Origin of the sequence: Buttiauxella agrestis (assembly GCF_900446255.1) — a bacterium.
In the GTDB taxonomy this organism is placed as follows: Bacteria; Pseudomonadota; Gammaproteobacteria; order Enterobacterales; family Enterobacteriaceae; genus Buttiauxella; species Buttiauxella agrestis.
On sequence record NZ_UIGI01000001.1, the window covers coordinates 2,639,681 to 2,697,351 of the forward strand.

Annotated in this window: 49 protein-coding genes (2 of these 49 running past the window's edge); 17 read left to right on the forward strand and 32 right to left on the reverse strand. The window is 51.0% G+C overall.

Going from position 1 to position 57,671, the window contains the following annotated elements; all coding sequences use genetic code 11:
* The 11 genes from DY231_RS12615 to DY231_RS12660 all read right to left on the reverse strand — a co-directional run.
* A protein-coding gene (locus DY231_RS12615) for a hypothetical protein (protein WP_147295644.1) crosses the window boundary here: on the reverse strand, positions 1–553 show its 5' end (the start). Its footprint begins 959 nt before the window's first position; 553 of the gene's 1,512 nt are visible here — the first part of the coding sequence; its start codon is at positions 551–553; its stop codon lies beyond the left edge, outside the window.
* 77 nt (positions 554–630) lie between these two features.
* Positions 631–945: a hypothetical protein gene (locus DY231_RS25135; RefSeq protein WP_147295645.1), complete on the reverse strand. Its 315-nt coding sequence runs from the start codon at positions 943–945 to the stop codon at positions 631–633.
* Positions 938–1,858, reverse strand: coding sequence for a hypothetical protein (locus DY231_RS12620; protein ID WP_115628738.1), 921 nt, complete (start codon positions 1,856–1,858; stop codon positions 938–940). Before DY231_RS12620 ends, DY231_RS25135 begins: the two co-directional genes overlap by 8 nt.
* Entirely contained in the window at positions 1,825–2,466 is a 642-nt protein-coding gene (locus tag DY231_RS12625) for a class I SAM-dependent methyltransferase (protein WP_256682665.1), read from the reverse strand. Before DY231_RS12625 ends, DY231_RS12620 begins: the two co-directional genes overlap by 34 nt.
* A complete protein-coding gene (locus tag DY231_RS12630) occupies positions 2,463–3,476 on the reverse strand; it encodes a glycosyltransferase family 2 protein (protein WP_115628740.1) in 1,014 nt (337 codons plus the stop codon). The genes DY231_RS12625 and DY231_RS12630 overlap by 4 nt, the downstream gene beginning before the upstream one ends.
* Positions 3,477–4,378: 902 nt before the next feature.
* Positions 4,379–5,848 carry a pyridoxal phosphate-dependent decarboxylase family protein gene (locus DY231_RS12635; RefSeq protein ID WP_034495242.1) on the reverse strand — a complete coding sequence of 490 codons (1,470 nt, stop codon included), beginning with the start codon at positions 5,846–5,848 and terminating at the stop codon, positions 4,379–4,381.
* 17 nt (positions 5,849–5,865) lie between these two features.
* Complete coding sequence (locus DY231_RS12640; RefSeq protein WP_115628742.1) at positions 5,866–7,251, reverse strand: diaminobutyrate--2-oxoglutarate transaminase; 1,386 nt, start codon at positions 7,249–7,251, stop codon at positions 5,866–5,868.
* A 525-nt stretch (positions 7,252–7,776) separates the two neighbouring features.
* Positions 7,777–8,088: a hypothetical protein gene (locus DY231_RS12645; protein ID WP_115628744.1), complete on the reverse strand. Its 312-nt coding sequence runs from the start codon at positions 8,086–8,088 to the stop codon at positions 7,777–7,779.
* A 60-nt stretch (positions 8,089–8,148) separates the two neighbouring features.
* The gene (locus DY231_RS12650; protein WP_115631837.1) at positions 8,149–8,475 is read right to left on the reverse strand and encodes a YdbL family probable chaperone protein; all 327 of its coding nucleotides are present in this window, start codon (positions 8,473–8,475) and stop codon (positions 8,149–8,151) included.
* A gap of 2 nt (positions 8,476–8,477) precedes the next feature.
* A complete protein-coding gene (locus DY231_RS12655; protein WP_034495239.1) occupies positions 8,478–8,678 on the reverse strand; it encodes a YnbE family lipoprotein in 201 nt (66 codons plus the stop codon).
* The gene (locus DY231_RS12660) at positions 8,675–11,317 is read right to left on the reverse strand and encodes a YdbH family protein (protein WP_115628746.1); all 2,643 of its coding nucleotides are present in this window, start codon (positions 11,315–11,317) and stop codon (positions 8,675–8,677) included. Before DY231_RS12660 ends, DY231_RS12655 begins: the two co-directional genes overlap by 4 nt.
* Positions 11,318–11,529: 212 nt before the next feature.
* Between DY231_RS12660 and DY231_RS12665 the strand changes: the two genes are divergently transcribed.
* Positions 11,530–12,519, forward strand: a complete 990-nt coding sequence (locus DY231_RS12665; protein WP_034495235.1) for a 2-hydroxyacid dehydrogenase — start codon at positions 11,530–11,532, stop codon at positions 12,517–12,519.
* Between the two features lie 188 nt (positions 12,520–12,707).
* Complete coding sequence (hslJ, locus tag DY231_RS12670; RefSeq protein WP_115628748.1) at positions 12,708–13,133, forward strand: heat shock protein HslJ; 426 nt, start codon at positions 12,708–12,710, stop codon at positions 13,131–13,133.
* A 10-nt stretch (positions 13,134–13,143) separates the two neighbouring features.
* On the opposite strand, the gene DY231_RS12675 is transcribed toward hslJ, so the two are convergent.
* Complete coding sequence (locus DY231_RS12675; RefSeq protein ID WP_034495231.1) at positions 13,144–13,410, reverse strand: putative hemolysin; 267 nt, start codon at positions 13,408–13,410, stop codon at positions 13,144–13,146.
* Between the two features lie 286 nt (positions 13,411–13,696).
* Here DY231_RS12675 and nifJ point away from each other — a divergent pair, with 286 nt between their 5' ends.
* Entirely contained in the window at positions 13,697–17,227 is a 3,531-nt protein-coding gene (gene nifJ, locus DY231_RS12680; RefSeq protein WP_115628750.1) for a pyruvate:ferredoxin (flavodoxin) oxidoreductase, read from the forward strand.
* Positions 17,228–17,324: 97 nt separating this feature from the next.
* Here nifJ and DY231_RS12685 read toward each other — a convergent pair whose 3' ends face one another.
* The 6 genes from DY231_RS12685 to DY231_RS12710 form a co-directional block, all read right to left on the reverse strand.
* Positions 17,325–17,921 carry a helix-turn-helix transcriptional regulator gene (locus DY231_RS12685; RefSeq protein ID WP_115628752.1) on the reverse strand — a complete coding sequence of 199 codons (597 nt, stop codon included), beginning with the start codon at positions 17,919–17,921 and terminating at the stop codon, positions 17,325–17,327.
* 103 nt (positions 17,922–18,024) lie between these two features.
* A complete protein-coding gene (locus DY231_RS12690; protein ID WP_115628754.1) occupies positions 18,025–18,930 on the reverse strand; it encodes a hypothetical protein in 906 nt (301 codons plus the stop codon).
* Positions 18,931–18,937: 7 nt separating this feature from the next.
* Entirely contained in the window at positions 18,938–19,738 is an 801-nt protein-coding gene (locus DY231_RS12695) for an OmpA family protein (RefSeq protein WP_115628756.1), read from the reverse strand.
* Positions 19,739–19,815: 77 nt separating this feature from the next.
* Entirely contained in the window at positions 19,816–24,930 is a 5,115-nt protein-coding gene (locus DY231_RS12700) for a YadA-like family protein (RefSeq protein ID WP_115628758.1), read from the reverse strand.
* 63 nt (positions 24,931–24,993) lie between these two features.
* Positions 24,994–25,770, reverse strand: coding sequence for a hypothetical protein (locus tag DY231_RS12705; RefSeq protein ID WP_115628760.1), 777 nt, complete (start codon positions 25,768–25,770; stop codon positions 24,994–24,996).
* Positions 25,771–25,945: 175 nt separating this feature from the next.
* Entirely contained in the window at positions 25,946–26,371 is a 426-nt protein-coding gene (locus tag DY231_RS12710; RefSeq protein ID WP_115628762.1) for a winged helix-turn-helix domain-containing protein, read from the reverse strand.
* 751 nt (positions 26,372–27,122) lie between these two features.
* Between DY231_RS12710 and DY231_RS12715 the strand changes: the two genes are divergently transcribed.
* The 3 genes from DY231_RS12715 to yahO all read left to right on the forward strand — a co-directional run bounded on the left by DY231_RS12715 (position 27,123) and on the right by yahO (position 28,930).
* Entirely contained in the window at positions 27,123–27,941 is an 819-nt protein-coding gene (locus DY231_RS12715) for a winged helix-turn-helix domain-containing protein (protein ID WP_115628764.1), read from the forward strand.
* Positions 27,928–28,410 (forward strand): YqeJ family protein, encoded by a 483-nt coding sequence (locus tag DY231_RS12720; protein WP_115628766.1) that lies wholly within the window; start codon positions 27,928–27,930, stop codon positions 28,408–28,410. The genes DY231_RS12715 and DY231_RS12720 overlap by 14 nt, the downstream gene beginning before the upstream one ends.
* A gap of 241 nt (positions 28,411–28,651) precedes the next feature.
* Positions 28,652–28,930 carry a DUF1471 family periplasmic protein YahO gene (gene yahO / locus DY231_RS12725; RefSeq protein ID WP_115628768.1) on the forward strand — a complete coding sequence of 93 codons (279 nt, stop codon included), beginning with the start codon at positions 28,652–28,654 and terminating at the stop codon, positions 28,928–28,930.
* 49 nt (positions 28,931–28,979) lie between these two features.
* Here the strand turns inward: yahO and yncE are convergent, their stop codons facing one another.
* From yncE to DY231_RS12740, 3 genes are all read right to left on the reverse strand, one after another.
* Positions 28,980–30,053 carry a 7-bladed beta-propeller protein YncE gene (gene yncE / locus DY231_RS12730; protein ID WP_115628770.1) on the reverse strand — a complete coding sequence of 358 codons (1,074 nt, stop codon included), beginning with the start codon at positions 30,051–30,053 and terminating at the stop codon, positions 28,980–28,982.
* A gap of 107 nt (positions 30,054–30,160) precedes the next feature.
* The gene (gene aldA, locus DY231_RS12735) at positions 30,161–31,600 is read right to left on the reverse strand and encodes an aldehyde dehydrogenase (protein WP_115628772.1); all 1,440 of its coding nucleotides are present in this window, start codon (positions 31,598–31,600) and stop codon (positions 30,161–30,163) included.
* Between the two features lie 211 nt (positions 31,601–31,811).
* Complete coding sequence (locus DY231_RS12740) at positions 31,812–32,756, reverse strand: sugar-binding transcriptional regulator (RefSeq protein ID WP_115628774.1); 945 nt, start codon at positions 32,754–32,756, stop codon at positions 31,812–31,814.
* Positions 32,757–32,967: 211 nt separating this feature from the next.
* Between DY231_RS12740 and DY231_RS12745 the strand changes: the two genes are divergently transcribed.
* The 8 genes from DY231_RS12745 (at position 32,968) to DY231_RS12780 (ending at position 41,934) form a co-directional block, all read left to right on the forward strand.
* A complete protein-coding gene (locus DY231_RS12745; protein ID WP_115628776.1) occupies positions 32,968–33,909 on the forward strand; it encodes a D-ribose ABC transporter substrate-binding protein in 942 nt (313 codons plus the stop codon).
* Between the two features lie 13 nt (positions 33,910–33,922).
* Positions 33,923–34,525: a DUF2291 family protein gene (locus tag DY231_RS12750; RefSeq protein ID WP_115628778.1), complete on the forward strand. Its 603-nt coding sequence runs from the start codon at positions 33,923–33,925 to the stop codon at positions 34,523–34,525.
* A complete protein-coding gene (locus DY231_RS12755) occupies positions 34,525–36,042 on the forward strand; it encodes a sugar ABC transporter ATP-binding protein (protein WP_115628780.1) in 1,518 nt (505 codons plus the stop codon). Before DY231_RS12750 ends, DY231_RS12755 begins: the two co-directional genes overlap by 1 nt.
* Before the next feature lies 1 nt (position 36,043).
* Positions 36,044–37,144, forward strand: a complete 1,101-nt coding sequence (locus tag DY231_RS12760) for an ABC transporter permease (protein ID WP_034495216.1) — start codon at positions 36,044–36,046, stop codon at positions 37,142–37,144.
* Between the two features lie 86 nt (positions 37,145–37,230).
* Positions 37,231–38,061: a transketolase gene (locus tag DY231_RS12765; RefSeq protein WP_034495215.1), complete on the forward strand. Its 831-nt coding sequence runs from the start codon at positions 37,231–37,233 to the stop codon at positions 38,059–38,061.
* A complete protein-coding gene (locus DY231_RS12770; protein ID WP_034495213.1) occupies positions 38,054–38,998 on the forward strand; it encodes a transketolase family protein in 945 nt (314 codons plus the stop codon). Before DY231_RS12765 ends, DY231_RS12770 begins: the two co-directional genes overlap by 8 nt.
* Positions 38,999–39,000: 2 nt before the next feature.
* Positions 39,001–40,491 (forward strand): FGGY family carbohydrate kinase, encoded by a 1,491-nt coding sequence (locus tag DY231_RS12775; RefSeq protein WP_115628782.1) that lies wholly within the window; start codon positions 39,001–39,003, stop codon positions 40,489–40,491.
* 24 nt (positions 40,492–40,515) lie between these two features.
* Positions 40,516–41,934 (forward strand): L-fucose/L-arabinose isomerase family protein, encoded by a 1,419-nt coding sequence (locus DY231_RS12780; protein ID WP_115628784.1) that lies wholly within the window; start codon positions 40,516–40,518, stop codon positions 41,932–41,934.
* Positions 41,935–41,938: 4 nt separating this feature from the next.
* Here DY231_RS12780 and DY231_RS12785 read toward each other — a convergent pair whose 3' ends face one another.
* From DY231_RS12785 to DY231_RS12815, 7 genes are all read right to left on the reverse strand, one after another.
* Positions 41,939–42,739 (reverse strand): YdcF family protein, encoded by an 801-nt coding sequence (locus DY231_RS12785; protein ID WP_115628786.1) that lies wholly within the window; start codon positions 42,737–42,739, stop codon positions 41,939–41,941.
* 80 nt (positions 42,740–42,819) lie between these two features.
* Positions 42,820–44,469, reverse strand: coding sequence for an alpha-glucosidase (locus DY231_RS12790; RefSeq protein WP_115628788.1), 1,650 nt, complete (start codon positions 44,467–44,469; stop codon positions 42,820–42,822).
* Between the two features lie 3 nt (positions 44,470–44,472).
* Positions 44,473–46,113 carry a glycoside hydrolase family 13 protein gene (locus DY231_RS12795; protein WP_115628790.1) on the reverse strand — a complete coding sequence of 547 codons (1,641 nt, stop codon included), beginning with the start codon at positions 46,111–46,113 and terminating at the stop codon, positions 44,473–44,475.
* Positions 46,114–46,168: 55 nt separating this feature from the next.
* The gene (locus DY231_RS12800; RefSeq protein ID WP_115628792.1) at positions 46,169–47,263 is read right to left on the reverse strand and encodes an ABC transporter ATP-binding protein; all 1,095 of its coding nucleotides are present in this window, start codon (positions 47,261–47,263) and stop codon (positions 46,169–46,171) included.
* 2 nt (positions 47,264–47,265) lie between these two features.
* Positions 47,266–48,111 carry a carbohydrate ABC transporter permease gene (locus DY231_RS12805; protein WP_115628794.1) on the reverse strand — a complete coding sequence of 282 codons (846 nt, stop codon included), beginning with the start codon at positions 48,109–48,111 and terminating at the stop codon, positions 47,266–47,268.
* Positions 48,111–49,028: a carbohydrate ABC transporter permease gene (locus tag DY231_RS12810; protein ID WP_256682666.1), complete on the reverse strand. Its 918-nt coding sequence runs from the start codon at positions 49,026–49,028 to the stop codon at positions 48,111–48,113. Before DY231_RS12810 ends, DY231_RS12805 begins: the two co-directional genes overlap by 1 nt.
* The gene (locus DY231_RS12815; protein WP_115628796.1) at positions 49,029–50,294 is read right to left on the reverse strand and encodes an ABC transporter substrate-binding protein; all 1,266 of its coding nucleotides are present in this window, start codon (positions 50,292–50,294) and stop codon (positions 49,029–49,031) included.
* Between the two features lie 301 nt (positions 50,295–50,595).
* Here DY231_RS12815 and DY231_RS12820 point away from each other — a divergent pair, with 301 nt between their 5' ends.
* Positions 50,596–51,777: a hypothetical protein gene (locus tag DY231_RS12820; RefSeq protein WP_115628798.1), complete on the forward strand. Its 1,182-nt coding sequence runs from the start codon at positions 50,596–50,598 to the stop codon at positions 51,775–51,777.
* Between the two features lie 59 nt (positions 51,778–51,836).
* On the forward strand, positions 51,837–52,220 hold the full coding sequence (locus tag DY231_RS12825; protein WP_115628800.1) for a hypothetical protein: 384 nt from the start codon (positions 51,837–51,839) through the stop codon (positions 52,218–52,220).
* Between the two features lie 55 nt (positions 52,221–52,275).
* On the opposite strand, the gene DY231_RS12830 is transcribed toward DY231_RS12825, so the two are convergent.
* The 4 genes from DY231_RS12830 to DY231_RS12845 are packed head-to-tail and all read right to left on the reverse strand — an operon-like array spanning position 52,276 to position 56,777.
* Positions 52,276–53,391: a Gfo/Idh/MocA family protein gene (locus DY231_RS12830; protein ID WP_115628802.1), complete on the reverse strand. Its 1,116-nt coding sequence runs from the start codon at positions 53,389–53,391 to the stop codon at positions 52,276–52,278.
* Between the two features lie 2 nt (positions 53,392–53,393).
* Positions 53,394–54,452 (reverse strand): sugar phosphate isomerase/epimerase family protein, encoded by a 1,059-nt coding sequence (locus DY231_RS12835; RefSeq protein ID WP_115628804.1) that lies wholly within the window; start codon positions 54,450–54,452, stop codon positions 53,394–53,396.
* Positions 54,452–55,540, reverse strand: a complete 1,089-nt coding sequence (locus tag DY231_RS12840) for a Gfo/Idh/MocA family oxidoreductase (RefSeq protein ID WP_115628806.1) — start codon at positions 55,538–55,540, stop codon at positions 54,452–54,454. Before DY231_RS12840 ends, DY231_RS12835 begins: the two co-directional genes overlap by 1 nt.
* Complete coding sequence (locus DY231_RS12845; RefSeq protein ID WP_034495186.1) at positions 55,530–56,777, reverse strand: MFS transporter; 1,248 nt, start codon at positions 56,775–56,777, stop codon at positions 55,530–55,532. The genes DY231_RS12840 and DY231_RS12845 overlap by 11 nt, the downstream gene beginning before the upstream one ends.
* Positions 56,778–56,963: 186 nt before the next feature.
* Between DY231_RS12845 and DY231_RS12850 the strand changes: the two genes are divergently transcribed.
* On the forward strand, positions 56,964–57,671 hold the 5' portion of the coding sequence (locus DY231_RS12850; RefSeq protein ID WP_115628808.1) for a LacI family DNA-binding transcriptional regulator. Its footprint extends 264 nt past the window's final position; only the first 708 of its 972 coding nucleotides appear in the window; its start codon is at positions 56,964–56,966; the stop codon falls past the right edge of the window.

Genomic DNA, 57,671 nt, shown 5'->3' on the forward strand with positions numbered 1-57,671 from the left:
ACCAGGAAATCAGTCCTAGCAATAGCACCGGTAGCGCAAAAGTAGTTACCCAAACAGACTCGTCTCCAAAATAAAGTTCATCTGTGCGTTTTACACTGAGCCCCAGCAAGTCGGGTAGCCAGAGAACACCCTTTGTCGGAATGACAAGAGTCGACAAATCAAGACCCCAACCCCTAAAGAAATCCATTTCATACGCGTCAAAACCTGATTTTCCTATATAGGTGCTAAACAGCACATAGGCCACACCAAAGCTTACGACATGTGTTGGCAACGCAATTTTTATTAGAGAACTTCTGAGTTCAGGCCGAGTAACGAATGAATAAAGCAACAATATGTTGGCGCCCGTGGCGAACATCATGAAGGTATAGCCATCCATGAATATAGCCACTATTGCGGCCATGAAATAAACAGCAACTGCCACAAGGGAAATTCGATTCTCACCCTTTTTTATACAAAATAGTTGGAAGACCGCGAGAAAATATAAGGACATTAGCGCCATCCCCAAAGAAAGCATACTGTATCCTGAATGCTTCCAAATGATTGGCATAGTCATCCAAACCAATCCACCGAGTAGGGCTACTGAACGCGTTGCCCCTAATCTACGAGCGATTTGATAAGCAGATAACATGGCTAATGCCAACCAAAGTACAGCCATGGTTGAATATGAATCGACGGGGGGATACTCAAACGAATTAAAATACTTGCAGTCCATACTCCAGCCAAACCAAATGCAATTGAGGCGGGATTTGGAATTCCAAAGTCATGGGCAGAGAAATCTAACAGTGGACCATTAGCTAAAGATTGCGCGAAACCCATTGACCAGACAGTCTGGCCAAGAGTAGGTACCATCAGGAATGGCACTGCCCCATAGACAAAAATGACCAAAAGAAAGGTCAGTATAGCCAATAGTAATTCTCGGAAAGACCAGGGTTTATTTTCAGGCATTGTTTTTCTCTAAAAAACACAGTTTGTTAGGTATTAACGACGTGGCGACAAAAAATAGCAAATCGCCAATTACAGTGACCAATCGACCAAGCAAAACAGCCATGAGTAAGTCCATCTCAGCGACCAGCCCCTTCAGTAATAGAAGGAGTATCATTTCGCGAACACCTACCCCCGCAGGGGCACCTGGGGTCACTAATCCCACCAGCCAGGCAAGAATGTAAGCGCCACCGATCAACAGGCATTCCTGAAAAGCGAAACCTTTGCCATTTCTTATAAGCACAAGCAAGGCAACAAAAACCATCCCTGAAATGACCAAAAAGAATAACTGATACACAAACGACCACATCGGCTGGGGTCCGATAATTCTTCGTAAAAATAATGCAAGTACTGTTGCCGATCCCACAAGAAGAAGGACACTCGCAGCTTCAGGAAAACCTGGTAATATCAGAGGCAGAATCAACCATGCAAATAGACTTCCCGCAATAACAAACGCACTAAGTTCCCAAATTGTCGACTTAGCCAGCACAAGGGATGGTATGCCTGCGGCCATACCCAGTGCTTGCCGCCCTGCAAGATGGAAAATATTCCCCGGTAAATATTTAGCAAGTTGTGATATCCCATAAATTCTAATGGCACCAGCAAGGGTTATAAACGTACCTAGATAGCGTAATAGCCGCCACCAGGCGGCAGAAAGGAAAAAATTCGCCGAGCCATAAATCAAAGCCAACAAGGCAACCAGACACCACGCCGATGGTGTAATTTTCGAAATATCGAGTTGGATCCAGTATGAGTGCAACCGAAAAGCAACAAATACAACGCCTGCTAGCGCCAGGATGCTGCCTCCCCAATGAAGGAAGCGCTTTATCAGCGGAGACAACCTCAATCGCGCGGACGGCATAAGAGCATTGTCCATGGTAGTGGGCTTCTTATTTCAATAATCTCAAAGTACTTAGAAACTAACTCAACGAAGCTTCTCTTTGACCAATGCTGTAAGTGACCCGGAGTATTTCCAAAACGGGTAATATATTTGCCTCTTGCAAGATTTAATGCACACCACAACGGCTCTTGCGGCACGCTGACAATAAGGTGTTTTCTGGCTACTCGTTGAAGAGCTTTCAAACCGGACTCAGGATCTTCCAAATGCTCAAGTACCTCGCAACAAACCACCAGGTCAGCGCTGTCTTGAACTGTATCAAGATCGTATATGCTACGAGCTTCAAACAGCGAAGGTGACAACTCTTGTTTTTTGGCATTTTCTCTTGCGATATCAATAACATCAACAGAGAAGTCACAGCCTCTTGCTGACAGCCCTTTTTCATTCCAGGAGAGCACCCAGTAACCTTCCCCACAGCCAATTTCGTGTATCGATTCAGGTGATGCCTTATTCACGAGTTCCGATAATGTCGACTCAAATCCATTCATCATCCATTTTACAATTGGGTTACGTGAGCCGTACTTATCGTAGGTATTGCCAATAACTATGCCATTTTCTTTTGCACCACCTGCAATTTTGATACTCATAAGTTGTCTCTCGTTTTTTTATCGACTGTCACGAATGTGAGTTCACTGTCGTTTTTAACCACAGCAGGATCCTGATTTTGAGGCAAATTCGCCGTTTTAAAACGAATATCTTCGAGCAGTTTTCGGTTCGCTGCCATAAGATCGGCTAGAAAAGCCACAAGTAAAGTCTGAAAACCCATACCAAGCATAATGGACGCCAGGATCAGAGATTGAACATATCCATCGCCATTTCCATGCAAGTAATGCCATACAAAACGTAGGCCAATTAGCAAGCCGGCACTAAAAAGAACAGCACCGATGGTCGCAAAAAAACTAAATGGTCTATAAATCATGAAAATACGAATGATGGTAACGATACTACGCTTGATATAAGAGGGAATGCTTTTTACAAGACGCGATGGACGGAGGTCTTCATTGACACGAATGGGAACTGAAACAATGGACATATTTTTCTGTCCAGCCTGAATAATGGTTTCGAGCGTGTACGTATAATCATTGAAAACCATAAGACGCTGGGCAGCAGCACGACTGATTGCTCGAAAGCCGCTCGGGGCGTCAGGAATATCAGTATTGCTTGCTATGCGAACGACCCAACTCCCTAGCTTCTGCAACATTTTCTTGACCGGCGAGAAATGTTCGATGACGCCAATAGGTCGTGCACCGACCACTATCTCAGCTTGGTGTTGGATAATTGGTAAGGTCAGCGCGGGTATATCGTCTGCATTGTACTGGTTGTCAGCATCTGTATTAACAATAACATCAGCCCCTAAACGAAGGCTTGCCTCCAGTCCTGTCATAAAAGCCTTGGCTAATCCTTTATTACCGGAGTGTCGGACGATGTGATCAACACCGTGTGCACGGGCAACTTCAACGGTATCGTCCTGGCTACCATCATCAATAATTAGCCACTCGACAGAAGCAAAACCAGGAACTGCACGCGGCAGAGCAGAAAGGGCAACAGAAAGAGTCTGAGCTTCGTTAAAACACGGAATTTGTATAATTAACTTCATTTATTCTCACTTTGCTCTGATAGGGCTCTTGCTGTGATGCCCACGGCAAGAGGAACGCTCTCTTAGGCGCGTCAAGAATTATTAATTATTTTGCCGTTTACTGGAAGGACAACATTAGAAATCATAAAAGTTTAAATAAGCAGGGGTTATCTAATGAAAGGTTCGTTACTCTTCACATCACAAATATTGTGGTTTTTTTATACAGATTTTGAGTGTGGTTTGTAGAGAGGCATACGAACAGCGGGTTACAAAGAAAAGTAAGCCCCATCAAACCATAGAATGTAAATATGCAGTCATGACTCCACTTAGTCTTCCGGCTAACACAATGTGCTGATGAGTTCTGCCCGGTATATCTATTTTTATTCTTTAAACTTCTACAACAACATAAAGATCAATAAGAACGACGAGACTAAAAAAGAAAGCCCAAACCATTGGGTATAAAGCAATGCAAAAGCGAACAAGCTATTCATCATCCACCAAAAGAAAATGCGCTTACGCAGTCCATTCCAGTCATATTGTGGGTAACAGATTTTTAGAATAAAAATAGTTAATGTTGTCAGAATAATCAAAACGTTGTCATCCTTGAAACGCAGGCACAGTCAGTGAATGAGCACGGTATAAGCTCATTATGTACGGAATAAATTTTAAGCAATATTAACTGTGTGGAAATTGTTTTGCAATTAGTGTTATTTGATATTAAGAAATAAAAATAAGCACGTTAAATCAATGGATTGGATTTAATCAAACAGGAAAGAATAACTTTAAAATATATAATTTGAATGATGTATTCACGAAACAAATTACATTGAGATAAAGATTTGCAGGGAATGAATGAGACGAGGAATAGAGAGCTGGTGGAATATAAGAGAGGCGGTTTAAACCGCCTCTCTTTGGTAACGTCATTAGCCGATTAATGGCTGGGCTGTTTTCTCAACCAACGCCAGCAGAAGTTTAATATCTTCCAGCGTTACGGTTGGGTTCAGCAATGTCATTTTCAGACAGGTCACGCCGTTGTGCTCGGTCACACCCACGTTCGCACGGCCAGAGTCCAGCAGAGCATCACCGATTTTCTGGTTCAGCAGCGCAATGGCTGCATCATCGCTACCAGCCAGTTGCTCAGGACGGAAACGGAACAGCACGCTCGCCAGTTGTGGTTTCATCACCAGTTCCAGAGACGGTTGTTCAGTCACGTATTGCGCAACTTGCTGCGCCAGCGTTACACCGTGATCGATGATCGCGGCATATTGCTTCTGACCTAAGGCTTCAAGACCCATCCACAGTTTCAGCGCATCGAAACGACGAGTGGTCTGCAAAGATTTTGACACCAGATTCGGTACGCCAGCCGCTTCATCGAACTCAGAGTTCAGATAAGCCGCCTGGTAACGCATCAATTCATAGTGACGTGCTTCTTTGAGCAAGAATGCGCCGCAGCTGATGGTCTGGAAATATTGCTTATGGAAGTCCAGGGTAATGGAATCCACTAATTCAATACCGTCCAGATAGTCACGGTACTTCTCGGACATCAGCAATGCCCCGCCCCACGCCGCATCAACATGCACCCAAATCTGGTGCTGCGCCGCAAGGGCCGCGATTTCACGCAGTGGGTCGATAGCGCCCGCGTCGGTGGTACCGGCAGTCGCGACAATCGCCAGGATTTGCTCGCCGTTAGCCTGAGCCTGTGCCACTTTCTCGCGCAGATCGTTAATATCCATACGCGCGAACTCGTCAGTTTTCACCAACGTCACGGACTGATAGCCAAGGCCCATCAAAGCCATGTTCTTCTGCACGGAGAAGTGCGCATGTTCAGAACACAGGACTTTAATCTTACGCAGATCGCCGACCAGACCATCTTGTTGGATAGAATGACCCTGACGGGCAAAGAACGCATCACGCGCCAGCATCAGGCCCATCAGGTTGCTCTGAGTGCCGCCGCTGGTGAATACGCCTGCGTCGCCAGCCTGATAACCAACCTGAGCACGCAGCCATTCAATCAGCTTCATCTCGATGATGGTGGCTGACGGGCTTTGGTCCCAGGAGTCCATGCTCTGGTTAGTGGCGTTGATCAGCACTTCTGCCGCCTGGCTGATGACCAGACTTGGGCAATGTAAGTGCGCAACACACTGCGGGTGATGCACTGACAGACTGTCTTTTAAGAAAAACTCAATCGCACGTTCAATAGCGACCTGGTTGCCCAGGCCCTGAGGATTGAAATCCAGCTGAATGCGCTCACGCAATTCAGTCACAGATTTACCCTGATACATCTCAGGTTGCTGTAGCCATTGCACAACAGCCGCGCTGGTCTGTGCAATCGCCTGCTGGTAGGCTTCAGTGCTTTCGGCTGAGCCTGCCAGAATGGGGTTTAGTTCGGACATCAGATCACTCACTCCACTCAAACAGGTTTGATGCCAGACGCCAGCAGCGCTTGCTCAAACTTATCGAGGAAAATAGCCAGCTCATCGTTGGTGATAAGCAGGGATGGCAGCAGACGCAGTACGCAACCGTTACGACCACCGCGCTCCAGAATCAGGCCCGCTTTGAAGCAGTTTTTCTGCAACAGTGCGGACAGCTCTGGGTCAGACGGGTAGCAACCCATGTGATCTTTCGCTTCGTTTGGTTTAACAATCTCAATCCCGATCATTAAGCCCAGACCACGAACCTGGCCGATAACCGGGTAACGTTTTTGCAGGTTAGCCAGTTGGCCTTTCAGCCATTCGCCCTGTGCCGCAACTTTGTCAGCGATCTTGTTTTCAGTCAGATGCTTAAGCGTAGTCAGGCCGGTTGCCATCGCCAGTTGGTTACCACGGAAAGTACCGGTGTGGTGGCCAGGTGACCATGCATCGAACTCTTTCTTAATGCCCAATACAGCCAGTGGCAAGCCGCCGCCTACTGCTTTAGACATAACGATGATGTCTGGCTCAATACCGGCGTGCTCGTAAGCAAACAGTTTACCGGTACGGCAGAAGCCAGCCTGGACTTCATCGATGATCAGCAGAATGCCGTGTTCTTTAGTGACTTTACGAATGCGCTGCAACCACTCGGCAGGTGCCGGGTTAACGCCGCCTTCGCCCTGAACCGCTTCCAGAATGACTGCCGCAGGTTTGCGCACGCCACTCTCAACGTCGTTAATCAGGTTTTCGAAGTAGTAAGTTAATGCTTTAACGCCAGCGTCACCGCCAATACCCAGTGGGCAGCGGTACTGATGCGGGTAAGGCATGAACTGAACTTCTGGCATCATGCCGTCAACCGCTTCTTTCGGAGACAAATTACCTGTCACAGAAAGTGCGCCATGGGTCATGCCATGGTAGCCGCCGGAGAAGCTGATAATGCCTGCACGGCCTGTGACTTTTTTAGCCAGTTTCAGCGCCGCTTCAACCGCATCCGCACCGGATGGGCCAGTGAATTGCAGGCAATACTCTTTACCCTGTCCCGGCAATAAAGAGAGAAGATATTCAGAGAACTGATCTTTCAACGGAGTTGTCAGATCCAAAGTATGTAACGGCAAGCCGCTGGTAATGACGTTTTGGATGCTTTGCAGCACATCAGGGTGATTATGACCAAGGGCAAGCGTACCTGCACCAGCCAGACAATCAAGATATTGATTATTCTCCACATCGGTAATCCAAACGCCGTTTGCCTGAGCGATAGCTAAAGGCAGTTTGCGCGGATAACTCCTGACATTCGATTCAAATTCAGCCTGTCGGGCCAAATAGGTTTCATTGTTACCATTTAATGAATTAGCACCTAAACTATCAATACGGACTTTATCCGTCATCATATCTCTCCCACAACTGCCGATTCGTTAATCAGCCGTTGAATAATTAAATGTAGAAAAACTGACCACTCTGTAAAAAACGCCGTCAATATAGGTTCTTTTCTCTCTCTACTCAATATTTTATTTTGTTAATGTCTGTATGTTGTCTTAATGTTTTTATCTTGTGTTTATTTTATGAAAATCAGTGCGTTATCTATACTGTAGTGATTTACTCTAAAAATCAGTGTTTGGGTGGACTTTACGTTCAGCACTTTGCTAATTTTCAGACATATCATTCAAGATATTGGCGCTGCATAAAGAATACAAACAGGCATTTTCTCGTCCGTCAGGCGGGGAAGTTGTGTGGCTTTATGAGGGAAGATCATTCTTAATAAGGAAAGAACGTATAAAATATAAGGCGAATATAATAAATAGAATAAAAACCAGCCGCTGCGTTTAAATTAGCCAGCTGATAAAATAAGCTTTTATTTCAAATAACATCTCAACAAGCAAAAAAATTGTATGGCGATAAGGCCATGACATTCATTTTTAATGACGGATTGAACCAGGCTGCCTGAGATTGCCCGTGTGCCCGAATGCGGGCATCGGTGAGGATGTCGACGTTGGGTTAATCGTCTGCGAGTCGCTACCGCTCAGTCCGGCTACCGTATCGCTTGTGCCGATACCGGCCACCGTATCGCTCCCGAGCAAGTCGCTGGTTCCCTGCGCTGTAATTGTTTGCTTGCTGCTGCTCGATGAATTGCCTGAAGCAGAGTTATTAATGGTTGGAGTCATCGTTAATTGCGCGAAGGTTGCGGTGCTAACCAGGGCCAGCACCACGGTCAAAATGAGCTTTTTCATTTATGGTTCCTCACATGCCTTAAGAGCCATTTGAGTGTAGCCCAGCGCCTTACCGTGCGCTTATTTTTTCATCCACTGCCCATTTATTCCACGGACATACTCACCCGCTTGTGCACGCGCGACTAATTTTTGCCCAGCCAACTCGGCAACCTGATTTGCCGAGATATTATTGCTATCCGCCAGTTTCTGATAATTTTGTGAACGCGCTTCGTTGATGCTTTTGACCAGGGCCAGCGTCTCTTTATCTTGTTTGATGGGCGCAATATAGCCGCTATAGGTTTCACCTACGCGCCCTTGCTGACGCGCCTCGGTGAGCGTCAACGCCATAACCTGCTGGCTCATCAACAAGCTCGTCAATAAAACAGCCTTGAGGATAGTTTTCATCAGGCTCACTCCTGGCCGAACAGATCACTGCGGTTTTTAAGCAGTGTTTCAACGTCTTTATCTACCTTAATATGAATCTCATGCTCAATTTTCACGTTCATATTAATGGTGATGGGTTCCTTGGGCGCGGCGACTTCAATACGCGGCGTGCATCCCGTCAGGGTGGCAAACCCTAAAATCATGAGCGTGGCGATGACGATTTTCATTGTGTTTCCTCACAAGCTTTATCCCGTGTCTGACAACGCACATCCGGCAATTCGGTATGTTGCTCAAGCCAGGTTTGCAAATTATCCCCAAAACGCAAACTGCGCCAAAGCGTAAAGAGGTTTTCCTGATGGCTATAGTTCAGCCGAACCGCATTCCTTTTCCCTTCAACCTGGCTTATGCCCTGCACATTCGCCTGCAAAGTTAGCACGCCCAGATTATCTAAATTGATATGGGTCCAGGAATGGGAAATTTCCATGTATCGCAACCAGTTAACCGCAACACCTGCGGCAATATTGTTTTCGACAATGGCATCTGCCATGTCTTTATCCAACCTTAACGTCAACGGCCCAGGGTTGGTTAGCCAGCCATCTTTAATGATCCACTGCGGATGGTTGAGCCACAGAGGCAGCGCCCCGTTAACGCGCCCGGACATAGTGAATTGTTTAGGATTGACCGCCGTTACCAACTCACTCGAAGAGATGTTCTCTAAGCGTAGCAAGGCGGCATCGTGCTGAGGCAGGCGGAGCTGTTGCACACGAAGTTTTCCGCCCAGAATATCGACATTAACATTACTGAGCATCAGTGGCTGCGCTTCGCTCCACGGATACCAGCCTTCAAGATCGGCGGTAATATTGGTGGAACTGAATTGGTTTTTAACTTCGGCAATGCGCAGCGTGACCGGGCCGTCCGTTCCCAACTGCCACGTGCTATGACTAAAGCGGAACGGCAGCACAAAATCGACGCCATTAATCTGGTTATCGGGCATCCAGACGCTGCCGTTTTTCACCACGCCATGACCGCCTGCTTCAAAGCCTTGTCCGGCCGCCGCGGAAAATGCGATCTGCGAATACAGCGTTCCCTCTTTTAAGGTCATCTTCCAGTCGGCGGGGATCAGCGGCTGGAACACGGTCAGGCCCTGTTGCGGCCACCACGCATTGCCTCGCAGGCGCTCGCCATCCCAGCGGCCATTCACGCGCACCGGGCCAATCGCCCCCGCGTGTAAGTCTCCTTTATACTGGAACGAAGTCGGGTCTTCGCCGTTCACGCTGAACGTTAATATTGATGGAGGGAGCGTGCTGCCACCGCTAAAAGTGGTTTCTCCGGCATTCAGCGTGAATGTTCCATCAAACGACGGGGCATTCACGGCACGTTGCCAGTGCAAGGGTTTTTCCAGTTTCAGGCGCGGTTGAGTGACTAACATCGAGCCATACTGAAGTTTATCGAACCCTGTGGAAAGCGAGCTAAGTTCGATGACGCTATCGCGCCATTCACCCTGACCACGCACATCCCACTTCGCCTGCATTGGATTGAACTCGCCATTACCCCAGTATTTCCAGCGCCACAATCCGGCATCGGGTAAAAAGTTGTCCGCTCGCCCGTCCAGATGGAGCACGAAACTTCCCATCTCGTTTTCATGAGCGCGAACAATCGCCTGCAAACGCCCATCCACACCCTGCTGCGAGACACTGACACCCGCCAGCGGCCAACGAATTTCATCCACATCTATAGAATCAATCACCCGTCCACGTGAACGTAAAAGCGCGCCCGGGCGGAACAGCAGTTTAGGGTCGGCAATGGCACCGCTAATTTCCCCGGGCAACATCGCGTAAAACACCATCCCATTTTGCTTTGCCTCACCGGTTAACTGCACCGGCAATGCGCTATTTTCGAGGCTGAGTTTCCCAGGGCCAATATTGAGCACCGCATTGCCTTTACCAGCGCTGCCCTGAGTGATGACGTTCATCCGACCGCTGATCACCGCGTTTTCGAGCCCCTTCCTCCAGTCATCTACCCGCAGGGCAACACCCCCACGCAACGGGAAACCGGCGTACGGCCAGAACCACTGTCCACCATTCACTTCAAAAATGTTTTCACTGATTGCCCAGGGCAAACTGAGCAGCGCTTCGGCCGAGCCAGGTTTAGACACAATAAAAGTGCCCTCTTCTTCGCTCCAGTCCAGCACCAGATCCACCAGTTCAGGCTCCTGCGGAATGCGCAACTTCGTGGATAAATGCCCCTGTTCCGGCACTCCATCGGTCATTAACGGCAGCGTGACCGTTCCGGCTAACTCCACGGGTTCCATGCCCGCCAGTGCCTGAATTTTTAGCTTTTTCAGCTCCAGTATTTGCCCGTTCAACTGCGCATCAACAGTTATTGATGCCCCATCGTAATGCAGAGACTGTTGCTGGGGAGTCAGCGTCAGACGCAAAGCGCCGGAGAACTGTTGAAACGGGGTCACATTGACCCTATCTATAGTTAACAAGCTTTCAGGCAGCAATGATTGCCACTCTTGCAAAGAGCGAGGTGCCGCAGGTGCGGAGGCGTCAGATGGGATTTTACTCAGGCAATCAATGTTCAGATTCAGCGTGTTCAGATGGATGCGCCAGCGTTTTGGGTGACTCAGCGTGGCGTCTTTGAGGGTGGCGAGTTCACAATCCCCGGCAAGGTAGCGCAGATCGGGCACCAGAATGGCACCACGGGCAAAGCGTGGGCTGGCCTCCATGGCGATTCGCGTCCCTTGCGGCAGCCAAATCCCGGCAAGCGTCGGTAGCCAATGGGCTATAGTCATCAAGAGCGTTAGTGGCAACAGGATGAGTATCAGCACCAGTGCAATAATGGCTTTATATTTACCCTTCATGGGTGGTTAATATCCTGATTCAGCGACAATTTAAGCCGACATATGCAATGATTCTTGCATGATTCGGTCCGGGCGTGAAGGTCATGTCTGGTTTAAGCGTAGCTAACCTTCAGTTAGCAGCAGAATTATGTCGCTAAAATTAAATTTTAAAATTTGTAAGAATTTTTTAAGCGTGGTAATTTTACACTAATATCATTCTGGAGATAAGTCCCATGAAACTCGCAGTGTATAGCACAAAACAGTACGACAAAAAGTATCTGGAGCAGGTTAACAATGAATATGGCTTCTCTCTTGAATTTTATGACTTCTTACTAACAGAGAAAACAGCCAAAACGGCACATGGCTGTGACGGGGTCTGTATCTTCGTCAATGACGACGGTAGCCGCCCGGTTCTCGAAGAGCTTAAAAAGCAAGGTGTGAAGTTTATCGCGCTGCGCTGTGCGGGCTTTAACAACGTCGATCTTGACGCGGCCAAAGAACTCGGCTTGCCTGTGGTACGCGTTCCAGCCTACTCCCCTGAAGCGGTTGCCGAGCACGCCATCGGTATGATGATGTGCCTGAACCGTCGTATTCACCGCGCTTATCAACGTACCCGTGATGCCAACTTCTCACTCGAAGGGCTGACCGGCTTTACCATGTACGGTAAAACGGCGGGTGTAATTGGTACCGGTAAAATTGGCATCGCAACGCTGCGAATTTTGAAAGGCTTTGGTATGCGTTTGTTGGCATTCGATCCCTACCCAAGTGCAGCAGCGCTTGAGCTTGGCGTGGAATATGTTGATTTGCCGACGCTGTTTGCGCAGTCAGATGTAATTTCCCTGCACTGCCCGCTGACGCCGGAAAACTACCATTTACTTAACCATGCTGCGTTTGATCAAATGAAAGATGGCGTGATGGTGATCAACACCAGCCGTGGTGGTTTGATTGATTCCCAAGCCGCAATTGATGCGCTGAAAAACCAAAAAATTGGTGCATTGGGCATGGACGTCTATGAAAACGAACGTGATTTATTCTTCGAGGATAAATCAAATGACGTGATTCAGGATGACGTATTCCGTCGCCTGTCAGCCTGCCACAACGTGCTGTTTACCGGGCATCAGGCGTTCCTGACAGCAGAAGCGTTGACCAGCATTTCCGAGACAACGCTGGAAAACCTGCGTCAGTTAGAGAATGGCGAGCCTTGTGTTAATCAGGTGAACTAAGTTTCAGTATTAATGCCCTCACCCTAACCCTCTCCCCCAGGAGAGGGGATTAACCGCTCTGCCCCTTCTCCCTCAGGGAGAAGGCTGGGATGAGGGTGGTTTTAAGATTATCCTTACAGAATCACGCGACACTTTTTGCCAAAGTGTCGCCAACTCATTGATGAACTGAATAACTTAGGGAAAAGAACATGAAAAAATTAGCTTCACTGGCTCTGGCTGCAATGGTACTGGCCGGTTGCGCACAATCGAACGACAAATCCACCGTCACCGCGCAAGATCTGCAACACCATCGTTATGTCCTGCAAAGCGTTGATGGCAAGCCGTTAACGGGCATTGATCGCACGCCGGAACTGAGCTTCGGTGAGAACATGCATGTTTCAGGTGCGATGTGTAACCGCTTTATGGGCCAGGCCACACTTGAAGACGGTACGCTGAAAGCGAAAGGTCTGGGAATGACCATGATGATGTGTGCCGAGCCGCAGCTTAACGGGCTTGACCATATGATTAACGATATGCTGACCAGCGGCGCAAAAGTGGATTTAGCCCCGCAACAGCTGACGCTGAAAACCAGCCAGCATATTTTAGTTTATAAACTGGCCGACCTGGTCAACTAGATCTGATCAGCTAGTACGTTCCACATGTTCCGGCGGCAAGCGCGTTTTCACTACAACGTTTGCCGTTGGGCATCGCACACATACCGATAGCCGAACCATCCAGCTGACGAGCAACACTCAGCGTCCCACCAATCATTGCACAACTTGCTTCACCCTGATTCGACATTGCCGCACGCATTCCTGGCGGAACGTGAGCCGCGGTGGCTTGTTGTGGTGGTTCATTACTACATGCCGACAATAATATTGCCGCACAACCGGCTAAAAACGCAGCGCGCATGACTCTTCTCCCCCTAAACGTTGCAAAACCCAAGAATCATAAGCGCAGGCGTTAGGTTCCGTCGAGGCCGTAAGGCCATAAAATGTGTGTGATTTTGCAAAGCAGATCACTTTATTGCGCAAAACATCACCAATTACCGTTTTTACAACCTCAATCAAAGCGCAACGCAGGACACAAAAGCGAAAATCACCTTTTGTGTCCTTTGCTAGAATTAAAAGATTATTCTTCGACTCGCGCAAGCATGCGGGTCTTTTCAGTTTTTATTGCGCAATGTAAGGGTGTTCTCATGATCACAACCGACGGCAATGGTGCAGTCGCGTCTGTCGCGTTTCGTGCCAGCGAAGTAATTGCCATCTACCCGATAACTCCCAGCTCCACCATGGCGGAACTTGCCGATGCGTGGTCAGGGGACGGGCGCAAAAACGTCTGGGGCGATACGCCTCGCGTGGTAGAAATGCAGTCCGAAGCCGGTGCCATCGCCGCCGTTCACGGTGCTCTGCAAACCGGCGCGCTCTCCACCTCGTTCACTTCATCGCAGGGTTTACTGCTGATGATCCCAACACTTTACAAACTGGCCGGGCAGCTCACGCCGTTTGTATTGCATGTCGCGGCGCGAACGGTTGCGACTCACGCACTTTCGATTTTCGGCGACCATTCCGATGTGATGGCTATTCGCCAGACGGGCTGCGCCATGTTGTGTGCCAGCAGCGTACAAGAAGCTCAAGACTTCGCGCTGATTTCACACATTGCGACACTCAAAAGCCGTGTGCCATTTATTCATTTCTTCGATGGTTTCCGCACTTCGCATGAAATCAACAAAATCGTCCCGCTGGCCGACAGCACCCTTCTGGAACTGCTGCCGCAAAAAGAGATTGATGAACACCGCGCTCGGGCATTAAACCCAGAGCACCCTGTGATTCGCGGAACTTCTGCAAACCCGGATACCTATTTCCAGTCTCGCGAAGCCAGCAACCTGTGGTACGACGCGGTTTACCAACACGTTGAGCAGGCGATGGACAGCTTTGCCACAGCCACTGGCCGCCAGTATCGCCCGTTTGAATACTACGGCCACCCGCAAGCCGAACGCGTGATTATCCTGATGGGTTCCGCCATCGGCACGTGCGAGGAAGTGGTTGATGAACTCCTGACGCGTGGCGAAAAAGTGGGCGTGCTGAAAGTTCGTCTGTTCCGCCCTTTCTCCGCCGACCATTTGCTGGAAGTGTTGCCAGAAAGCGCGCGTCAGATTGCCGTGCTCGACCGCACCAAAGAACCGGGTGCACTCGCAGAACCGCTGTATCTCGATGTAATGACCTCTCTTGCCGAAGCCTTTAACCGCGGCGAGCGCGAAACGCTGCCACGCGTGATTGGCGGGCGCTATGGTTTGTCATCGAAAGAGTTTGGCCCGGATTGTGTGCTGGCGGTGTTCAACGAACTGACTCAAGCGAAACCGCGCCCGCGCTTTACCGTCGGTATTTACGACGACGTGACAAATTTGTCGCTGCCGTTACCTGAAAACACCCTGCCCAACCGCGCCAAACTTGAAGCGCTGTTTTATGGCCTGGGCAGCGATGGCAGCGTGTCAGCAACCAAAAACAACATCAAAATTATTGGTAACTCGACGCCGTTTTATACTCAGGGTTATTTCGTCTATGACTCGAAAAAAGCGGGCGGCCTGACGGTTTCACATCTGCGCGTCAGCGAACAACCGATTAATTCCACCTACCTGATTGATAAAGCAGATTTTGTCGGCTGCCACCAGTTGCAGTTTATCGACAAATATCAGATGGCCGAACGCCTGAAACCCGGCGGCATTTTCCTGCTCAACACGCCGTATGGCGCGGATGAGGTGTGGCACCGATTACCGCAAGAAGTTCAGGCGGTGCTGAACCAGAAAAAAGCGCGTTTCTTCGTGGTGAATGCGGCGAAAATTGCCCGTGAATGCCAGTTGGGTGCGCGTATCAACACCGTCATGCAGATGGCGTTCTTCCATCTCACCCACATTCTGCCGGGCGACAGCGCGCTGGCTGAGTTGCAAGGTGCGATTGCCAAAAGCTACAGCAGCAAAGGCCAGGAGCTGGTTGAGCGTAACTGGCAGGCGCTGGCGTTAGCGCGTGAATCGCTCGCCGAAGTCACGCTGCAAGAAGTCAACGAAACCAGTCCGATGCGCCCACCGGTCGTTTCTGACGCCGCGCCAGATTTCGTCAAAACCGTCACCGCCGCCATGCTCGCGGGACTTGGCGACGCGCTGCCGGTTTCCGCACTGCCGCCAGACGGCACCTGGCCGATGGGCACTACGCAGTGGGAAAAACGCAACATCGCCGAAGAAATTCCCATCTGGAAACCGGACATTTGTACCCAGTGTAACCACTGCGTCGCCGCCTGCCCGCACTCGGCGATTCGTGCCAAAGTTGTGCAGCCAGAAGAGATGGAAAACGCCCCTGCCGCACTGCAATCACTGGATGTGAAATCCCGCGATATGCGCGGGCAGAAATACGTGTTGCAGGTGGCACCGGAAGATTGCACTGGCTGTAATTTATGCGTCGAAGTGTGCCCGGCGAAAGACCGCCAGAACCCAGAAATCAAGGCCATCAACATGATGTCGCGCCTTGAGCATGTGGAAGAAGAAAAAGAGAATTACGACTTCTTCCTCAGTCTGCCGGAAATGGACCGCACCAGCCTCGAACGCATCGATATCCGTACTTCGCAGCTGCTGCAACCGCTGTTTGAATATTCAGGCGCGTGTTCCGGCTGTGGCGAAACGCCGTACATTAAATTGCTGACGCAGCTGTATGGCGACCGTATGTTGATTGCCAACGCCACCGGTTGCTCGTCAATTTATGGCGGTAACTTGCCTTCTACGCCGTACACCACCGATGGCAACGGACGCGGCCCGGCATGGGCTAACTCACTGTTTGAAGATAACGCCGAATTTGGCCTCGGTTTCCGCTTAACCGTTGACCAGCACCGCGCCCGCGTGATGCGTCTGGTGGATAAATTTGCTGATCAACTGCCCGCCGAACTTAATGAGCAGCTTCACGCAGAAGCCACGTCAGAAGTTCGCCGCGAACAGGTTATCGAACTGCGCAAACATCTGGCAAATATCGACGACCCGGACGCACGCCAGCTCCTCACCGACGCCGATGCGATGGTTGATAAATCTATCTGGCTGATTGGTGGTGACGGCTGGGCGTATGACATCGGTTTCGGCGGCCTGGATCACGTGTTAAGCCTGACCGAAAACGTCAATATTCTGGTGCTCGATACGCAGTGTTATTCCAACACTGGCGGCCAGGCGTCGAAAGCCACACCATTGGGTGCGGTGACTAAATTTGGCGAACACGGCAAGCGTAAAGCGCGTAAAGATCTCGGCGTCAGCATGATGATGTACGGGCATGTTTATGTGGCGCAGATTTCACTCGGCGCACAGCTTAACCAGACGGTGAAAGCCATTCAGGAAGCCGAAGCCTATCCTGGCCCGTCGCTAATTATTGCTTACAGCCCTTGCGAAGAGCACGGTTACGACCTCGCATTGAGCCATGACCAGATGCGCCAACTCACCGCCACCGGTTTCTGGCCACTGTACCGCTTCGACCCGCGCCGTGCCGATGAAGGTAAATTGCCGCTGGCGCTGGATTCGCGTCCACCGTCTGATGCGCTGGCCGATACGCTAATGAAAGAGCAGCGTTTCCGCCGTTTGAATGCGCAGCAACCGGAAGTCGCCGAGCAACTGTGGAAAGACGCCGCCGTCGATTTGCAAAAACGCTATGATTTCCTGGCGCAAATGGCCGGGAAAGCGGAAAAAGCGGATAGCGAGTAAATGGGGCTGAACCAGTGATAAAAGACGGATACACAACTGTGTTATCCGTCTTTTTTTTGCAGCCAGGTGGCCGTTTCAGAGGCTCGAACATGCAAGATTAATGCGTTGTTGAAGCACGTAGCGGCTGGCTATTTTCGCAAAGATACTTAATGAATTTATCCGGCAACATATAGATATCACGTGTTTTCCGTATCCCCAGTTTTTTGAACACACTTCGCTGATGAGCGTAAGCCGTTTTCACCGTCATCCCCAGCCGAGAACCAATAAACGTCACAGGTGTTCCCTTGATGGTTAACTGGAGAACTTTTTTCTCTGTGGCCGTAATTCTGGGCAGTCTGACCTCTTTATTTTTGGCTGATTTTAAAAGATGAATGCTTTTCAGCAAATCGCTTAAATAAAATCGACGAGGAATAGTTGAAAATCTAAAAAGGCCGCCAACGTTCCAGTCATAATGATTATTGGCAATAATAACTGAGGCGTTAGTTTCATTAATCGCCATCAGCATGGAAAAATCCAGCCGGGTATATTCAGGAACCACAATGAAAATATCTTGCGGATCGTTTTTATCCGCAATGGAGGGATAACGTTCATCGTCAGGCTTGAGTTGTATACAATGACAGTCTGGCCTGGATTTTAAAGCGCACTCTATCCCATTAAATAGAAAATAGTTTTCTGTCAAAACATAGATATTCATAATGTCCTTATTTCAATATTTATTGATATCTGAAATTTATAACAGACTCCGGCCTGTCAGCATCCCATTGCTGGTGACTAGCCGGAGAGTTTTGGTATTGGCATTATTTTGATTTTGTCTTCTTTTTCTTCTCTTGCGGCGCTGCCGTATTTTCCAGTGTTTGCTCAGGTTGTACCGGTTGTACCGGTTGTACCGACTCAATAATTTTCACCGGAGAAAAATAGTCCATCCCCAGAATTTTACCCTGGCCTAACCACACCACGCCGCGTGAAATTAATACCGGGCCAAGCGGTGTAATTTGTAGTTCCTTGCCCTGGTTGTCTGCCACACTCAGCGTAGATTTAGTAATATTACCGGCAGTATATTGCGCGGTATCGGAGGTATAGAGCACCTTCATAAGCCTGAGGTATTCCGGCGCATAGTTATAAACGGTACGAGCCACACTTTGTTGGTATTCACTAAAGCTTGTATTTTGACTGTATGGCAAATTACCGGCTATCACCGCGTATAACTGAGCGGTAGCTTGTGCCAGGGACATCTTTAACCTCATTTCACCGGCAAAATTAACCGCATTTAACGAGGCTTGTTTGTTCCCCTTTTTGTCAGTCTTATAGTCAAACAGGGTTGAGTTATTTGCCGGTTGATTAAGCAGCGTGGCAAGGTAAGTTGCACACACGTAAGCCTGTCCAGGCTTGTTACCATTGATTAATAACGAAAGTATCGATCCCTCGGCAGGAATGGTGTTGATATCAACGTTATGTTTCCCCAACAATAATGTGACTTCCTGCTGGCTTTTATCCCCGCGGGCTAAATCACAAATTTGCTGCATCACAAAACTATTATTCTTACCGTTAGCGGCATTCATACTCATCAATGTGTCGGTAATGACGTTGTACACCGGCAGATTGATTGATTTGACACTCAGATCCGTAGCGGCGGCAAAGGTCTGGCTGCTGCCGAGGATTAAAAGACCGCCAACGGCGGTCTTAATTACATTATTCATACGCATAGAGTGATTATTTACCTGCGGTGATATCAACAATATCAATCGTCATACGACGATTTGGTGCCAGACAGTCAATAACAGCGGGCGACTTTTTACCTGGACACATCACACGAGGCGCTGAATCACCCAGGCCGCGGGTTTCAATAATTGAAGATGGAATGCCCTTTTCAGTCAGCAGTTGTTTAACTGACTCTGCACGTGCCAATGAAAGTTGCATATTTTGAGCCGGATTACCGATGCGATCGGTATAACCGGTGATCACCACATGCTTATTTTCCAGATTGTCACTTTTCAGATCTTCCGCCAGCTGATTAACTTGCGCATACCCTTCACTGCTGAGAGAAGCACTGCTAAAAGCAAATAAGCTTTCGGCATTTAACTCTTTATGCATGGCTTGCTTCATGGCAGGTGCTGTTGGTTTTTCCAGACAGTTCGCCGGTGCAAAGAAGAAACTCTGCGCTTTCATTTCTGAATCAAATAAAACCTTGTACTGGCAGGTTCGCACTGAGTTATCCGGCTGTGTGAATTTGAAGATATAATCCCACTCTTTTACCCGGAATACGCCTTCATTAAAGTGTGGCGTGCCAATTAATTCATAAACCTCTGCTTTAGTGAGACCTGTGCGCATTTGTTTTAGATTATCCAGATTAACGAAACTGCCTTCATCTCTAACAGCGTGAGAGGCATCCGGGAATACTGGGTTTTCTGTTTTACCTGCTGAGTCCACATTACTGACTGAGCGCGTACAAGCTGAAAGCAAGACAACTCCGCTGATAATAAGTGCCAGACGTGCATATTTAGCGTATTTCATTTTTATATCTCATCTTAATATTGGGAAATAATTCCCCGGCATTCCCGCCGGGGAATTTATTATTTAACTAAACAGGTTTACCACTGATAACCGACGCCGACTGCTGCGCCCAGATCACCCTGGCTGGTTGTGGTTCCTGAAAGCTTAGTTACCCACTTACCGTTATCAGAAATGGTTGAAACACCCAGCGCGACCGCTGATTCACCCTGATAGGTGCCGCCACCCATACTGACCATGCTCGCACCCGGTTGATAAGGCTGCGGCAAACTTGCCATCGCCATCGCACCGGAAATACCCGCGCTCATTTTGTCTTTCTGATCGTCAACCATATTTTTGAGATCGTTAAACTTGTTGTCAGTGTAGTTGTAAGCATTACCCACACCTTGCTTCAGCTGATTCACGTTCACTGCATCCGTACCCTGCGTACCCGCAGCGACGTTGGCAATCTGGCGCTCACCGCCGACGGAACCGACAGACACGCTGTTATCGCGATCGGTGACTGAGTTATTACCCAGCGCGACCGAGTTGTTATGCGTGGCTTTAGAACTCGTCCCCAGCGCCAGGCTGTTATCACCGCTGGCAACCGCACCCGCACCACCAGCAACTGCATCTTTACCGGTTGGTTTTGGCTTAGGCAGATTGCTGGTATTGTTCACCTGGAACATGCCATCAGTACCATTGGAAATGTTGGTCACGCTGTTGTTAACCACATCCAACTGGTGCTTGTTCACTGCATCACTTGGATTCACACCCTCAGCTACGTTAGTGATGGTAGTGCCGCCGGTATGCGTGGAGTTATCGTAAGTGTCTCCGCCCATCACTACTTTGTTGTAGTTCACCGTACCGTCAACGTTGGTCTCATACTTCACCGAGCCTTTATCAATGGTACTGATAACGCCGCTGATATTGCCAATCGCCTGGTTGGTCGCATTCAACTGGGAACCGTTCACCGCGTCAGTGCTGTTAGCATCAATACGGCCCGCCGCCACGTTGGTGATGGTGCGCTCTGCCCCTTCGCTACCAATACTCAGCGTGCTGGTTGGTGTTGTGCCTGCAAAATCATAGTGATTACCGGCGATAGAGATACCGGTTGTCGCCACCGCTGCCGCAGTGGTTGAACCCGCACCCAGTGCGATGTCACCCGTATTGCTGGCAATCGCGCCTACACCCATTGCAACACTGTTCTCACCCACTGATTGAGCATTTTGCCCCAGTGCCATGCTGCCATTGCCGATAGATTTAGCTTCATCGCCCATCGCAATAGAGCCGTTGCCCATGGACTGTGCGTTCGGCCCGACCGCGATAGAATCCATACCGCTCGCCACGGAATCAGCTTTCACCGAATTCGCATGGAAGTACTTGGTGCCGCCGGTGTAAATATTGGTGGTCGCATCATTAAGTTGCTGAACGTTCACCACATCGCTGTCATCAATACCGTAGGCCACGTTGGTAATACGTGTGCCGCCCGTTTTGGTGACGTTGTTGTAGGTATCGCCCGCTAATTTAATGCTGTTGTAGTTCACCGAGCCGTCATTATTGATTTCGTACTTAACAGACCCTTTATCCAGCGTGTTGATGGCTGAATTGGTGGCGAAAAGTTGAGAACCATTGATAGCGTCAGTGCTTTGCGCGCTTAAACGTCCGGCGGCTACGTTAGTGATGGTCCGCTCACGGCCCAGACTGCCCACGCTGACGGTGCTTAATGGGTTGATACCAGCAAACACATAATCGACATCGGCAATTTTCGCGCCGCTGGTGCCAACGGCAATATCAGTGATAGAGCCTGAACCCAGTGCCACATCGTCGGCATTATTCGCCTGCGCTTCACGCCCCATCGCCAGGCTGCTTTCACCCTTAGAAACCGCGTTATAACCCAGGGCGGTGCTGCCCTGACCTTCCGCAGAAGAATCGCTCGCCGCCAGACCCGCTTCGTTGGTACGAACATAACGGATGCCCGTGCCGTGAACATTGGTATAAGACGTGCTGGTGTCACCTGCGATGTTTGTCAGCGTGTCACCAATATTAGTCACGTTGGTGTTGGTCTCATTAAGCTGAGACACGTTCACCGCATCGCTGTCATCCACGCCACGTGCCAGGTTGGTGATTTTCGTACCACCAGTTTTGGTGACGCTGTTGTACGTATCGCCGCCCATCGTGACGCTGTTGTAGTTGATCGTGCCGTCCGGGTTGAGGTCGTATTTAACGGCGTTTTGATCAAGGACATCGATAGCGGTGTTGGTGGCAAACAGTTGCGAACCGTTCACGCCATCAGTGCTGGTTGCACTTAAACGCCCTGCCGCCACATTGGTCAGCGTACGTTCAGCGCCAGCAGCACCGATACTGACTGTGCCAATCGGAGCCATACCTGCAAACAGGTAATCAGTGCCTGCAATGTTGGTGCCGGTCGTCGCTACAGCGGCTTCAGTTTTTGCACCATCACCCAAAGCCACACTGCGTGCGACATCCGCAACCGCACCCATACCGATAGCAATTGAATCCAGAGCCGAGGCCACGGAATCAGTTCCGGTTGAGTTAGCGTGGAAGTATTTGGTACCCGTCGCGTAAATATTGCTGATGTTGGTATTGGTTTCAGTCAACTGTGAATAGTTAACCGCATCGCTTGGTGCAACACCGTTTGCCACGTTAGTGATGGTTGTGCCACCCACATGCGTGGAGTTGTCGTAAGTTGTACCACCCAGGGTCACGCTGTTGTGGTTGGTGCCTGGGTCATACATTACGGCGTCAGCGGTTGCGCTACCGACAGCACCTTTAAGCTGCGCCACGTTGACGGCGTCGCTGTCCACTGTACCGGCAGCCAGGCCGTTTAACTGACGGAACTTCCCGGTTGATGCATCACCGATGCTCATCGCACCCAGAGTACTGGTGGTGGCAGTAATCGCTGCGATTTGCGCCGCTGTGGCGCCGGTTGGCATAAACCCGGTGATACCACCGGCGGTATTGGCTACCGAGAAACTCCCTAACGCGATTGAGTCATTAGCGGATGCATTTGCGCTGGCGCCACGTAGCTCGTTAGACCCGAGAGCCACCGAACCGGCGCCGCTGGCAACAGTTCCACTACCTAATGCGGCAGAGAAATAACCCTGAGCCTTACTTTCGAAGCCCAGACCAATTGAAAAACCGCCGTCTGCGACAGAGTTACGCCCCATGGCAATGTTGTTACCGCTCGTGTTGGTAAGTGCCTTACCAGCAACACCACCAGCAAGTGAAATATTATTTACACCGTAGCTTTTGGAGCCTTCACCCAGAGCCAGCGCACTCGTGCCTGTTGCTATCGTGTCCGCACCAATTGCTGTCGCCGCACGAGAACCCGATGTGGCACTTGCATTATTACCCATTGCAATCGAATTCGAACCATTTGCCGTGGCAGACAAGCCCTGAGCAATGGAGTTAACCCCATTCGCCATTGCCTGTGGACCAACGGCAATACTGTCTACGCCAAGCGCCTGAGAATCAGCCTTCGTTGAATTCGCATGGAAATACTTGGTGCCGGTGGTGTAGATATTGTTAATCGACTGATTTGTCTCATTCAACTGGGAGACGTTCACCGCATCGCTGTCGTCCACACCACGTGCAACGTTGGTGATTTTAGTTCCGCCAGTTTTGTTGACGCTGTTATAGGTGTCGCCGCCCATCGTGACGGAGTTGTAGTTCACTGAGCCATCTGGATTCAGGTCATACTTAACAGCGTTTTCATCCAAAAGATTAATGGCTGAATTGGTTGCGTAAAGCTGAGAACCGTTAATGCCATCAGTGCTGGTATCACTCACACGACCTGCCGCCACATTGGTGATGGTGCGTTCAGCGCCTACATCACCAATGCTAAGGGTACTGAGTGGAGAAATACCTGCAAAATCATACGACTTACCGGCAATGATCGTGCTAGCTGTTGCTACAGCAGCCGTGGTGATGGAGTCAGAACCTAAAGCGATGCTGCCATCTTCGTTGGCTTGCGCGCCATCGCCCAGGGCAAGCGCTTTATCACCGATGGCTTTGGTGCTGCCACCAATGCCAATGGCACCTTCGCCCATAGCAACCGCGCGATCACCCACTGCAATACTGTTAATCGCTTCTGCACTGGCATAGGCGCCAATTGCCGTGCTTGATGCCTCATGAGCTTTAGCTCCAGAGCCAATAGCGGTGGAGTCAACATCACTTGACTCAGCTTCCCATCCAATTGCAATCGCCCCAGTACTATTTGGGTTTGACGCCGCCGCGAGTGTTTTAGCATCCACACCAATTGCAATGCTATTGGTTGCATCAGCATTTGCACCAAAACCGGTCGCGATACTCGATTCTTTGGTTGCCTTTGCTTGATAACCCGTAGCAATGGAGCGCTGTGCCTGAGCAGATGCCTTGTTGCCAATCGCTATAGAGTCCATTGCTTGAGCATCCGCATACGTACCAATAGCGGCTGAATTCGCACCGGAAGATGTGGAGTAATTACCAAAAGCGAGTGAGTTTTCACCAATACCTTGCGTATACCAACCCACGGCAGTACTGGTACTACCTGTAGCTTTTGAACCGCCACCAATGGCGGTACTGTGCATAGCCGTAGCATCAGTTTTATCACCAATTGCCACCGCACTGTCACCATAAGCCTTTGTTGTTCGGCCAATAGCCACAGAGTTCAGGTGAGTTGACTCAGCATTGGCACCAATTGCCGTTGCGCCATCAAAGCTGGCGATTGATTCCACACCAAGGGCAATCGCACCCGCCGATTTTAAAGAAGATGCAGAGGCACGAGCACCGATGGCTATGGTGTAAATACCCGTAGTTGTAGAATCTGTACCTAACGCAATCGACGACACGCCATTGGCTGTTGCTGTGTCACCTAATGCCACGCTCGATACACCAACGGAATTGCTGCTTTGGCCCACGGCGGTCGACCTGAATCCAGTGGCTGACGCACCACTACCAAAAGCCGTATTGCTTGCAGAACCATTATCAGATGCCGCAGTGCCACCGTTTACCAGAGAAGCGCCTGCCACTGTATAAGCATTCGCCAGTTGTGAGGTTCCCAGGGCTGCTAAAACAAGCCCACCCGCGGTAATAGCTTTAAGGGACAAACGACGTGGACAGTTTTTGCCCTTGCCTTTTGCCGCAGAAAATTCACCCGCGACAACCCAGGCGCGCTGCGCCGAGTTCCATACCAAACGATAAATCTTATTCATACAAACTCCATTTCGTGCCCTTCAGGGCTTTAGGTCTTGCTGTTTATGAGCAGTCTGTGTTTTTTACAGCGCTGCTTTTTCCCGGGTGATTAAAGGTATTTCCAGTGAGACGGAGCTCAACTGGTGGCTTTTCTTCTGCAACAGATCTTTTGCAGCAGGGCTGTCTTGTTTGACGTATCGCAGGTAGCCACTTGTGAAGAATGTTGCTTCGGTTAGCGCATCCGTGCGCTGAAGTTCGCTGGCATCAGGCATCGCAGAAACAGCGGCAAACACTGCATCCACGCTGCCTTTACCGGCATAAAGGTTAATAATTTCTTGCTGATAGGACGCCGTGGCCTGTAAGCCTCCGGCCATATCTCTCAATGATTTATCCAGCTGTTGCGGATTGGCGGTTCCACGGCGCGCCGTTAGCCACAGTTGCCATAGATGGGCGTAATCACGGTCACGGGCATCAGGGCTTTTTGCTAAGGCGTTAAATGCGCGGCGAGCTTCAGAAAATCGGTCCAGTGCCACCAAATTGACGGCTGATGGCACCGCGATGTTTTCTGAAATATCGCTATTCTTTAACGCGTCATAAGCCTGACGGGCTTCGCCATGCCGCCCGTTCAGGTCATTGGTGACAGCCTGCTGGAACAGGGACATTTGCTGTTCATAGGTCATGGATGCAGTATTTGTCTGCACCGCGGGCACTGATTCAGCGCGAGCAATAACAGGAGGGACGACAATAGTTAATGCCAAAGCAAATACCGCCCAGCGGAATAACGAACGGCTGGGAGTCGGCGACATTGAGATTGAGTCCAGCGGTGAATTACCGCTGGATTTAAAACAATAACGTTTCATTTAATACACACTCATATAAATATAGAAACCTCGCACTTGAGGCCTTTGAAAAATAGCAGTCCATACCTGGGGTTATTCACCCCATGTCGTAAAGCGTTCTTTGTAATTTAAGAGAAAACAAAATACGGCGAAGAAAATAACCTCAATGAATATTAAAAATAATCAGTATTAATTGTTATAATTCCCTGGCGTTGACACCAAAATCGTAGTGGCACTCATTGTATTTATAATAAAGTGGCATTATCTCATCGTAAGTTATTACGTAACCTCTGCCCTTATTGTTTTTTATAAAATCTTCCGGCAAACCCAACAACGATAACTTCATCGATAAGCCGTTTAAAACCTGCCATAACCTCTGAGTAGATGAAGTGAGATTATGCTCCTCCCAAATTTTTTTAAGCAACTCCTCCTTTGTCACCACTTTGGCTCTGGCATTCTGCAACAGATAAAGAAGAAGATGCATCATAGTGTCGTTGATATTGGTGGCGCAAAAAGTCACATTCTTCTCATTCCCTGATAAAGAAACCCGATATAATCTTTTGTTATCGATATCTAAATGAATATCTTTACCAATCAGGTACCCATATAACTGAAGTCCCATATCCCCTCAGACTTATCTATAAAGATGCATTGATGCAGGAAGAATTTACTCTGTTTATTAATTAACCCCATTAATGTTGTGTGATGATTATATGTTGCAAAGGATTACTTTCAATACACACTGAGGTCTTTCAATTAAAAGCATCATCCTGTATCCCATTATCATTTGTATTATTAAACTCACCCTGAGCAGTGACATAAACCGACAGCACCACTTTTAACAACACATATGACTGAATCTCCACTAAACGGCACAACTCAGCATTACATTCTGTATTTATGATTTTTTTAGAAATTATTAGCTACTAAGCTTCATATCATACTGTTTTTATTAGCATAAACTTTAACTTTCAGGTGAAAGTCTTAATAACTCCGTGCAACCGTTTCCTCAGTACCACAATTCAAAAGTGTCTTCGCCTTCACATCTTTCACAGTTCACAGCGAAATCACGCTACGGTCAGTAGCCGTGGGCTTACTTCGATGTAGAGCAGACTACCCCCGAACACCTGAAAAGCGTCCTTTAGTAATCTTAATTTTTCTTTTCTAAAGAAAATTCCCCAGTCTATCAGTGAGTTATAAAAAACTGGCAAGGTAAGGCTTTGAAATAAATATTTATTTGCTATCCATTTGATTTAACAAAGAAAACAAAGCCAAAAAAGAATTCCTTGCGACTTTTTGTTGCCCTAAACCCCTACGGAAATTTTCAACCAGGTAATACTTCAAAGGATTAAACTGATAAGCGAGGTAGCAAAATGAAGAAAGTCTTCGTCATCAATAACTGTGTGCGGTTTGATCCTTACTCCCGGACACTAACGTCTATTGAAACACCGGAAAACAGCGTGCAGCTGCACACACCCGCCTGCGAATGTTTGCTGCTGTTATTAATACATAACGGCGAAACGTTGAGTCATACCTTTCTTTCTGAAGAAGTCTGGATTAAAAAAGGGAGTTATGTGACGACCAATTCGCTTTATCAAAATATCGCAGCAATTCGTCGTGGCCTGAAGACCGTGGGGCTGGAAGAGGATATTCTAAAAACTGTTCCTAAACTTGGGTTTCAGATTTATGCGTCAATAGAAGAAGAACAACTGCCTTTAGTTAATGGACGCAAAGTTGAGGCGGTGGCTGCATTGAGCGAATCAAAAACATCTGACGCCAGCGAAGAAGTCACCCGCCCCCCTACGCTTGAGTTAACAAAAGAAAAAACAGGTATTAATATCCGGTTTAAGTTATTTTTTCTTTTGTTAACTCTCATTTTCATCAGCGGATTATTCTTCGCATACCAGCAATTGAGGAATGACGATCAATTTTTCTCTGCCTACAATCCTATCGGGGCGATTAACCAATGCGACCTGTACTCGTCTTATCCTGATAAACAGAAAAGCAAAGCCACTTTTTTAAGCATCGTAACGTCCGGGGATGTGAAATGCCCGGCAGGAGGGAAAGCATATTTGACCTTTAATCTTGATAATCGGCTGTCATCCGTTTTACTGTGTGAAAAAAAAGTAGAAGACGTCAACACTGACTGTATGACGGTGGTGTATTCCGGAGTGACACATGAAAAACTATAAACTTTACCTTTGGATGTCATTTTTTTCGCTTATCGCCATTCTCCCTTTTCTTGGCGGCTACTATCTGCAACATAAAAACACCAACTTCGCTTGCGATGGTGAAATGGTCCTGCATGATAGCCATGCACATACGCATGTATTTTTGCATTTTAGATTTTATAAAAACACCGGGACTTATAATGTCTCTGGAAATTCAATTTTTAACAATGGACAACGCATTGTCATTAGCCAGAATTCCAGTTTCAGTTACACAACGGTCGAGAGTAGTACCGGGAGCGATCTGGTATTAGTGTCACTTGAGGATATTATTTACCCGGGTAATTTAGGCCACGCCAATGCCGTCATCCCTGATTTCTTCCGTTTCAGAGGCAGAGGTGTTTCTCTTCGAATATCGCGGGTAAATGATACAGGGTATCTATTTCAACGTGATGCGACACCGGTGCTCTATTGCAAACGCTCACTACTTTAATACGACATTATTAACCCGACAAGATCGCAGCGCGAAACAATTGATTGTCTGAAACATGAAAGTGTTCACAGCATTGTTATTTTAGGAATTCTTCGTGTATTTAAATATTCAATAATGATTCAGCATAGACATGCATGAAAAACTTCATGCATAATCGAATGCAATGCATTGATTACAAAACATTTTATGACAAACACAAATTACAAAATCCGATTCAATATACAAAAGGATATTGCACACCATGAATAAACTCTTAGCTATTGCCTTCACCTTGCTCGCAAGCACCTGGTCTCTTAGCGCATTGTCTGCTGAGATGATGACAAAAAATGAGTTCAAAAAAGTTCAAAGCCAATATATTGAAATAGGTAATATTTCGACCAGCGGCGAAAGTGACGCCTCCGCTGCGAAGGCAGAATTATCCAAAAAAGCAGATAAACTCGGCGGGGATATTTATATTTTGTCCTCAGGTAACACCAATAACAAAATACATGGTACCGCCAAAGTCTATAAGAAGAAGTAATTTATAATAAAAGAGGCAGCAAGGGATTTCCCCTGCTGCCCTCTGATTATCAGGATGATGATGGCTTAAAGCTAATGCGCACGATATCGTCCGGGCTGGTTGGCTCTTTTTCGCGGCTGCCCGGCTGTTTCACGCTGACATACAACTGCTGCCCATCCGGAGACAATGCGAGGCTATTTGGCAGCGCTGGTGTGTCGATGGTTTCCAGCACTTTGTAGCTTTTCGCATCAATCACACTGACTTTACCGGCTTTGCGGTGTGTCACGTAAATCTCATTACGCACCGGGTTAAACAGCACATCCAGACCCAGCGGCACATCCACTTTGTTCAGCACTTTGCTGGTTTTGGTATCCACAACCAGCAACTGCGGTGTTTTAGAATCGCTGACGAACGCGCGGTTATTTGCGGCATCCAGCGCAATATTGAGATAGAAATGCTCGCCTTCGGTGTCCAGTTTTGTGCGCGTGACAACTTTGTCGGTTTTGCTATCGATCACAATAAATTCGTTGTCGGCGTTGGTCATGTAAATGCGTGATGCTTTCGCATCAATCGCCAGTCCCGTCGCCATTTTACCGAGATCTTTAATCGTATCGCGCAGCGTTAACGTGTCGCCGTTAATGACCCATAGCACGCTGGATTCGCCCAACCCGCCCATGTACAGCGTATTAGTCGCCTCATCCACCACTAACTGGCGCGGCATCAGCGGACGCGTGGTTTCGGTGCGTTTGGTTTCATCCACCACCAGCGTCTTAATCACATCTCCCGTTTTGCTGTTAATCGCCGTCACCGCGCTGCTGGTGGTGTTGCCGAGGAACAGCGTACCTGTTGTTTTGTTGAGCGCCACACCGAACGGTTTCAGGTTGTTATGAATCGCCTGAGTCACTTCGAGAGTTGCGGGATCAAGGCGATAAACCACCCCGCCTTTGTCCGTTTTTCGGCTCTGGGAAGTGGCAACATACAGGGCAGATTGGTCTGCGCTATAGGCCATTTCGTACGCGCCTTTGCCAACGGGTTTTCTTTCAACCGTGAATGAGGTGTCGGCAAATAAAGAAGTGGAAAACAGCAGGCTGGAAAGCATGAGCGCAGGCAAAACGCGCAGACGGGTTTGTGGTAAAGCGGGCATAAATGTCCTTATCAATAGCATGGATAAACCCTTAGCTAACATAACGTTAGCTAAGGGTGAAAGTACTATTGATAATTATTATCATTTATAGATGAGAAAGTAAATCATTACACCTGCAAATAGACCATCTGCGTTTGCAAATACTCATTCAGTCCGTGGCGACCATCCGCTCCGCCAATTCCTGATTTACGCCAGCCCGCGTGGAAGCCCTGCATCGCTTCAAAGTTTTCACGGTTGATGTAAGTTTCGCCGAACTTCAGCCCTTTTATCGCTTTCATGGCGGTGTTTAAATCGCGGGTATAGACCGACGATGTCAGGCCGTAGTCGCTGTCGTTCGCCATTTCCAGCGCTTGCTCCAGCGTTTCAAACGTCGTGACAGGCAGCACGGGACCGAAGGTTTCGTCGTGCATAATCGCCATTTCCTGATGCACATCCACCAGCAGCGTCGGCGGGTAGAAATACCCTTTTCCCTCCGGCGCTTTGCCGCCCACTACCACACGTGCGCCTTCGCTTACCGCATGAGCGACTTTCTGCTCCACGCGCTCAAGTGCGGCGGCGTTAATCAACGGTCCCATCGACACATCGTTACGCTCGCCGGTGTCGCCAAAACTCACCTGTTTGAAGGCTTCGCTCAGGCGAGTAATGAATTCGTCGTAAATCCCTTTTTGCACATACACGCGCTCGGCACAGTTACACACCTGCCCAGTGTTAATCATGCGCGAGTCAACAATCGCTTTCACAGCGATATCCAGATCCGCATCGTCCATCACAATCGCTGGCGCTTTACCACCCAATTCCAGACACACTTTGGTGATATTTTTGGCCGCCGCCGCCATGATTTTCTCGCCCGCACCAACGCTGCCCGTCATGCTGACCATCGCCACTTTCGGGTTGCCTGCCAGTTCCTGTCCGACCGTTTCACCGCGTCCCAGCACCAGGTTAAATACGCCTTTTGGCAGCCCGATATCATGGACAATTTCCGCAAAAGCGATGGCGTTATTCGGGGTGAATTCACTCGGTTTGATAACAATGGTATTGCCGGTAATCAGCGCGGGTGCTAGTTTGCGGGCAATCAGGAAGAACGGGAAGTTCCACGGCAAAATCCCGGTCGTCACGCCCAGCGCGCGTTTGAACACCAGAATGTTTTCCCCTGGGCGGTCACTTTGCAGAATTTCACCTTCATAACGACGCGCCCATTCGGACATGTAATCAAGATAATCGGCGGTGAACGCCACTTCGACCTCTGCCAGCTGCTGCGTTTTACCGCCTTCGGCAACAATCAGCGCGCTGATACTTTTTGCACGCTCACGAATACCAGCAGAGATCTTACGCAGCCAGCCAGCGCGCTCGATGGCAGGTAACGCTTCCCATCCCGCATGTGCTTTTGCAGCGGCATCAATCGCATCACGCGCCTGCTGCGCGGTGCCGTCAGGAATGCGCGAAATCAGCGCTTCAGTGGCCGGATTAATCACATCAATCCACTTCTCGCCCTGCCATTGAACAAATTGACCATCAATATACATCGGGTGTTGTACAGGTGCTGTCATGACCGGCTCCTTTGCGTTCGCTGTTTTGTTTCGTCTATGTAAAGCATTTGTGAATACTTTAGAGTTCGACAACAGCTATTCGGGCAAAACGGTCATGAAGTGTGATGGGACTCAATAAAAACAACAGAAAAGAAGCAAATTAGCTACATATTAGAAACATAGGAATGACCGTTTTCAGTGCGGAGGGATGAAAACGGTCATTATGAGAGAATTAGAGCAGTTGCCGGGCTGTCGGGTAGTCAGTTATCAGCACGTCGATATAACCGCCGTGCAGCGCTCCACGAATGGCATTGGCTTTGTCATCTCCGCCTGCAAGCGCCACCACATGCGGGCAGTCACGAACCTGGCTCAGTTCCATGCCGATAACCGGATCTTCTTCTTTGCTCAAAACCGGCTCGCCCTGCGCATTGAAATAATGCAGGCAGATATCCCCCACTGCACCGCGTTCGGCCAGCGTTTTCAGCATCGCTTCGCCATAATAGTTACCCGAATTTTTCAGCAATTGGGACGGTTCAAGCTCACCGATACCGAGAATAGCCACATCGACTTCAGCAAACTTTTTCACGACTTCGGCCACATCGTCACTGGCGACCAGTTTTGCTCGCTCTTCTACGGAATGCTCAATACTTTGCGACGGTAGCAGCCAGGCCGGGCAGTCGAGTTGGGCCGCCAGGTTCTGCGTCAGAATCGTCGCCTGCACGTTGCCATTTGGCCCCACACCACCGAGCAGTTGAATCACACCGCGTGCTTTAATGCTCTGCGGGTGCAGCTCGTCAACCATTGCTCGAATGGTGGAACTCCAGGATGAAATCCCCACCAGGTCGTTTGGTCGTAAACGTGTTTCAACATAGTGCGCCGCCGCACTGCCTATCGCATGTTTGATTTGCGAGGCTGGGGCTGATTCGTCGACATCCACCACAATCGCCTGGCGAATACCGTACTTTTTCTCCAGCGCCTGTTCGAGCGAGAGAAAAATATTGGCGGGCTGGATAACACTGATTTTTACCACGCCCTCTTTCTGGCAGCGTGTGATGGCGCGTGAGACAAATGATTGCGACAGGTGCAATAACCCGGCGATTTCTGACTGCTTCATCCCTTCTACAAAGTAGAGCGTCGCAATCTTGACCAACAAACGTTGTTCATCCTGCTTTGACATGTGCGCCTCCTGATTCTCTACCTGATATTTTTATTCAAGGCCGCATAAATAACAAGACAGCATTCCTTTTGCCGCTAATTCGGACGATTTGTGATCACATTCGCCTTTTTATCATTTTGATCAATTCCACATGGACAGAACCATAAGTGGGGCATATCGTTACATTGAATAATAAATCATGCTTGAATATATATTCAATGTGGAGATAAAAATGAAATTTACCCTACTGAAGACCTCACTCGTTGCTGCACTGCTTGCTTCATCTGCCAATCTCTATGCCGCTGATAATGGGCTGATTGCCATTATTACCCCATCGCATGACAACCCATTCTTTAAAGCTGAAGCCGATGGCGCGATGGCGAAGGCAAAAGAGCTGGGCTACACCACGTTGGTCGCGTCACACGATGATGATGTGAATAAACAAAACCAGCTGATTGAAACCGCTATTGCCCGCAAAGCAAAAGCCATCATTCTGGATAACGCTGGGGCGGATGCCACCGTCGGCCCATTAGAAAAAGCCAAAGCCGCTGGAGTTCCTACCTTCCTTATCGATCGTGAAATCAACAAAACTGGCGTTGCCGTAGCGCAGATCGTTTCCAATAACTATCAGGGCGCGCAGTTGGGTGCAGAGAAATTTGCCAAATTGCTCAACGGCAAAGGCAAATATGTTGAATTGCTGGGCCGCCAGTCAGACACCAACGCCCACGTGCGCTCGCAGGGTTATCACGACATTCTCGACGACTACCCGGATATGAAAATGGTGGCCCAGCAAACCGCAAACTGGAGCCAGACTGAAGCCTTCACCCGCATGGAATCCATCTTACAAACTCAGCCCGACATTGTTGGCGTGATCTCCGGTAACGACACCATGGCGCTTGGCGCCGAAGCCGCCTTAAAAGCCGCTGGAAAAACCAATGTCATCGTGGTGGGTTTTGACGGCAGCGACTATGTGCGCGACTCGATTATCGCCAGGAGCAATATCAAAGCCACCGTGCTGCAACCGGGTTGGGAGCAAGCGCAAATGGCTGTGGTACAAGCGGATTTTTTCCTGAAAAACGGCAAACCACAGCTACAGGAAAAACAGTTGATGGACTGCGTATTAATTGACGATAGCAATGCCAATCAGCTGAAAACCTTCAAGCTGGCTAAGTAGTCCAGGAGGCTGTATGTCGCTCAAACAATGGGGTATTGGCTGGTTATGTTGCAGTGCCCTGTTGCTCACTGCCTGCCGGGTGGTGGATCTGGATGAAAACGGGCAACCGATTATTCCGCCAGATCCGAATGCGAAAGCGAGTTTCGCAAACCAGACCCCCGCGCAGATAGCGCAACAAACCTGGAACAGCAAAGTACTGACTCCCGCGCAGAGCCATGCACTGGATAGTACTACCCTGAAAACCCGCGCCGCCAACGCCAACAACGAAAGCGTATTCGTCAAAATACAAGGCAAAGTCGATAGCGTTTCTCTGGATAACGAACGCGAGCGCATGTTGACCGTGACCGTCAATGACCAACCACTGCAGGTACAAGTTGGGCCGATGATTCGCGGCAACGCAATCCGTGATGCGACCGGCTACAAGTTCGAAGATTTCACCAACCAGGTGCAGTTCGCGCAGCTGTCAAAAGCCTATAACCGCGAAGCAGCAAAACACCTGCCGAAAGTCGATGAAAGCTGGCAGCAGCAACCGGTCACCGTAGTGATGGCCGTAACGATGCGTAACGGTGCATTAAGTGACGCGGCGGCAATTTCACTGGAACGGGGGCAACCATAATGTCGCAAGATCCTGTCATTCTGCGCACCCGTGGTATTTCGATGCTGTTCCCCGGCACCGTGGCGCTGGACAACATTGATTACAACGTCTGGCGCGGCAAAGTGAACGTCATCATCGGTGAAAACGGTGCGGGTAAATCGACGCTGATGAAGATTCTGGCGGGCGTTCAACAGCCGAGCCTCGGTGAAATGCGCCTGAATGGTGAAGTCGTGCAGTTTAACAGCACCCGCCAGGCGGCCGCGCATGGCATCGGCATGGTTCACCAGGAGCTCAATCTTTTCGAAAACCTGACGGTTGCCGAGAACATTTTCCTCGGGCGCGAACTGCAACACGGTTTGTCGCCCATTGATGAAGCCACGCAGCAGGCACGCAGCGCGGAATTGCTCAAGCGCCTGGATCAGCCTATTTCCCCGAAAGAAATAGTGGCAAACCTGAAAGTCGGTCAACAGCAATTGGTAGAAATCGCCAAAGCGCTGGCTGAAGACGCGGACATCTTAATTCTTGATGAACCGACCTCGGCATTAAGCAAAACCGAAGTGGAAATTCTGTTCCGGGTGATTCGCGAACTCACTCGCCAGGGCGTCACCATTATTTATATTTCCCACCGCCTCGAAGAGTTAATGGCGATTGGCGACGTGATAACCATTTTGCGCGATGGCAAATTTCAGGCCGAAGCACAGGTGTGTGATATCGACGTGCCATGGATCGTGCGCGAAATGCTCGGCAGTGAACCGGTATCCAGCTTCCTTAAACCGGGGCGCGATTTTGGTGCCGCGATTCTGGAAGCGGAACACATCACCTGCGTCAATTCCGCAGGAAACACGGTAGTGAACGACGTCAGTTTTCAAGTACGCGCAGGTGAAATCGTCGGCATTTATGGGCTGATGGGCGCCGGACGCACGGAGTTGTTTGAATGCCTGTTGGGTACGCAACGCAACTATCTGGGCAAATTATGGCTCGACAGCAAACCGGTGCCGCCGCGCCTTGCCACCGCCGAACGCATTCGCATGGGAATGAGTCTGGTGCCAGAAGATCGCAAACGCACCGGGATTTTCCCGATATCGTCGGTCGCCAGCAACCTGACGATTGCCAGTTTATGGCGGCGTTTACAGCGTGGTTTTGCGATTTCACAGGTCGATGAAACCGCGGTCGTGGCCAGCACCATTGGCAATCTCTCGATTAAAGTCTCATCACCGGATGTGGAAATTCAGGCACTGAGCGGCGGGAACCAGCAAAAAGTGGTGATTGGCCGCTCGCTGCTGACCAACCCGAAACTGCTGCTGCTCGATGAGCCCACGCGTGGGATCGACGTGGGCGCGAAAGCCGACGTGTTCCGCATGATGGTTCAGCTTTCCGAACAAGGGATAGCCGTGGTGTTTTCCACCTCCGATCTCAAAGAGATTATGGCGGTTTCTGACCGCATTCTGGTGATGTCCGGCGGCAAAGTCACCGCCGATATTCCCCGCGAACACGCCGAAGAGTCGGCATTGGTTTCCGCTAGTGCACAAGGGTTCTGATATGAAAACGAATGATACTGTCGCGCTCAACGCCAGACCAGGCTCGCCGTTCAGCTCGCGGGAAAATCTGCTGCTGTTACTGCTCAAACTGCGCACCTTTATTGCGCTGTTTTTGATTGTCGGTTTCTTCGCCATCATGGTGCCGGATTTCCTCGCCATGGGCAGCATGGTGATCATGATTAAACACATTGCTATCAACGCCTTCCTGGCGCTCGGCATCACGTTTGTCATCATCACGGCGGGCATTGACCTGTCGATTGGCGCCACACTTGGGCTATGCGGCATGATTGCCGGTTGGCTTATCACCAAAGGTATTGTGCTGCCGATGTTTGGTATCGCCATTTTCCCAAGTGTGTGGGTGATTGTGCCGCTGGTATTACTGATTGGCGGGCTGATTGGCGCGGGCAACGGCTGGATTATCACCCGCTATAACGTCGCACCGTTTATCTGCACGCTCGGCACCATGTATGTGCTGCGCGGGGCCGCCATGTTGACCTCGGGCGGTGAAACCTTCCCGGGACTTTCCGGCAATCCACAGCTCGGCAATACCGGTTTCGACCTGATTGGATCCGGCAATTTGTTCGGTATCCCGTGGGCTATCTGGATGATGATTGTGCTCGCCATCGCCATTGCTTATGTCGCCCGCCGCCTGCCCTTTGGCCGCCATGTTTACGCCATTGGCGATAACGAACGCGCCGCTGAACTTTCAGGCGTCAAAGTCCGCCAGGTGAAAATTTGGGTCTACACGCTGTCCGGTTTTTGCGCCGCCATTGCCGGGATCGTGGTTTCCGCTCAACTGGTTGCCAGCCACCCGGCAAACGGCACGGCATTTGAAATGAACGCCATCGCCGCTGTGGTGCTCGGCGGAACATCGCTGGCAGGAGGGCGCGGCACCATTCTTGGCACCCTCGTCGGCGCATTCGTGATTGGCTTCCTGGCTGACGGCCTGGTGATGATGGGCGTCAGTGAATTCTGGCAAATGGTCATCAAAGGCATCGTGATTATTGTGGCGGTCATCATTGACCAGATGCAAAACCGCATGCAGCAAAAAGCAGCGGTCGTGGCCCAGAAAGCGATTATGGAAAGCAGCGGGAAAGTGTAGCGCATCACAAATCCTGAACGGCGGGTATTTTTTTACCCGCTCGGAATAATTATTCATCTATGATTTTTAATGCAAGGGGTAACACTATGAATCCGTTCGCACTGTCAGTTACGGATCTGGAAAAGAGAGCACGCGCCGTCCGTCGCCGCATCGTCCTGCTTAATGCCAACAGCCCGGCAGGCGGCCATACCGGGGCCGATTTATCGCAGGTAGAAATCTTAACCGCCCTGTACTTCCGGATCCTGAATTGTTCGCCGCAGCTGATTAACAGCGATGAACGTGACATCTACATTCAGTCTAAAGGCCATGCGGTAGGCGGTTATTACTGCGTGCTGGCCGAAGCCGGGTTTATTCCCGTGGAGTGGCTACCGACCTATCAGCATGCCGACTCTCACCTGCCCGGCCACCCGGTGAAACACAAAACGCCGGGTGTTGAACTGAACACAGGTGCGCTCGGCCACGGTCTGCCGGTCGCCGTTGGCATCGCGCTGGCGGCCAAACGCAACAACAGCCAGCGCCGCGTCTTTGTCGTGACTGGCGATGGTGAACTGGCGGAAGGCAGCAACTGGGAAGCGGCGCTGGTCGCGGCACATTACCAGCTCGATAACCTGATCATCATTAACGACAAAAACAATCTGCAACTCGCGGGCTCGACCAAAGACATTCTCAATACCGACCCGCTGGATGAGAAATGGCGCGCGTTCGGCATGGAAGTGACCGAGTGCCGTGGCAACGACATGGCTGATGTGGTCGCCACAATTGAAGGATTACAGCCGCACGGTAAACCGCACGTTGTCATTGCCAACACCACGAAAGGCGCGGGCATCTCCTTTATTCAGGGACGCGCGGAGTGGCACCACCGGATACCGAAAGGTGACGAAATCGAACTGGCGCTGGAGGAACTGAAAGATGAGTAATAGCGAACACCTGGCAACCGTAATGGTGAATGCCTTTATTGACGCCGTCGAGCGCGGCGTAGACCTGGTACCGGTCGTTGCAGACTCAACCTCTACGGCAAAAATTTCACCGTTTATGAAGCAGTTTCCTGACCGACTGGTGAATGTCGGGATTGCAGAGCAGACGCTGGTGGGCACGGCGGTCGGCTTATCGATGGGCGGCAAAATCGCCGTCACCTGCAACGCGGCACCGTTTTTGATTTCGCGCGCCAACGAACAGATCAAAGTCGACGTTTGCTACAACAACAGCAACGTCAAACTGTTTGGCCTCAATGCTGGCGCCAGCTACGGCCCGCTCGCCAGTACCCACCACAGCATTGACGACATCGCCGTGCTGCGCGGTTTTGGCAACATCGAAATCTATGCGCCATCGTGCCCGATTGAATGCCGCCAGATTATTGACTACGCGCTGGAACACGTTGGCCCGGTCTATATTCGTCTTGACGGCAAAGCATTGCCGGAACTGCACGATGCGGATTACCAGTTCAAACCCGGTGCCATTAATCAGCTGCGCGAAGGCGATGATGTGGCATTAGTCGCCATGGGCTCAACAGTGCATGAAATCGTCACGGCGGCGGCACAACTCGCAGATTTGGGTATTAATGCGGCGGTGATCAACGTTCCGTCTATCCGCCCTTGCGATACCGCACAACTTCTCACCATGCTTAAAAATTCACGCCACGTGATAACTGTTGAAGAGCACAACGTGAATGGCGGTGTCGGCAGCCTGGTCGCTGAAGTGTTAGCGGAAGCCGGATGCGGTATTCCGTTGTTGCGGCTCGGCATTGCAGACGGTAGCTATGCTATTGCGGCGGATCGCAAGGAGATGCGTGCTCATCATGGAATTGATGCCGCAGGCGTCACACGTTCCGCCACGGCGCTTTGCAAAGGAGCATAGCCATGTCCAGCCCGGTAATTCTGGCTATTGATGAGGGCACCACTAACGCCAAAGTGGTGGCGGTGAATAGTAACGGGGAAATCTGCGCCCGTTACAGTGTCGCCGTGGCAATGACGCACCCGGCTCCAGGGCTTGCGGAACAAGACCCCGTTGCGCTGTGGCATGCCGTGTGTGAAGCGCTGCGCGGCTGCCTGCAACAACTTGGCTCCGTCACCATCGCAGGCGTTGCGATAAGCAACCAGCGTGAGTCAGTGTTGGTGTGGCAGCGCAATAACGGCCAACCGCTCACGCCCGTCGTGAGCTGGCAGGATCGTCGTTCAGAACAGACTTGCGAGCAACTGTTAGCGCTGGGCCACGGTGAGCTGATCGCCCGCCTGACGGGCCTGCCCGTTGATCCTCTGTTCCCGGCGGCGAAAATCCGCGCCCTGCTCGATGCCATTCCGGACGGCATGAAACGTGCCGATGCGGGCGAGCTGTGTATCGGGACAATCGACTCCTGGTTGAACTGGCAACTGACTGCCGGGCATTCGTTCACTACCGACTACTCCAATGCCGCCCGCACCCAGCTGTTTAATATTTACCGGGGCGAATGGGACGACGAATTACTCAAATTATTCGGCATTCCGCGTACGGCGCTGGCGGAGGTGCGCGCATCTTCCGGGCACCATGGCGAAGTGCAAATCAACACCATTTCAGGTTTGCCGATTGGCACGCCAGTTCTGGCGCTTATCGGTGATTCACACGCGGCACTCTACGCGCAACGCAGCGTCTGTGGCCACGTGGTGAAAGCCACTTATGGCACCGGTTCTTCTTTGATGCTTTCGCTCCCGGAGCCGGTAAACCGCAGTAACCGCCTGAGCACTACGCTTGCCTGGCATGACGGCGAGCTGAACTACGCGCTGGAAGGCAATATCACTCACACCGGTTCCGGTGCCGCCTGGCTGGGGAAAATGCTAAATATCAACGACCCGGCAAAACTCACCGAGCTTGCACAATCGGCAGAAAGTAACCAGGGCGTCTATTACGTGCCTGCGCTTTCCGGGCTGGGTGCGCCGTGGTGGGATCTCCACGCACGCGGCATGATTTGTGGCCTGACGGACGCCGCTACGCCTGCGGTGCTGGCGCGAGCCGCACTGGAATCACTGGTCTATCAAATTGCAGATGTGTTTTTCGCTATGGAACAGGCGACCGGCGAGCGTCTCGAATCATTGTGCGTGGATGGCACCGCTACCCAAAACCACTGGCTGATGCAATTACAGGCTGATGTGCTGCAACGCCCGTTAATCATTCAACCCGCAGCCGAAATATCCGCACTCGGCGCGACGCTGTTAGCCGGGAAAACTCTCGGCTGGTGGCAAGACGGCACACCGCTTGCGGCACTGGCCAACTGTGGCGAGCGTTTGCTGCCGCAGGCAGAACAACAAAAAACCATGCAACAAAACTATAAACAATGGCTTGAAGCCGTGGCCCGTTGCCGCTTTCAGCCAAATTAAATCTATTTTGAGCGGAGTGAAGCTATGTCCAGAATCCCTAAACAACTGACCTTCGGTGTGATCATCGGAAACCGCGGGTTCTTCCCAAGCTATCTGGTCGCGCAGGCGCATGAACAGGCCGAAGCCCTGTTTAGCAAACTGGGCATTAAAACGATAATGCTGAAAGACGGAGAAACGCATCTCGGTGGCGTCGAAACCCGTCAGGATGCCAAAGTCTGTGCCGAACTTTTCCGCCAGCATCGTGACGACATTAATGGAGTGGTGGTGCTGTTGCCAAACTTTGGCGATGAAAAAGCGGTAGCAGAAGCGATTCGCCTTTCCGGTTTGAAAGTCCCGGTGTTAATCCAGGCCGAAGAGGACAATCTCGACAAAATGGGCCTGGCGACACGCCGCGACAGCTTCTGCGGGAAAATTTCCCTGTGCAACAACCTGCGCCAGTACAACATTCCCTTCACGCTCACCACGCAGCATGTTTGCGCGTTAAGCGGGGAAGTGTTCGAACAAGATTTACAGCGCTTCGCGCAAATCTGCCGGGTGGTGAAATCGATGCAGGGCGTGCGCATCGGGGCGATTGGTGCGCGCCCGGCCAGCTTTAACACCGTGCGTTACAGCGAAAAACTGCTCGAAAAAATGGGCGTGGCGGTTGAAACACTCGACCTGTCTGAAATTTTCACCCGCATCAAACACATCAGCGATGACGATCTGCGGGTGCATGAGAAGCGCGGCATCTTAATTGAAAACGCCGATGCCAGCGGCATTCCCGCCGATAAGTTAACCCAAATGGCAAAACTGTTTGTGGTGATCAGCGAATGGGTCGTGGCAAACGACATCGACACCACGGCGATCCAGTGCTGGACATCGCTTCAGGAAAACCTCGGCATTAATGTTTGTTCGATTATGAGCGTGATGTCCGGGCAGTTGATGCCAAGCGCCTGTGAAGTCGACGTGATGGGCGCATTGTCGATGTATGCCCTCGCAAGTGCGTCGCTTAACCCGGCCTCAATTGCCGACTGGAACAACAACTTCGGTGACGATCGCAACAAATGCGTGTTGTTCCACTGCGGGAACTTTGCCAGCAGTAGCCTGGAATCCCCATCGATGGGCACCGCCGATATTATCGGCACGACGGTCGGCAAAGAGAACACCTGCGGCGCAGTACATGGCCGTCTGAAAAGTGGCCCGCTGACTTACTTCCGCCTCTCTTCTGATGATTTTACCGGTGAGGTGAAAGCCTATGTCGGCGAAGGGCAATCCGTTGATGACGCGTTAGATACCGTCGGCTGCCGTGCGGTCATAGAAGTGCCGCATCTGGAAAATTTACTGGCGTGGATTTGTAACAATGGCTTTGAGCACCACGTCGCCATGAACCATTCGGCGACGGGTGTGGTTTTGCAGGAAGCGTTCAGTAAGTATTTAGGGGTTAACTGTTATCTGCATCGTTAATCATTTACAAGCCGCGCTCGTGCATTAATCGCGCCAGCGCGGCGTCATTAGCCAGAATTTCCCATGCACTACTCACCGCAAGCGGAATATCAACATGGCTAATAAAGTCACGCCCTTTCGGCCCGTAGCCCTGCGCATCATCTCTGATACGCGGGATTTCCCCCAGCGCCAACGAAATATACCGTTCAACCGGCCATAAGCCCTTTTCATGCAGGCTAAACGCGGTATGGGTTTCGTCACTGACTAACCGAGGCACAAAACCCGGCCAACTGCGCCATTGCGGCTGATGCGCATCGCCCTGCCAGACGCGTTCAAAGGTCGCGACGGTACGGCGCTGCATGGTCGGGTCCTGAATGAGTATCGCGCGAGCGGGCGTTATTTCCCGCGTTTGCATCAAATCATGAGTGAAGCGCGCGTTCTCACCGCAGTTAGTCGACTTCTCTTCGGTCAGCACTTTTTCTGCTGGGACTTTCCAGAACTCGGTCGCAATGTCTTTAATAATTGCGGCTTCTGCGCGGCCAGTGGTGGGAATCGTGTTGTAACGGGGATGTTTTGCAATCGCGGCGTATAAGAATGTTGTGGAATGACCAATCCCGCCGGTTATCAGCAGCGGCAGTTCGGTGTTTGCAGCAAGTTCACATGCCGCGTCAATGGTGGGGATAACGGCATTGCCTGCGAGGATAATCATATCTGCATCAGCCACCGCTGGCGGAGCGGCAAACTCATTGTGAGAAAGCCACTCACCAAGCGTATTAATGGCATTGATGGTCGTCGGCTGCAAAGCTGGAAATGTTGTCGTCAACATAACCCCTCCTTGTTAAAAACCAGCGTACATCATAACGCAGGCCGCGCCGTTACTGTATAGGGTTGCTCTGAGACTTGTGTTTACGCGAGCTTATAAATTCGCGCCTCCCACGGGTGCAGCCGATAGAGTTCATCAACCTGCGGATAATTCCCTAGCACACATTCTGCCCATTCGAGCGGCAACTCATCGCTCGTCCAGCGCGCCGATTTCGAGGACATATTGCACAGCACCACAAATTTCGTCCCATCCAGCACGCGGCTATAGGCATAAATTTGCGCGTGTTCTTCCAGTTCCAGCACGTAACGCCCGTAAATCAGCGTGCGTTCCTGGCGGCGCAACTGGATCAGGGCGCGATAGAAATTCAGCACGGAATCCGGGTCTTGCTGCTGGCTGGCCACGTTGATCATTTCAAAGTTGGCATTCACCTTAAACCACGGTTCGCCATCGCTAAAACCGGCATTCGGCCAGGCGTTCCACTGCATTGGCGTGCGGGAGTTATCGCGCCCGGTATTGGTCAGGAAAGCGATAATCTCGTCTTCGCTTTTGCCTTGCGCTTCCATCTCTCGCCACATGTTTTTCGCTGACACATCATCAAAATTTTCTCGCCCCTCGAAGCGGGTATTGGTCATACCGATTTCCTGCCCCTGGTAGATAAACGGCGTGCCCTGCATCAGAAAATAGAGCGCGGCAATACAGGTGGCGCTTTCACGCCAGTGATGTTCGGTGTCGCCCCAACGCGAGGTAATACGCGTCAGATCGTGGTTTTCCACATACAGCGCATTCCAGCCCTTACCTTCCAGCGCCTCTTGCCAGGCAGTGAAGATTTTCTTTAACACCGCAGGTTCCGGGCGCAAACCGGCTTCCGGTTCCCACAACCGCACATGCTCAAACTGGAACACCATGCTCAGACGATTACGGTGCTCCCCGACCCATTCTTCGGCGTGATCGGCAAACAGACCGTTCATCTCGCCGACGGTGACAATATCGTAGTGCTGCAAGACGTTACGGCTCATGTCATCGACATAATCCAATAGTCCGTCGTAGTTCAGGTGGCTTTTCATCGACGGCGCGTAGCGCAGTTTGTCAGGATTAGGCACATCAGCCAGCAGCGGCTCTTTTTTCAGATGCGCGATGGCGTCGATGCGGAAACCGTCGATACCTTTATCCAGCCACCAGCGCATCATGTCGTACACGGCGCGGCGCACATCGTGGTTTTCCCAGTTGAGATCCGGCTGGCGGCGGGTAAACAGATGCAGAAAATATTGCTCTGTTACCGGGTCAAACTCCCAGGTTGAGCCTTTAAAAATCCCTTCCCAGTTGTTCGGCTCCGCACCGTTTTTGCCATCGCGCCAGGTATACCAGTCACGTTTTGGGTTATCGCGCGACGAACGAGACTCAAGGAACCATGGGTGTTCATCGGAGGTATGATTCACGACAAGATCGATAATTAGCCGCATTCCACGCGCATGAACTTCACTCAGCAGGCGGTCAAAATCCGCCATCGTGCCAAACTCCGCCATGATCTCCTGATAATCGCTGATGTCGTAGCCGTTATCGTCATTCGGCGATTTGTACATCGGGCAGATCCAAATCAGATCGATGCCCAGGTCTTTGAGGTAATCGAGCTTTTCGGTGATACCGTTCAGGTCGCCAATCCCATCCCCGTTGCTGTCCTTAAAACTGCGCGGATAAATCTGATAGGCCACCGCCTCTTTCCACCAGTTCGCCATCGTTTATCTCCCGATTAATAAAGCAAAAGATTCATAAGGTTGTAGCTCAAGGCTCACCGCCAACTGGTCGCGCGGTGCGTAGTTGCTGATCAAACATTCGCCGTGCCAGTTCTGCATAGATTCTGGGATGTGGAGCGTGAGATGTTGCGCCGTGAAATTGTTCACGACCAATAAACGCTCGTCTTGCAGCGTTCTGAGCCAGGCGAAAACCTGCGGATGTTCTGGTAAGACTTGCTGGAAATCACCATAAACCAGCACCGGGTACTGTTTGCGCAAGGCGATGAGCTTTTGGTAATGCCAGAGAATGGAGTCCGGTTGTGCGAGCGCTGTCGCAACGTTGATATCGCGGTAGTTTGGGTTGACGGCAATCCACGGCGTGCCCGACGTAAAACCAGCATTCGGGCTGGCGTCCCACTGCATCGGCGTGCGAGCATTATCGCGCCCGTTAGCATGAATCCCGAGCATCATGTCCTCGTGGCTGACGCCTTGCGCCAGCCGCTCTTTGTACAGATTCAGACTCTCGATGTCGCGGTATTCATCGATATTCCCGAAGCGCACGTTGGTCATGCCGATCTCTTCGCCCTGATAGATATACGGCGTCCCTTTCAGACCATGCAGCACCGTGGCGAGCATTTTGGCCGACACTTCGCGGAACTCGCCCTCGTCACCAAATTTCGACACCGCGCGCGGTAAATCATGGTTGCTCCAGAACAGCGAATTCCAGCCCTGATGCGCCAGAGCGGTTTGCCATTTGTCGATAACCGCTTTAAAACTTGCGAGTTCAAACGGCTTGCTGCGCCATTTCCCGGCGTGCTCATCCCAGAACTGTTTGATGTGGTCGAACTGGAAAACCATCGAGAGTTCTTCGCGCTCGGCCCCGCTATACAGCAGCGCGTCTTCAGGCGTGGCACTCCAGGCTTCACCGACCGTTACAGTGTCCCCATTGCCAAAGGTGGCGCGGTTCATCTGGCGAATTAACGCGTGCAGATGTTTGCCGTTCGCCATAATCTGCGCGTCCACTTCTTTACCAATCAGGTCGATAACGTCCATGCGAAAACCGCCGATACCTTTCGCCAGCCAGCGGTTCATCATGGCATGGACTTCTTCGTGTACGCGTGGGTTTTCCCAGTTCAGATCTGGCTGGCGCACAGAAAACTGGTGCAGATAATATTCGCCGCTGGCCTCGTCAAGCGCCCAGCCGCTGCCGCCAAAGTAAGAATGGAAATCATTCGGCGGGCCGCCGTCAGCCGCAGGTTTGCGCCAGATATAGAAATCGCGATACGGGTTATTTTTCGATTTCAGCGCTTGGATAAACCAGGGGTGTTCATCAGAGGTGTGGTTGACGACTAAATCCATCAGGATATGAATATCGCGCTGTTTCGCCTGCGCAATCAGCGCCTCCATCTGCGCCATGGTGCCAAATTCGGCGGCAATATCTTCGTAGTCGGAAATGTCGTAGCCGTTGTCATCCATCGGCGAGCGGTAAACCGGCGAGAGCCAAATCAGATTGATGCCGAGCTGTTGCAGGTAGTCGAGTTTGCTGATGATGCCGGGAATATCGCCGATACCATCGCCGTTGCTGTCCATAAAACTGCGCGGATAGATTTGGTACACCACCGCATTGTGCCACCATTTTTTTTCCACTGATTTCTCCTTTTTTGTCGGATGACGCTGCGCTTATCCGACCTACAATACCTCGTTAGATCCGCACAAACGCCCGCCCGTCGCTGTTAAACAAGTAGCAATTCTCAGGCGGCAGACGCAGGCCGATGCGTCGGTCAGCTTTTATCTCAAGCCTGAAAGTATGGCGCATCACCAGCGGTTCGCTACCGTAACCGCTATTTACATACAGCAGCGTCTCGTTGCCCATTTGCTCAACAAACAACACTTCCGCTTCAATGTCTGCCTGCGCCAGTTCGGTTATCTGAACATGTTCGGGGCGAATACCGAGGCGCACAGCTTGCCCTTCAGGTACACCAGCCCCGTTCATCGGCAGCGAAATAAGCTGGCGGTTTTCCAGCAACACATCCGTGCGCTGGGCGTTGCCGCTCACCAGAACGCCGGGGATCAGGTTCATTTTTGGCGAACCGATAAACTGCGCCACAAACACGTTCGCCGGACGGTCGTACAGCTCAAGCGGCGTCCCAACCTGCTCGATTTGCCCTTGATTAAGTACCACGATGCGATCGGCAAGCGTCATCGCTTCGACCTGATCGTGGGTGACGTACAAAATCGTGGCGTTGATACGTTTATGCAGGGCAGCGATTTCCATGCGCATCTGCACACGCAGCGAAGCGTCAAGGTTTGAGAGCGGTTCATCAAACAAAAACAGGCTTGGCTCGCGCACAATCGCCCGCCCGATAGCCACGCGCTGGCGCTGACCGCCGGAGAGATCTTTAGGTCGCCGGTCAAGCAAATGCTCGAGTTGCAAAATACGCGCGCTTTCCCGCACTTTTTCATCAATGGTTTTGACGGGCAGTTTCGCCATTTCCAGCGCAAATGCCATATTCTGGTACACCGTCATATGCGGATAGAGCGCGTAGGACTGGAACACCATGCCGATGCCGCGCTCTGACGGAGAATCGTCGTTGACGCAAACCCCGTCGATACGCATCTCGCCGCCGCTTATCTCCTCAAGACCCGCGACCATCCGCAGCAAGGTTGATTTCCCGCAGCCGGACGGCCCAACCACCACCACAAACTCCCCGCTGTTGACTTCGAGATCGAGCGGTTTGATCACCTCAGATGCCGCGCCGTAGCGTTTTTGAATTTTATCGAGTACGAGTTGCGCCATGGTTATCCCTTAATCGCTCCACTGGTAAGCCCGCTGACAATGCGTTTCTGGAAGATAAGCACCAGCACGATAATCGGCAGCGTTACCACGACGGACGCCGCCATAATGCTGCCCCACGGCAGCTCAAAGGTTGAAGCGCCGCTGAACATACTGATGGCGACCGGCACCGTGCGTTTGTCGCCAGAAATAATAAACGTCAGCGCGAACATGAATTCATTCCACGCACCGATAAACGCCAGCAGCCCGGTAGTCACCAGCGCAGGCGCCAGAATCGGAGCAAACACCCGGCGTATAATGGTCCAGGTTTTGGCGCCATCAACAATTGCCGCCTCTTCCAATTCAACGGGAATCGACTTCATAAACGTGGTCAGCACCCAAACGGTGAACGGCAGCGAAAAGGTGGTGTATGAGAGCACCAGCGCACCGAGCGAGTCATACAGCCCAAGAAAACGCACCAGCTCAAACATGCCTGTTAGCACCGCCACCTGCGGGAACATTGAGACACACAGAATGGTGAACAGCAGGAATTTGCGCCCGCGAAACTGAACGCGTGCCAGCGCGAAAGAGGCCGTGATCGACACCAGCAGGCAGATGCCCACGGTTATCGTCGCCACCAGCACCGAGTTCAACAGGCTGCGGGCGATACCGTTATCGACCAGCGCGGTGACATAGTTTTGCCAGTGCCAACCGCTGGGTAAATAGGCCGGAAGGAACAGCTCCTGCCCGGTGCGCAATGACGTAATAATCGCGTAGTAAAACGGGAAAACGCAAAACAGCACCGCGCAGGTCGCACCAAAGTAGATAACCAGGCTATGGCCGAATTTCCGTTGCTGACGGGTCATTTTCATCACCGCTTCTCCTTCTCGTTTAAACGTGAGACGCGGATAAAGCAGGCGGCAATGCCCGCTACCATCATAAACACCAGCACAGACGCCGCCGAACCCATGCCCATATCCTGATACGAAATAATCTGCTCGCGGGCGTAACCAGACACCGACATCGTGGCCTCGCTGTTGGAGGTCAGCACAAAGATCAGATCGAAAATGCGCATCGCGTCCATCACGCGGAAAATCAGCGCCACAATCATCGCTGGCATAATCAGCGGCAGCGTAATACGTTTAAACCGCTGCCACGGGCTGGCACCATCCACGCGCGCCGCTTCGTAAAGATCGTTGGGGATCAATTGCAGTGCGGCCAGCAGCATCAGCGCCATAAACGGCGTAGTTTTCCAGACATCGGCAATCACCACCGCCCACATGGACAGCGACGGTTCGGCAATCCACGCCAGATGCGCCTGATAACCAAAGATTTTCGCCAGCAGATCGTTCACCACGCCGTACTGATCGTGGAACATCCAGCCCCACATTTTGGCGCTCACAATGGTCGGAATCGCCCACGGCACCAGAATCGCGGTGCGCACTAAGCCCTGGCCGCGAAATTTCTGGTTCATTAACAGCGCCAGCAACATGCCAAGAAACAGCTCAATGCCGACCGATACCACGGTAAACCACAGCGTATTGCCGACCGCCTGCCACCACAGCGGGTCCACCAGCACACCGCTGCTATCGCCGTCATGGGTGGCGTAATAGTTCGCCAGCCCCACCATCTGGTATTCGGAAGGGTTATCGAGCATCGCGTTGGTGAAGCTGAAAAAGAAGGTGCGCACCAGCGGCCAACCCGCCGCCAGTGCCAGAAGTAAAAGCGCTGGCGCCACCAGTATCCACGCGATACGGTGGCGTCGCTGTTGATAGCCTGAGTGCGCCAATTAATGCCAGTCCTTACCTTTGACACGCTCGAGGCGTTTTTGCAGATCCGCCACGGCAGTTTTGCCGTCGGTTCCACCATTTAGCACTTTAAAGGTCACGTTAAAGATGGCGTTAGAGACGCGCGGATACTGGCTTTGGGTTGCCGTTGCCGGGCGAGGAACCGCATTGGCGAAGATATCTTTAAACATGGTTAAATGCGGTGCAGCTTCCAGAACCGCTTTATCCTCATACAGCGCTGAACGCGTCGGGGCGAAGCCTAAATACTTAAGCTGCATCTTCTGCGAATCGGCATCGGTGAGGATTTTCAGCAGCGCAATCGCTGCATCTTTGTTTTTGGTATTGGCGTTAATCGACCACTGCCAGCCACCCAGGGCGTTGGCTGATTTACCCTCCGGCCCGGCAGGAAGTGGCGCTACGCCGACTTTGCCTTTGAGCGGGCTGTCAGCGCCTTGCGAGAGCAGATACGCATACGGCCAGTTGCGCATAAACAGCGCATCGCCATTCTGGAACACCGCTCGCGACTCTTCTTCTTTGTAACCCAGTGCGCCTTTCGGCGTGATTTTACCCATCCAGCCTGCGACCATATCCAGCGCTGCCGCAGCCTTCGGATTATTAATGGTCACGTTCCCTTTTTCGTCGATAAAGGTGCCGCCGCCGTAGGAATCAATCCACTCCAGCGCGTTACAAGTCAGCCCTTCATACGATTTCCCCTGGAAGATCATCCCCCAGAAGTTTTTGTGTCCGGCCTTGCGTTCTTCGGCCTGGATTTTGGTGGCGATACGCGTCAGATCTTCCCAGGTTTTCGGCGGCTGCTCGTTGTATTTTTCCAGCAGGTCTTTGCGGTAATAGAGCACGCCGGTATCCAGATACGCTGGCACCGCTTTCACTTTGCCGTTCACCGTGTCATTCGCCCACGGGCCGGGGAAGAAATCACCTTTCATATCGCCCACGGCATCGGTTAAATCGAGGGTTTGCTTATCGAGCAGGCCGACCCAGATGGTGTCGGACTGGAACAGATCCACCGCTTTTTCATCTTTGGCGGCAAACAGTTGCTGGAGCAGCGCCAGTTTTTCGTCAGACGCCGCCGGGAACTCGATAAACTCCAGCTTGTTGCTGGTCTGTTTTTCAAAACGGTCTTTGACGTAGTTGCAGTATTCCTTACCGCCAGGGGAGATCGGGCATTCCATACGCAGAGTATCGGCAAGCGCGGCGTTAGAAACGCCCGCCAGCGCTAAGGTAATAAGACTTAACGTCAGCTTTTTCATTGTTTCCTCTTTTGTTCAGACCAAACCGGAGGGAGTGCGTTTTAAACGCACCAATAAAAAAGCTAGTTAACAATCGAACCAGACGGCAACTTAGCTGGCTAACCTTTGCGCGATTTCTCGACGTGGTGCACGTAACGCTATTTTTTATTGAGCTTTTGTGTGGGACGGGCTACGGGGGTCATTGAGTGGGCGTTTGTACACGGAATGCTGTATTTCGAACGAGTTAATAAGTTCAGATTAAAAGTCGGTTTATCCAGGGTATATTCCAATCAATAACGTTTCTTTAATTAATGGATTAATTATGACTATTTATCAACTCAGCACGCGTATCAAATCGAATGCTCCACCCGATTCCCTGGTCTATGATTTATCTATTTATCGGATGGATTCGGATAGAAATAAATACTCTCTGATAGATGTGAAGCAACAACCTATTCAGGGAAATTATGAAACTCTAAAACACCCAACCGATAATATTAGCGAGTCACTTTCGACAATTTATATTATGGAAGTCACGCTTTATCGCAAAACGATGCTGCATACGCTGTGTGTTACTGCTTCACCGTTTACCCGGATGTACACATTAGAAGAGTTTGTATCCGGGAAAGCCTGGTCTATCGTTAAACGAGAAAACCCTTGTTATTTTGTATCAACGGGCACATCAAAACTGGAAAGTGAAGGTGGAAAGGTTGTAAAAGTAAATATATCCAGACCGGAAAGGCCGTTTATTGCCGAACAATATCCTATTGGAGACCCGCAGGATCCATTTGAAAAAAACATTATTGAAGAGCAAATAAAAAATAGATTTAACCAAGCTACATTCCCCGATCAGAATGCAAGTAGCTTATGTGGACCAGCGGCATTTTTCTATTGCCTGCAAATGGACAGGCCAGATGTTTATGCGCAAGCTGCAAAAGAAATTTGGCAATTTGGGAAAACTAAAATTGGCGCACTTGAGATCGCACCGGGGGACGGTTGTCGGCATCCTGAGGGTTCATTTTTTAGAAATGGAACCCGCCCCAAAATACTGGGACTGGACTGGATGACACTGGCGAGTCTGAGAGACTCCGAAAATAGCATATTGGACTTCGATACACTCGATTCCCCCGTTGCTGGAATCACCCTATGGCAAACGCTAACAGAATGGTTTGAGAAAGCGGGATATATAAAAGTGTTCAGTAATGTCGGAGCTACCCAGGCTGGAATTCAAGGCATGCAAGATCTAAATAACTATGTGCAGAAGGGATATAAAGTTGTTTCACTCATCAATGACAGCTTATTAGAAGGGAGTTCTTCCGAACGGGCGACATATCCTACTCACTGGATTGTCTGGGGTGGCCCGGCTGTTCAGGGAATAGACAGGGCGGTACATCTAAATTTATTTTCATGGGGTCAGATGCAAGATCAGATAAAACCTGGCAAAGATCTCTCTTTTTTCATTAATCGATTTTTCGGAGGGCTGGTTTTTAAACCAATCAAATAAACATGTGGATATTACGTAGTCTTATATTAGGTGGGCTTTTCTGTGTTTCAGCATGCAGCATGTTAAGCCCGAAGGCTGAATATATTCCAGAGGGGGACGAACTAAAAGCAGCCGTTGTTGGCGTTCCTTATCTTTTAAAGATCAACATCCTGGGGGGAAGAGTTATTGGCGGATGGTACGAATCCGAACCTGATTACAAACCAGGTTTAGTCACACCTAATGATGCTGGAATTTTCCTTCGCAACTGTCGTTTACCCGAGAGCAAAACGGAATCTTTCTTGCCTAAGACTCCACTATATAATGGTAATTGTATTGAAGTTTATGGCACTCCTACAAAAGCAGGAGAGCTAAAAATAAAAATTGATGGCGGTATGTACGGCAGCATGATCGCGCCAGCCAGCGAATTTAGCAAAGAATACAAAATAAACGTTATTCAGCCATAAAATCTACCCCCTAAACAGAAGGATCTCTGAGAGATCCTTTCTGTTTTTCAAATGGTCACCACGCCAGCCACTCCCCGCCCCGGTTGCTGCTCTCACGCACGGTTTCGATAAACCTCATGCCCGCAAGCCCTTCGGCGATACCCGGCAGCCAGGGCGCGTCGCCACCGCGAATTTTAACCGCCGCTTCACGGTAAATTTGCGCGAAACCTTCCAGATATCCTTCCGGATGCCCGGCGGGTGTACGGCACTGATGGCGTACGGAATCATGATTATTCACACCGTTTCGCGTGACAACGTAACTATTGCCATGATGAGGGTGAATTTCAAGAATTTCAGGCTGTTGCTGGCGGAAACCTATCGTCGCCCTGCTTCCCACAATGCGCAGACGCAGGTCGTTTTCGAAACCGGGAGCCACCTGGCTTGCCCATAACCGCCCACGAGCGCCGTTGGCGTAACGCATTTCAGCGTACACTTCGTCGTCCAAAACGCGTCCCGGAATGCGCGTCAGCAGTTCGCCGCGCACGGTTTCCGGTTCCATGCCGCTGACAAACGCTGCCAGTTGCCAGGCGTGAGTGCCGATATCCCCAATCGCACCGGCCCCCGCCATGGCCGGATTGCCACGCCAGCTCGCCTGTTTGTTGTCGGTCAACTCCAGCCTGTCGTTGAGCCAGTCCTGCAAATACTCTACTTCGATGGCACGAATATCACCGATTTCACTGTTGGCGATGCGTGCTCGGGCTTCGCGCACCATCGGTAGCGCGCTGTAATTATGCGTCAGAATAAATTGCAGGCCGGTTGCGTCGATAATCTGCGCCAGCTCCTGGGCCTCGGCGAGCGTTACCCCGAGCGGTTTGTCGCAGATCACATGAATGTCGTGTTGCAGAAATACTTTGGCTACCGGAACGTGAAGATGGTTGGGGGTGACAATCGAGACAACTTCAATGCCATCAGGCCGCGCGGCTTCACGCTCGGCCATCTCCTGCCAACTGGCATAACAGCGGTCGGCTGCGATAAACAGCGCTTCACCGCTGCGTTTTGCCACTTCCGGCGAGGACGAAAACGCCCCGGCAACCAGTTCAAACTGGTCATCAAGCCGGGCTGCGATACGGTGCACGCCGCCGATAAACGAGCCTTCACCGCCCCCTACCATTCCTAAACGAAGTCGTTTCATGGTTACTCCTCCAGCCCGAGCATGCGACGCGCCGCTGATTTGTCGCTGTCGCGCAGCGCAAAATCGTCAAAGGCATATTCGGCAACCGGAATAATGTGTTCCGCGATAAATTTTGCCCCTTCGCGCGCGCCTGCGTCACCTGATTTCAGGCAACACTCCCATTCAAGCGTAGCCCATCCGCTGTAGTCATATTGCGCCAATTTGCTGAAGATCCCGTTGAAATTAACCTGCCCGTCACCGAGGGAGCGAAAACGCCCAGGGCGATCAATCCATGGCTGATAACCCGCATAAACGCCGCTTTTTGGCGATGTCTGAAACTCGGCGTCTTTGACGTGAAAGGCTTTGATTCGTGCGTGGTAATGGTCGATAAAACCGAGGTAATCCATGTGTTGCAGCAGCATATGGCTTGGATCGTAGAGAATATTGCAGCGCGGGTGGTTATCGACCAGCGCCAGAAAACGCTCGAACGTGACGCCATCATGCAAATCTTCACCAGGATGTAGCTCAAAACAGACATCAACACCCGCGTCGTCAAAGCAGTCCAGAATTGGCTTCCAGCGGGCAGCAAGTTCATGAAATGCTTCATCCAGCAGTTGCTCATTGCGCGGTGGCCACGGGTAAAAATAAGGCCAGGCCAGTGCGCCAGAAAACGTCGCGTGGGCCTTTAGCCCGAGATTTTGTGAGGCTCGAGCGGCCTGTTTCAGGCTATCGACCGCCCATTGCTGACGCGCAACGGCATCGTGCGCCAGTTCAGGCGGAGCGAAACCGGCAAATGCTGCGTCATACGCCGGATGTACGGCCACCAGTTGCCCTTGCAGATGAGTTGAAAGCTCGCTGATTTCCAGTCCAACATTACCCAAAATGCCTCGGATTTCCGTGCAGTACTCCTGGCTTTCAGCGGCTTTGGCGAGGTCAAAAATATGTGGCAGGTGCGTGGGGATTTGCACCGCTTTGTAGCCCAACCCTGCCGCCCAGGCGGCTAGCGTGTCGAGCGAGTTGAACGGGGGTTTATCGGATATAAACTGTGAGAGAAATATGGACGGCCCTTTCAGGGTTTTCATTACAACATCTCCTTAATTAAAACCGTGCGTTGCTCGCGAACGGCAAGGTCTGCCGCCAGCACCACGGCCAGGCTTTCAACCGCCTGCTGCTGGTGTAACGTCAAATCGCTGTCGTCAAAAATGGCACGAGCAAAAAACTGTTGTTCGAGTTGGCATAAAGCAAAGTGATCGGGTTCGTCGCTCGCCGTCACCCATTCATCCTGGTGAACAAATTCGCCCTGGGCGTTTAATTCGCCATGATGGACACGCAGTGATTCGGTGCGCGTGTGCGCCTCGACATTAGCTGACTGCCCTTCGCCAGCGGCTTCCCGGGCGACAATAGAAACAGAACCTTGCGGGCCAATCACATCTTTAATAAAGAACGCCGTCTGACTCATCATCGGCCCCCATCCCGCCTCGTACCAGCCGACGGAGCCGTCTTCAAAACGTACCTGAAGCTGGCCGTAGTTGAACTGCTCGGATGGAATTTCATCGCTTAAGCGCACGCCAATAGCACTCACCGAGTGCGGGGTGGATTGCGCCATCTGGCACATCACATCCAGATAATGCACGCCGCAATCGACAATCGGCGAGAGCGACTGCATCAGCATTTTGTGGGTGTGCCAGGCGCTACCGCTGCTTTGCTGGTTGAGGTTCATGCGCATCACCAGCGGTTTGCCAAGCCCATGGGATAACTCGATAAACTGCTGCCACACCGGGTGGTGGCGCAGAATGTAGCCAACCACCAGTTTTTTACCTGCCAGACGCGCGGTAGCGACCACGCGTTTTGCCCCGCTCACCGTAGTGGCAAGCGGCTTTTCTAAAAATACATGGCAACCTGCGGCAAGCGCCGTCAGCGCCAGCGCTTCGTGGCTGTCGGGCCAGGTAGCAATGCACACGGCATCCGCCTGCGTTTCTTTAATCGCGCGGTGTAAATCTTCAAACAACGGAATATCGGCGACGAGTTGCGCCCGCAGACGCACTTTAGAATCGCCGCGAGCCACCAGCCCGCAGAGAGTAAATTCGTCCAGGTGCTGATACGCAAGGCTGTGGGCGGCCCCCATATTCCCGCAGCCCACAACCAGCACGCGCAGCGGCTTATTTGCCATGCTGCTCGCCCTCTTTATAGTTGAAACTAAAGAAGAAGATCGCCGCAATCACCACGGCTGCAATCGCTGGCATCCACCAGAATTGTTGCCATTGCAGCAAGCCTTCAGCCCCTTGCGCCGTGACCGAGCGGTTAAATACCGCGCCGCTGATTTGCGAACCGATCAGCATCCCCAGCCCGTAAGTGAACAGCACCAGCAAACTTTGCGCCTGGCCTTTCACTTTGTTGCCCGCCACTTTATCGGTATAGATAAAGCCGATGACAAAGAAGAAGTCGTAACACACCCCGTGCAGGATGATGCCGATATAGATCATCCAGCGTGTCTCTTCGGTAATTCCCAGGGCGAACATCGCGTAACGTGCAAACCATGCCAGCATACCGATAAGCAGCATCATTTTGATGCCCAGACGGCGGAAGAAGAACGGAATCAACAGCATAAACAGCAGCTCAGACATCTGCCCTAACGCCATCACGCCACTGACATTCTCGAACCCAACGGCGGAAATAAACGGTGCGGCGTAGGCGTAATAAGCCGCCAGAGGAATGGAGATAAGCGTGGCGCAGATGATAAACACCATAAAGTGGCGCTGTTTAAGCAACGCGAAGGCGTCAGCACATACGAGGTCACGCATCGAAAGCGGCTTGCCGCGATCCGGCGCGGGGGTATTCGGCAGCGTGAAGCTGTAAATCCCCAACACCACAGAGGCAACCGCCGCCAGGGTGAAGATGCCGGTGCTGTCTGAAAGGCCGCTGGTGCCAACAATCAGCCCCGCCACAATCCAGCCGATAGTGCCGAACGCACGCACAATCGGGAACCCTTTTTCGCTGTTTGCCAGGCTGTGGAACGCCACGTTATTGCTCAGGGCGATAGTCGGCATGTAGCACAGCATGTAAGCGAAAACGACCCACAACAGGCCGCTCTGCCCGCTTTCAAACATGCCCGGCAGCCACCACAGCAGCGCCGCGCCGATGAGGTGCAAGACGCCGAGCACTTTTTGCGAAGCAAAGAAACGGTCGACCAACATGCCAAGCACGAATGGCGATAAAATCGAGGCAATTGGCCCGGTGGAATACGCGTCACCAATTAACGCGCTCAGCCCGAACTTGCCCATCACCACGCCCAGCGTCACATACCAGGCCCCCCAGACGAAAAACTCAAGAAACATCATTAACGACAGGCGTGGAATCACCCATTTATGAGTGACCACTTGTGCCCCAACGGCCGACTGAGAAGACATAAATCCTCCGGTACAGAGTATTGATTTAAGGGTAAGAGTTCTTGTTATGAAATCGATTACATTCGCACTTCAATAAAAATGTAATCGATTTCATGGGGGTTTCCATCATGCTGATGAATTATTTGGTAGTATCAATTCAAATATGGAATGTGGTTCACATTTCAACCGATCGTGCAAAGGATCAACATGTCGATAGATAAAGTGGCGCGCATTGCCGGGGTTTCTACCGCGACCGTTTCCCGGGTTTTAAACGGTAATCCTGCCGTAAAACCCGACACGCGCGACAAAGTGCTGGCGGCGATTGAGGCGTGCGAATACCAACCTAACCTGCTGGCACGCCAGTTGCGCACCTCGCGCAGTCGCATGTTATTGGTGCTGGTGTCGAACATCACCAACCCCTTTTGTGCCCGCGTGGTACGCGGCATTGAAGAGGAAGCCGAAAAACACGGTTATCACATTCTGCTGTGTAATTCGGAATCACGCCTGACGCGTGAATCAGCCTATTTGCGCCTGCTCAGTGGCAAAGTGGCTGATGGCGTGATCACCATGGATGCCATCAGTTGTTTACCTGGGCTGACGACGTTGATTGGCGATTCGCCGTGGGTGCAATGCGGCGAAGGCGATCCCGGTTATCGTGCTTCTTCGGTGACGATTGATAACTTTAAAGCGGCGGCGGCGGCGGTCGATCATCTGGCGACGTCAGGCTATAAACGTATTGCGCTGATCAACGGTGATTTACGCTATCTCTATTCGCAACAGCGCGAAGCGGGTTATCGCGCCGCCTGTGGCAAAAACTGGCAAGCGGTGGTGTACGCCGATAGCCTGGAATATCAGGCTGGCGTGCAGGCCATGGCAGAACTGTTCACCATGCCAGAACCACCGGATGCCGTATTT

Excerpts from the sequence above, each read along its gene's own strand:
- DY231_RS25135 (WP_147295645.1), bottom strand. The coding sequence starts at position 945 with ATGCCTGAAAATAAACCCTGGTCTTTCCGAGAATTACTATTGGCTATA.
- DY231_RS12620 (WP_115628738.1), bottom strand. The coding sequence starts at position 1,858 with ATGGACAATGCTCTTATGCCGTCCGCGCGATTGAGGTTGTCTCCGCTG.
- DY231_RS12625 (WP_256682665.1), bottom strand. The coding sequence starts at position 2,466 with ATGAGTATCAAAATTGCAGGTGGTGCAAAAGAAAATGGCATAGTTATT.
- DY231_RS12630 (WP_115628740.1), bottom strand. The coding sequence starts at position 3,476 with ATGAAGTTAATTATACAAATTCCGTGTTTTAACGAAGCTCAGACTCTT.
- DY231_RS12635 (WP_034495242.1), bottom strand. The coding sequence starts at position 5,848 with ATGTCCGAACTAAACCCCATTCTGGCAGGCTCAGCCGAAAGCACTGAA.
- DY231_RS12640 (WP_115628742.1), bottom strand. The coding sequence starts at position 7,251 with ATGATGACGGATAAAGTCCGTATTGATAGTTTAGGTGCTAATTCATTA.
- DY231_RS12645 (WP_115628744.1), bottom strand. The coding sequence starts at position 8,088 with ATGAAAAAGCTCATTTTGACCGTGGTGCTGGCCCTGGTTAGCACCGCA.
- DY231_RS12655 (WP_034495239.1), bottom strand. The coding sequence starts at position 8,678 with ATGAAAATCGTCATCGCCACGCTCATGATTTTAGGGTTTGCCACCCTG.
- DY231_RS12660 (WP_115628746.1), bottom strand. The coding sequence starts at position 11,317 with ATGAAGGGTAAATATAAAGCCATTATTGCACTGGTGCTGATACTCATC.
- DY231_RS12665 (WP_034495235.1), top strand. The coding sequence starts at position 11,530 with ATGAAACTCGCAGTGTATAGCACAAAACAGTACGACAAAAAGTATCTG.
- hslJ (WP_115628748.1), top strand. The coding sequence starts at position 12,708 with ATGAAAAAATTAGCTTCACTGGCTCTGGCTGCAATGGTACTGGCCGGT.
- DY231_RS12675 (WP_034495231.1), bottom strand. The coding sequence starts at position 13,410 with ATGCGCGCTGCGTTTTTAGCCGGTTGTGCGGCAATATTATTGTCGGCA.
- nifJ (WP_115628750.1), top strand. The coding sequence starts at position 13,697 with ATGATCACAACCGACGGCAATGGTGCAGTCGCGTCTGTCGCGTTTCGT.
- DY231_RS12685 (WP_115628752.1), bottom strand. The coding sequence starts at position 17,921 with ATGAATATCTATGTTTTGACAGAAAACTATTTTCTATTTAATGGGATA.
- DY231_RS12690 (WP_115628754.1), bottom strand. The coding sequence starts at position 18,930 with ATGCGTATGAATAATGTAATTAAGACCGCCGTTGGCGGTCTTTTAATC.
- DY231_RS12695 (WP_115628756.1), bottom strand. The coding sequence starts at position 19,738 with ATGAAATACGCTAAATATGCACGTCTGGCACTTATTATCAGCGGAGTT.
- DY231_RS12700 (WP_115628758.1), bottom strand. The coding sequence starts at position 24,930 with ATGAATAAGATTTATCGTTTGGTATGGAACTCGGCGCAGCGCGCCTGG.
- DY231_RS12705 (WP_115628760.1), bottom strand. The coding sequence starts at position 25,770 with ATGAAACGTTATTGTTTTAAATCCAGCGGTAATTCACCGCTGGACTCA.
- DY231_RS12710 (WP_115628762.1), bottom strand. The coding sequence starts at position 26,371 with ATGGGACTTCAGTTATATGGGTACCTGATTGGTAAAGATATTCATTTA.
- DY231_RS12715 (WP_115628764.1), top strand. The coding sequence starts at position 27,123 with ATGAAGAAAGTCTTCGTCATCAATAACTGTGTGCGGTTTGATCCTTAC.
- DY231_RS12720 (WP_115628766.1), top strand. The coding sequence starts at position 27,928 with ATGAAAAACTATAAACTTTACCTTTGGATGTCATTTTTTTCGCTTATC.
- yahO (WP_115628768.1), top strand. The coding sequence starts at position 28,652 with ATGAATAAACTCTTAGCTATTGCCTTCACCTTGCTCGCAAGCACCTGG.
- yncE (WP_115628770.1), bottom strand. The coding sequence starts at position 30,053 with ATGCCCGCTTTACCACAAACCCGTCTGCGCGTTTTGCCTGCGCTCATG.
- aldA (WP_115628772.1), bottom strand. The coding sequence starts at position 31,600 with ATGACAGCACCTGTACAACACCCGATGTATATTGATGGTCAATTTGTT.
- DY231_RS12740 (WP_115628774.1), bottom strand. The coding sequence starts at position 32,756 with ATGTCAAAGCAGGATGAACAACGTTTGTTGGTCAAGATTGCGACGCTC.
- DY231_RS12745 (WP_115628776.1), top strand. The coding sequence starts at position 32,968 with ATGAAATTTACCCTACTGAAGACCTCACTCGTTGCTGCACTGCTTGCT.
- DY231_RS12750 (WP_115628778.1), top strand. The coding sequence starts at position 33,923 with ATGTCGCTCAAACAATGGGGTATTGGCTGGTTATGTTGCAGTGCCCTG.
- DY231_RS12755 (WP_115628780.1), top strand. The coding sequence starts at position 34,525 with ATGTCGCAAGATCCTGTCATTCTGCGCACCCGTGGTATTTCGATGCTG.
- DY231_RS12760 (WP_034495216.1), top strand. The coding sequence starts at position 36,044 with ATGAAAACGAATGATACTGTCGCGCTCAACGCCAGACCAGGCTCGCCG.
- DY231_RS12765 (WP_034495215.1), top strand. The coding sequence starts at position 37,231 with ATGAATCCGTTCGCACTGTCAGTTACGGATCTGGAAAAGAGAGCACGC.
- DY231_RS12770 (WP_034495213.1), top strand. The coding sequence starts at position 38,054 with ATGAGTAATAGCGAACACCTGGCAACCGTAATGGTGAATGCCTTTATT.
- DY231_RS12775 (WP_115628782.1), top strand. The coding sequence starts at position 39,001 with ATGTCCAGCCCGGTAATTCTGGCTATTGATGAGGGCACCACTAACGCC.
- DY231_RS12780 (WP_115628784.1), top strand. The coding sequence starts at position 40,516 with ATGTCCAGAATCCCTAAACAACTGACCTTCGGTGTGATCATCGGAAAC.
- DY231_RS12785 (WP_115628786.1), bottom strand. The coding sequence starts at position 42,739 with ATGTTGACGACAACATTTCCAGCTTTGCAGCCGACGACCATCAATGCC.
- DY231_RS12790 (WP_115628788.1), bottom strand. The coding sequence starts at position 44,469 with ATGGCGAACTGGTGGAAAGAGGCGGTGGCCTATCAGATTTATCCGCGC.
- DY231_RS12800 (WP_115628792.1), bottom strand. The coding sequence starts at position 47,263 with ATGGCGCAACTCGTACTCGATAAAATTCAAAAACGCTACGGCGCGGCA.
- DY231_RS12805 (WP_115628794.1), bottom strand. The coding sequence starts at position 48,111 with ATGAAAATGACCCGTCAGCAACGGAAATTCGGCCATAGCCTGGTTATC.
- DY231_RS12815 (WP_115628796.1), bottom strand. The coding sequence starts at position 50,294 with ATGAAAAAGCTGACGTTAAGTCTTATTACCTTAGCGCTGGCGGGCGTT.
- DY231_RS12820 (WP_115628798.1), top strand. The coding sequence starts at position 50,596 with ATGACTATTTATCAACTCAGCACGCGTATCAAATCGAATGCTCCACCC.
- DY231_RS12825 (WP_115628800.1), top strand. The coding sequence starts at position 51,837 with ATGTTAAGCCCGAAGGCTGAATATATTCCAGAGGGGGACGAACTAAAA.
- DY231_RS12830 (WP_115628802.1), bottom strand. The coding sequence starts at position 53,391 with ATGAAACGACTTCGTTTAGGAATGGTAGGGGGCGGTGAAGGCTCGTTT.
- DY231_RS12835 (WP_115628804.1), bottom strand. The coding sequence starts at position 54,452 with ATGAAAACCCTGAAAGGGCCGTCCATATTTCTCTCACAGTTTATATCC.
- DY231_RS12840 (WP_115628806.1), bottom strand. The coding sequence starts at position 55,540 with ATGGCAAATAAGCCGCTGCGCGTGCTGGTTGTGGGCTGCGGGAATATG.
- DY231_RS12845 (WP_034495186.1), bottom strand. The coding sequence starts at position 56,777 with ATGTCTTCTCAGTCGGCCGTTGGGGCACAAGTGGTCACTCATAAATGG.